This window comes from Nocardia sp. NPDC047654 (assembly GCF_043205035.1).
Lineage (GTDB): Bacteria > Actinomycetota > Actinomycetes > Mycobacteriales > Mycobacteriaceae > Nocardia.
This window is the reverse complement of record NZ_JBIDDF010000003.1, coordinates 114308-164448: the sequence shown is the minus strand read 5'-3', so window position 1 is coordinate 164448 and position 50141 is coordinate 114308. Positions and strand designations below refer to the sequence as shown.

14 protein-coding genes (1 of these 14 cut by a window edge) are annotated in these 50141 nt (G+C 71.5%); 7 read left to right on the top strand and 7 right to left on the bottom strand.

The features are described 5' to 3' along the window. Positions 1 to 23 precede the first annotated feature (23 nt). Both ACGF7Y_RS14140 and ACGF7Y_RS14135 read left to right on the top strand, forming a co-directional pair. Complete coding sequence (locus ACGF7Y_RS14140) at positions 24 to 836, top strand: HpcH/HpaI aldolase/citrate lyase family protein (protein WP_393233978.1); 813 nt, start codon at positions 24 to 26, stop codon at positions 834 to 836. A 29-nt stretch (positions 837 to 865) separates the two neighbouring features. Continuing rightward, a complete protein-coding gene (locus ACGF7Y_RS14135; RefSeq protein ID WP_393233401.1) occupies positions 866 to 2815 on the top strand; it encodes an acetoacetate--CoA ligase in 1950 nt (649 codons plus the stop codon). Between the two features lie 59 nt (positions 2816 to 2874). Here the strand turns inward: ACGF7Y_RS14135 and ACGF7Y_RS14130 are convergent, their stop codons facing one another. From ACGF7Y_RS14130 to ACGF7Y_RS14120, 3 genes are all read right to left on the bottom strand, one after another. Continuing rightward, the gene (locus ACGF7Y_RS14130) at positions 2875 to 3276 is read right to left on the bottom strand and encodes a PIN domain-containing protein (protein ID WP_393233398.1); all 402 of its coding nucleotides are present in this window, start codon (positions 3274 to 3276) and stop codon (positions 2875 to 2877) included. Positions 3277 to 3305: 29 nt separating this feature from the next. Beyond that, complete coding sequence (locus tag ACGF7Y_RS14125) at positions 3306 to 3506, bottom strand: DUF2191 domain-containing protein (RefSeq protein WP_040870098.1); 201 nt, start codon at positions 3504 to 3506, stop codon at positions 3306 to 3308. A 218-nt stretch (positions 3507 to 3724) separates the two neighbouring features. Further along, the gene (locus tag ACGF7Y_RS14120; protein ID WP_393233395.1) at positions 3725 to 3907 is read right to left on the bottom strand and encodes a hypothetical protein; all 183 of its coding nucleotides are present in this window, start codon (positions 3905 to 3907) and stop codon (positions 3725 to 3727) included. A 216-nt stretch (positions 3908 to 4123) separates the two neighbouring features. On the opposite strand from ACGF7Y_RS14120, the gene ACGF7Y_RS14115 reads away from it, so the two are divergent. The 4 genes from ACGF7Y_RS14115 to ACGF7Y_RS14100 all read left to right on the top strand — a co-directional run bounded on the left by ACGF7Y_RS14115 (position 4124) and on the right by ACGF7Y_RS14100 (position 9609). Then, a complete protein-coding gene (locus tag ACGF7Y_RS14115) occupies positions 4124 to 5470 on the top strand; it encodes a cytochrome P450 (protein WP_393233393.1) in 1347 nt (448 codons plus the stop codon). A gap of 277 nt (positions 5471 to 5747) precedes the next feature. Further along, on the top strand, positions 5748 to 6989 hold the full coding sequence (locus tag ACGF7Y_RS14110; RefSeq protein ID WP_393233390.1) for a TetR/AcrR family transcriptional regulator: 1242 nt from the start codon (positions 5748 to 5750) through the stop codon (positions 6987 to 6989). Between the two features lie 149 nt (positions 6990 to 7138). Further along, positions 7139 to 8392, top strand: a complete 1254-nt coding sequence (locus ACGF7Y_RS14105) for a TetR/AcrR family transcriptional regulator (protein ID WP_393233388.1) — start codon at positions 7139 to 7141, stop codon at positions 8390 to 8392. 341 nt (positions 8393 to 8733) lie between these two features. Further along, positions 8734 to 9609, top strand: a complete 876-nt coding sequence (locus ACGF7Y_RS14100; protein ID WP_393233385.1) for an aldo/keto reductase — start codon at positions 8734 to 8736, stop codon at positions 9607 to 9609. Positions 9610 to 9894: 285 nt separating this feature from the next. Here ACGF7Y_RS14100 and ACGF7Y_RS14095 read toward each other — a convergent pair whose 3' ends face one another. Beyond that, the gene (locus ACGF7Y_RS14095) at positions 9895 to 10161 is read right to left on the bottom strand and encodes a hypothetical protein (RefSeq protein ID WP_393233382.1); all 267 of its coding nucleotides are present in this window, start codon (positions 10159 to 10161) and stop codon (positions 9895 to 9897) included. Positions 10162 to 10233: 72 nt separating this feature from the next. On the opposite strand from ACGF7Y_RS14095, the gene ACGF7Y_RS14090 reads away from it, so the two are divergent. Further along, complete coding sequence (locus ACGF7Y_RS14090; RefSeq protein WP_393233379.1) at positions 10234 to 11958, top strand: helix-turn-helix domain-containing protein; 1725 nt, start codon at positions 10234 to 10236, stop codon at positions 11956 to 11958. 59 nt (positions 11959 to 12017) lie between these two features. Here the strand turns inward: ACGF7Y_RS14090 and ACGF7Y_RS14085 are convergent, their stop codons facing one another. The 3 genes in view from ACGF7Y_RS14085 to ACGF7Y_RS14075 are tightly spaced (at most 38 nt apart) and all read right to left on the bottom strand, a layout consistent with a single transcriptional unit that may run on beyond the window. Beyond that, positions 12018 to 12236 carry an MbtH family protein gene (locus ACGF7Y_RS14085; protein ID WP_040870086.1) on the bottom strand — a complete coding sequence of 73 codons (219 nt, stop codon included), beginning with the start codon at positions 12234 to 12236 and terminating at the stop codon, positions 12018 to 12020. Between the two features lie 38 nt (positions 12237 to 12274). Beyond that, positions 12275 to 37552, bottom strand: a complete 25278-nt coding sequence (locus tag ACGF7Y_RS14080; RefSeq protein ID WP_393233376.1) for a non-ribosomal peptide synthase/polyketide synthase — start codon at positions 37550 to 37552, stop codon at positions 12275 to 12277. After that, positions 37552 to 50141, bottom strand: the 3' portion of a protein-coding gene (locus ACGF7Y_RS14075; protein ID WP_393233373.1) for a non-ribosomal peptide synthase/polyketide synthase. It continues 5209 nt past the right edge of the window; the window shows 12590 of its 17799 coding nt (coding positions 5210-17799); the start codon falls outside the window, past its right edge; the stop codon is at positions 37552 to 37554. Before ACGF7Y_RS14075 ends, ACGF7Y_RS14080 begins: the two co-directional genes overlap by 1 nt.

Genomic DNA, 50141 nt, shown 5'->3' with positions numbered 1-50141 from the left:
GACACAGCGTGAAAGGACGCGGTATGAGCTGGCAGATGGCGGGTCCGGCGTGGTTGTTCTGCCCGGCCGATCGCCCGGAACGCTTCGCGAAGGCGGCGGCAGCGGCGGATGTGGTGATCCTCGATCTCGAGGACGGCGTCGCCGCGCACGACAAGGCGGCGGCGCGCAAGGCGCTGCTGGACACCCCACTCGACCCGGAAACCACGGTGGTGCGGGTGAACGCGGCGGGCACCGAGGACCACGCGCTCGATCTGGCGACGCTGGCCGACACCGCCTACCGGCGGCTCATGCTGCCGAAATGCGAGTCGGCCGAGCAGGTCGCGGCGCTGCCGGACCACGAGGTGCTCGCGCTGATCGAGTCGCCGCTCGGCGCCCTCGCGGTGGGCCAGGTGATGACCGCGCGCAACGCGATCGGCGTCATGTGGGGCGCGGAGGATCTGGTCGCCGGGCTCGGCGGCACCGCGAGCAGGCACGCCGACGGCAGCTACCGCGACGTGGCCCGCCACGTGCGCTCCAGCACGCTGCTGGCCGCCAAGGCGTACGGCAAGTTCGCGCTGGATTCGGTGTACCTGAACATTCGCGATCTGGACGGGCTGCGCGCGGAGGCCGAGGACGCGGTCGCGGTCGGCTTCGACGCCAAGGTCGCGATCCATCCGAGCCAGGTGGCGGTGCTGCGGGCCGCCTACGCGCCCTCCGAAGAAGAGATCGCCTGGGCCCGGCGGGTGCTGGAGGAAGCACCGAAGCACCGTGGGGTCTTCGCCCTCGAGGGCAGGATGGTCGATGGCCCCGTGTTCCGGCACGCCGAGCAGATCGTGCGGCGCGCCGCCCGCGACTGAACACCGAGTTCCACACCAGGAGGACAGCGATGCAACGCCAGTGGGTGCCGACCGAGCAGGATATCGCCGACGCCAGGATCACCGACTTCGCGCGATTCGTCGCCGAGCGCACCGGCGTGCGCACGGCCGACTATCACGCGCTGTGGCAGTGGTCGGTCCGGGATCTCGCCGGGTTCTGGCACGCGCTGTGGGACTACTTCCAACTCGGCGACGTCGCGGGCGAGGTATTGGCGAACGCCGAGATGCCCGGGGCGCAATGGTTTCCCGGCACCCGGCTGAACTACGTGGACCAGGTGATCCGGCAGCTGCGCACCGACCGGCCCGCGATCAAGGCGGTCAGCGAGGACGCGCCGATCCGGGAGGTGTCCTGGGCCGAATTGATCGATCACACCGCCGCTTTCGCGCAAACGCTGCGTTCGCTGGGTGTGCGGCCCGGTGACCGGGTGGCGGGGTATCTGCCGAACATCCCGGAGGCGGTGATCGCGTTCCTGGCCACCGCGAGCATCGGCGCGGTCTGGAGCGCCTGCGGGCAGGACTATTCCCCGAAAGCCGCGCTGGACCGGCTCGGGCAGCTCGAACCCACCGTGCTGGTCACCGCCGACGGCTACCGTTTCGGCGGCAAGGCGCACGACAAGCGCGAGGACGTCGCCGCCTTACGCGCGGGCCTGGACAGCCTGAAGGGCACGGTCGTGGTCCCCCGGCTCGGGCTGGAGGTACCGGACACGACCTCGTGGGACGACGCGATCACCAGCACCGAGTCGCTGCCGCCGGTGATCACCACCGAATCCGTGGATTTCGACCATCCGCTGTGGATCGTGTTCTCCTCCGGCACCACCGGCCTGCCCAAGGGCATCGTGCACGGCCACGGCGGCGTGCTGCTCGAACATCTCAAAGCCGTTGCCCTGCAATCCGACATCGGTCCCGAGGACACCTTCTTCTGGTACACCAGCCCGAGCTGGATGATGTGGAACTTCCAGATCGCGGGCCTGCTGGCGGGGGCCACCATCGTCACCTACGACGGCAGCCCGACCGCTCCGGCCCCCGACGCGCTGTGGCGCATCGCCGCCGAGGTCGGCGCCACCGTGCTGGGCGCCAGCCCCGGCTACGTGCTGGCGTGCATCAAGGCGGGCTCGGTACCGCGCACCGATCATGACCTGTCCGCACTGCGTGCCGTCGGCATCACGGGTTCCTCGCTGCCCACCTCCTCGGCGCTGTGGCTGGGCGAGAACATCGGCGAGCACGTCCAGGTCTCCTCGATCAGCGGCGGCACCGACGTGGTGTCCGCGTTCATCGGCGGCGTGCGCACCGTGCCCGTGTGGCCGGGCGAGCTGTCGGCGCCCTATCTCGGCGTCGCGCTGGACGCCTTCGACCCGGCGGGGCAGCCGGTGCGCGGCGAGGTGGGCGAACTGGTCGTCACCGCGCCGATGCCGTCCATGCCGGTCGCCTTCTGGCGCGACGAGGACGGAAAGCGCTACCACGACGCGTATTTCGACATGTTCCCCGGCGTGTGGCGGCACGGCGACTGGATCACCATCACCGATCACCACAGCGTGATCGTGCACGGGCGGTCGGACTCCACGCTCAACCGGCACGGCATCCGGATGGGCAGCGCCGACATCTACCAGTCCGTCGAACGGCTCCCGGAGATCGCCGAGGCACTGGTGATCGGCGCCGAGCAACCCGACGGCGGCTACTGGATGCCCCTGTTCGTGACGCTGGCCCCCGGCGCCGAACTCACCGACGAGCTGAAAGCCCGCATCAACAGCACCATCCGCACCGAAGTCTCCCCCCGCCACGTCCCCGACGAGATCATCCTCGCCCCCGGCATCCCACACACTCGCACCGGCAAGAAACTCGAGGTGCCGATCAAGAAACTGTTCCAAGGCGCCGACCCGGCCCGCGTCGTCGAACGCAGCGCGGTGGACAACCCGGACCTGCTCGACTGGTACGGCACGGTCCGGCCCGGCGGGCGCGGCTGAAGTCGCCGCGAGTCCGGGCGAGATCGGGGGTGGGTTCGCCCGGCGACCGCTGGTAGCGCCTAGTCGAGACTGCCCTGCGGCGCGACCCAGACTTGGGGCTGCCGCGTCACCGCCGCGATGTGTTCGAAGTCCGCGTCGTAGTGGACCAGTACCGCCCCGTGGAACTCGGCGACGGCGGCGGTGAGCAGGTCCACGATCCCCGCGGCTCGGTGATGACCTTTGCGTGCCATCACTTGCTGGACTTCTCGCGCACGCTCGGCGATGGTCTCATTGATCGGCAGGTTGATGTAGAGAGAGCGACGACGCTGGGCGATGTTCTGAACGTCGGCGAGGTTGCGCCCCGAGTAACCGGCTTCCAGATCCACCGTGACGCAGGTCGCGGCCGCACGGTCGGCGATCAGACCGGCGATCACCGCGCGCACCGGCTCGTGGCCGAGTCTCACGCTCGCGGAGGTGTCCACTAAATGCAGTCGAAGGGGAACGGTCTCGCTCAACGGCGAGCCTCGCGCATTATCTCGGCATCACCGATATCGGGGCCGACCCCGAACCCGTACGGATCGGTCAAGACCTGTTCGATCCGGCGTCGCCGTTCGGCGACGAATTCCAGCGCCGCGTTCACCGTGTCTTTCTTGGTGGTAGTCCCCAACTCCTTGGCAGCCAGCGCTAAGGCTTCGTCGTTCAAATCGATCATCGTCTTCATATATACAAGAATATATCCGTGGAAACCTATCGAGCAATACACACGCCCGTTCGTGGGATTCTCGCCCAGCGCGCGCCCCGCGATCATCCTCGCCTCGGCCTCCCGCAACAGCAAGGAACTCGGGTACACGTCGTCACCGTTCCGAGGCGCTGATCAGAGCCGCGTCCGCCGTTCGTCGCGAGTCCCCTGCGGGGCACTGGGTTTGGGCACTACCTCCGGTAGGCGCGGCCGCCGATCGACGCGGTGAAGACCGCCGGCCGTGCGCCGCGGGCGGCGGCCAGGTTGCGCTTCTCCTGCGGGGTGAGCCGATAGCGCGCCGCGATCCGCCGTGCCACGGCGATCACGGCGCCCAGCACCGGTACGGGGCCCACCGGGCGCGAAGCCAAGGCCATGACGAACTCCTTACCAGAAAGACGCACCGGTACAGTCGAATTCGGCCGAAATGTGGTCGCGACGTATGCGGTTCCTCGGAGGTCCGCGCTTCCGGGTGAACGCGGGCTCCGGGCAGCTACTCCGCCCGGACGATGGCCATCGGGCATGGACCGGCGTCCGGGTTTCTCCTAGCGTGGAAGCGACAGCCAGTCCGATACCCGCGTGGAGGTGGCATCGTGGCCGCACAGGACGTCCGAGAGCGGACCGAGCACGAGGGGTTCCCGCCAGGGCCGCCGCTGCCGCCGCTCGTGCAGAGCGTGTTGTTCCAGCGGGACCGGGCCCGCTTCCTCACCGCGATGGCGCGCCGCTACGGCGACGTCTTCGCCCTGCGGGTTCCGCCGTTCGCCGACCGCGTGGTGGTGTACTCCCGCCCCGAACACATCAAGGAGATCTTCGCGGGCGACCCGCACGATCTGCACGCGGGCGAGGGCAATCAGATCCTGGGCGCGATCATGGGTCCGCATTCGCTGCTGCTGACCGACGAGGCCGAGCACGCGCGGGCGCGCAGGTTGCTCATGCCCGCCTTCAACGGTTCCGCACTGCGCGGCTACCGGGCACTGATCACCGAGATCGCGGCGGCGGAAGCGGGGAGCTGGGCGGCCGGGTCCACGGTGCGCATGCTGGACCGGATGAACGCGCTCACCCTCGAGGTGATCACGCGGGTGGTCTTCGGCGTCACCGACGAGCGGACCAAAGCCGAACTGAGCCCGCGACTGAACCGGATCGTCCACCTGAACCCGCTGATCTTCCTGGGATTCAAAAACGACCGAATGCGCCGGATCGGGCCGTGGCGGAAGTTCGCCGAGAACCTGACGGCGGTGGACGACCTGCTCTACGCCGAGATCGCCGAACGGCGGGGCGCGACCGATCTGGCCGAGCGCGCCGATGTGCTGTCGCGCCTGCTCCAGGTCGGCGCGGGCGACGACGACGCGCCGCTCACCGATGCCGAGCTGCGCGACCAGCTCATCACCCTGCTGCTGGCCGGGCACGAGACCACCGCCTCGGCGCTGTCCTGGGCGCTCTACGAACTCGCCGCCGACCCCGAGATCCAGCGGTCGGCGGCGGAGGCCGCGCGCACGGGCGACGAGAAGTACCTCGACGCGGTGCTCAAGGAGGCCATGCGGTTGCACACCATCATCTCCGGCACCAATCGAAAACTGACCAGGGACATGACGATCGGAGGACGGCGGCTCCCCGCGGGCACCGTGGTCGCCACCTCCATCGTTCTCGCACACCGGCGTACCGACGCCTACCCCGACGTCGCCGTGTTCCGTCCGGCCCGCTTCCTCGACGGCGCGGTGGCGCCGAACACCTGGCTGCCGTTCGGCGGGGGCGTGCGGCGATGCATCGGCGCGGGGTTCTCCTTACTGGAAGGCGTCACCGTGCTGCGGGAAATCCTCCTCCGCCACGCTCTTTCGCTGCCGGCGGACGGCAAGCCGGAGCGCGGCAAGGTCCGCAACATCACCACCGTGCCGGGCGGCCGGGCGCGGGTGGTGATCAGCCCGGGGCTGACAAATATGTGAACAATGATTCTTTGCAGAATCAGCAGTTGTACTGGCTCTATCTTAGTGTAAGTTTATCGGTGTTCGACAATCTGTCCGGCCTGGCGCGCATGGTGCCCCAACGCTCGGCCGATTCCGGTTGTCGACTTCCGGACGCACCGGCGCGCACATCCCGCCTTATCGCATGCCGGCGCGCACCGGAGAACAGGTACAGCTCCCGGGGGCCGCTCATCCCCGGGAGCCGTATCCCGTGACGCGGCGACCCCGGCCATACGGCCAGGTCGTTACGATGTTCCTCATGAGTGTCGACAATCGCCGTACGGCGCGGAAGGCGAGCAGCGGCGACTCGGCACCTCGCGAGATCCGGCGCAGGCCGAAGAATCGCCGCGCCCAGATCGCCGCGGCATCGGCGGCCGCGTTCGGCGCGCTCGGCTACCACGGCGTGAGCATGGACGACATCGCCTCCGGGCTCGGCATCAGCTCCGCGGCGCTGTATCGCCACTATCCGAGCAAGTACGCGCTGTTCCGCGAGGAACTGCTGCGCGTCGGCCGGGCGATGACCGAATCGGTCGAGCTGCCCGAGGAGGCGGCGGACTGGCCCGCCCAACAGCGCCTCCAGCACGTACTCGACGCGCTGATCGCGGTCACCATCGACAATCGCCCCACCGTCACGCTGGTGCGCTGGGAGGTCAGGTACCTCGAGCCGGACGACCAGATCACGCTCAACGACCAGCAGGCCACGGTGCTCGGCGCGCTGGGCAGCCAACTCGCCGCGCTGCGCCCCGAACTCGCCGAGCAGGACGTGCGCGTGCTGCGCGCCGCCCTGCTCAGCACGATCACCAGCATCGCCGACCACCACGCCGCCCTCCCGGTGAAACCTCTTGCCCGCCTTTTGCATTCGGCCTGCTGGTCGGTCGCGCACGCGAAGCTGCCCGCCACGCGGCCGGTCGAGCCGGTCGCGGTGGTGGAGATCCCGGATTCCTTCAAACACGAACTGCTGCTGCGCAAGGCGGTCGAGCTGTTCCACGAGCGCGGCTACCCCAACGTCAGTGTCGAGGACATCGCCACGGCCGCAGGGCTTTCGGCCGCCTCGGCGGTGTACCGGTTCTACCGCGGCAAGAGCGACATCCTGGCCGCCGCGTTCCGGCGGGCCGCCGAACGCGTTTCCGGCGCCGTCGGCCCCGCCGTGGCGGCGGCCACCGGCTCCGAGGACGCGCTCACGGCGCTGATCACGCAGTATGTGGCCGGATCGTTCGCCGAACGCGCGCTCACCTTCGTGTATTACACCGAGTTCCAGCACGTTCCGGTCGAGGAGCGCACGGTGCTGCGCAATATCCAGCGGCTCAGCGTCGAGGAGTGGGCCCGGTTGCTGCGCGAGGTGCGCCCGGAACTCGCCCCGGCGGAGGCACGCATTCTGGTGCACGCCGCCTTCGCGGTCGTGGTCGATCTGGGCCGCGCCTTCGGCGACGAGCCGCTGGCGGCCCAGGATCGGGTGCGGCTCCTCATGCAGCTGGTGCTGTTCGGGCGGCCCGCGCGCTAGGCCGGTATGTTATCCAGAATTCTCGATCAAACGGCTCCATAGTGCGACATGAAGGCCAGTTCACAGCTTCTTTGTGATCTATCATTCACTTGTTCCCCAGGCAGGGCAGCATCGGTGTACCAAACGTTGGCTTGGGCTACCATCGCGGCATGGGTGCCCAGGACCGCCACGCTGCGGACAAGGCGGCCGACGGGACACCGGCACGGGTGATCCGGCGCCGCCCACGCGACCGCCGCGCGCAGATCGCGGCCGCGTCGGCCGAGGCGTTCGGTGCGCTGGGCTACCACGGTGTCAGCATGGACGACATCGCCTCCCGGCTCGACATCAGCTCCGCGGCGCTGTATCGCCACTATCCGAGCAAGTACGCGCTGTTCCGCGAGGAAGTGCTGCGGTTGGGCACGGTCAGTCAGGAAGCGGCCCGGCTGCCGGATGCCACCGGCCTGCCCCCGGCGCAACGGCTCGAACGCGTCCTCGACGCCCTGATCGACGCGGCGATCGCCAACCGGCGCAGCGCCGCGTTGTTGCGTTGGCAGCGGCGCTACCTGGAGAACGCCGACGCGGCCACCCTGGCCGATCAGCTCGCGGGGGTGAACGCGGCGCTCACCTCGCTGCTCGCGGAGACCAGGCCCGCGCTGCCCAAGGCCGACCGCTCCGTGCTCGCCGCCGCGGAGCTGAGTGTGCTCAGCAGCATCGGCGATCACCACGTGTCGATTCCGGTGCGGGCGCTCACCGCGCGGCTGACGGCGGCCTGCCGCGCACTCGCCGCGTGCGAGCTGCCGCCTGCCGGTGACGCCGAAGCCGAGCGCTTCGCCGCGACCGAGATCCCGCTGACCTTCAAACACGAATTGCTGCTGATGCGCGCGGTCGAGCTGTTCCACCAGCGCGGATACCCGAACGTCAGCGTGGAGGACATCGCGACCGCCGCCGGGCTGCCCGCCTCATCGGCGGTGTACCGGTTCTACCGTGGCAAGGGCGACATCCTCACGGCGGCGTTCCGCCGGGCGGCCGATCGAGTGTCGGCCGCCATCGGACCCGCCGTCGCCGCCGCCGAGACGCCGGAGCAAGCGCTCGACACCCTGATCGAGTTGTACGTGGCGGGCTCGTTCGCCGAGCGCGAGCTCACCTTCGTCTACTACGCCGAGATCAGCAACGTGCCGCCGGAGGAGCGCACCGTGCTGCGCAACATCCAGCGCCTCAATGTCGAGGAGTGGGCGAAACTGCTGGTCGGCGTGCGGCCCGAGCTATCGGCCGCCGAGACGCGCCTGCTGGTGCACGCCGCGTTCGCACTGGTCGTCGACCTGGGTGAGCGTTTCGGCTCCACCGACCCGGCGTGCTCGCCGCGACGCGTGATCCGCCTGATGCAGGCGATCCTCTTCGACCGGCCTGCGGCCCCCACGGCGTAGCCCGCCGATTCGCGGACGAAACGCCCCACCAGTGGCACATGGCTGCGCCATTTCTCGAGTAGGTCCCTCGGTGGTGTCCTCGGTGGTGTGCCACTCGCTGCGGGTGGGCCGAGTACGGTGGGGCACGTGCCATCCACCGGGGGGATGCCGGTGCGCCGGACGTGAGCGCAGGTGTCGATGTCGGGTCGGCCGGGGACCCGGTGGGTGTTTACGCCACCGGCGAACACCGCGGTGGGAATCGACCTCGCGACAGCGCTGTTGCGGCAGGAGAGCGCGCACCCGGACCGGCGCGACGCTGGTAGAGCATTCACGCAGTTTCCGACTTCGGAAGGAACATCCACATGAGCACAGATCTCGACCCGCAGACCGCGGCGGCGTCCGGAACCTTCGCCATCGGCGGCGATCTTCCGGTGCATCGACTCGGGTACGGCGCGATGCAGTTGACCGGCCCCGGGGTGTGGGGCGACCCCAAAGACCCGGACGAGGCGGTACGCGTTCTGCGCCGCGCGGTCGAGCTCGGCGTCAACTTCATCGACACCGCCGACTCCTACGGCCCGTTCGTCAGCGAGAAGCTGATCCGTAAGGCCCTGCGGCCGTACCCGGAGGACTTGGTGATCGCCACCAAAGCCGGTCTCACGCGTCAGGGGCCCAACGAATGGCGTCCGGTCGCCCGGCCCGAATACCTGCGCCAGCAAGCCGAACTCAGCCTCCGCCACTTGGGCGTCGACCGCATCGACCTGTACCAGCTGCACCGCATCGACCCGCAGGTGCCGCTGGCCGACCAGCTCGGTGAACTCGTCGCGCTCCAGCAGGAGGGCAAGATCCGGCACATCGGCCTCTCCCAGGTCACCGTCGAACAGCTGCGCCAGGCACGCGAACTCGCCCCCATCGTCTCGGTGCAGAACCTGTACAACTTGGCCAACCGCGCCGACGAGGACGTGCTGAACTACGCCGAGCAGGAGAACATCGGCTTCATCCCGTGGTTCCCGATCGCCACGGGCGAACTCGCCGCCCCCGGCGGACCGCTCGCGGCCATCTCCGCCGACCACGGCGCGTCCCCCGCCCAACTCGCCCTGGCCTGGTTGCTGCGCCGTTCCCCCGTGATGCTGCCGATCCCCGGTACCTCCAGCGTCGCGCACGTCGAGGAGAACATCGCCGCCGCGCGAATCACGCTGACAGACGAGGAATTCGAGGCCCTCTCGGCAGCCACCGAATAGAGGGGAACCGACCGCCCGCCCATCCCGGGTTCCCCACGAGTGGCACATCAGCGAGAGGTCTACTCGCGATTTCGCCGCAGCCGTGTGCCACTCACGACCGGCGGCGCCGAGGCGGGTGTGGGTCGATGTTCCCCTCCGACATCGACTCGGGATCGGGAGCTCGGGGAGAGGGTGGGGGACGGTGGTACCGGTCGGGACTCCCTCGCCGAGTCCCGACCGGTGGGTGAACTGCGCTGCCGGGCGGATCACGCTGGGCGGCAACGAGTTCGGTGCGCCGACGGTCGGTCAGCGCGAGTATCCGTCGGCCCGGCTGTCGGGGACGACGCGGCCGGAGGCGACCAGGGTGCGGAAGGCCGCCCGCTTGCGGGGGCAGGCGTCGGCGCGGCAAGGGCGGTGGCCCTGCATCACCCGGTGCGCCTGTTCGATGGTCAACGGATGCTCGGGCGGGCGGTGCGCGTCCTCGGCGCGGCCGTGCGGCAGACACGATCCGACACCGATGATGGCGGCCACCAGCAGCGTGCACGCGCCGAGCATGCTCAGCAGCGGTTCCACGGCGGGTTACTGGCCGGCGTCCTGCCGGAAACAGAACGCCGACGCGGTTAGGTACTGACGGCAGCTCGCGCCGTGACCGGCGTGGACGGCGCAGAGAAACCGTGCGCGGTCGTAGGTCAGGCCGAGTGGTTCCTGCGTGCAGTCGCGGCTTTGTACCAGCCACAATTCTCTGACGTCCGAGTGCAACACGTCCATCTTTCACCTCCACTTGGGCAGTGCACCCGGCACCGAGAAGGCGCCGCCGGATCGCGCTCGACACGGATGGATCGGGCCGTGTCGGGACCGTGCGCCGGGTTCCGGACAACGGGCGCCCTCGACAGGGTTTGGGCGGACCCCCGATGCCGGGTGCGGTTCAACAGTGCGCGTTGCGATTCGGTAGATAACAGACCCGAATGCGGTAATTGCGAGTACTTTCCGTTTGTAGCGGCCTGGAGCGAGGAAGAGAGACCTATGGTGGAGGTCGACTGGACGGGCGAAGCTGTACATGCGCTTCGCACGGCGATGAAGCGAAGCCGTTACGAATTCGCGCGTCTGGTGGGCGTCACACCGCGCACCGTGGTCCTGTGGGAGAACGGCCGGACAACCCGGATGCACGCCGCTAGCCAGCGTCTCCTCGACAGAGTCCTGTCGCAGGTAGATTCCGTCGTCGCCGAACGATTCGAGCGTGCGATCGTCACGGGCCGGGCGACCGCCCCCGACTACGAAAGCGCCGATTCGGCGCCCGAAAGGCACACCAAGCTCGGTAGGGAAATCGGGCTCGACAAGGAAGTCGAGGAAGACGACGTGAGAAGGCGAGAACTGCTGGCCTGCATCGGCGCGGGCCTGGCAGGCCAGGCGGCGGACCTGGTGGCGAGCGAACCGGAACGGATGCTGGCAACCCTCGACGCTGGGTCGATCAGCGAACGGCGACTGGCGTTCCTGGAGCAGTCGGCCGAGGTCCTCGGCACGCGGGTGGTGCAGGTGCCGCCGCACGAACTGCTCCAGACCGGGCTCGAGCAATTCCGGATGGTCCGCAGCTGTCTCGGCGAACGGCAGCCCACCCATCATCAGGTCCGGCTGGTGCGCACGGCGGGCAGACTGGCGAACGTGGTCGGCGAGATCCTGTTCAACGAGGGGCATTTCGGCCAGGCGCGGATGTGGTATGCCACCGCGATCCATGCCGCGCAGGACATCGGCGACCGCTATTCGGAGGACATCGCCCTGGCCGGGCTCGCGTATTTGCCCACCTATAGCGATAAGCCGAAGGAAGTTTTGCAGTTACTCGACGGACGATTGCAAGAAAATCCGTCCTACGGCGCGGCCGCCGCGTGGTTGTGGGGAATGGCGGCGCGCGCGCACGCCAGTCTCGGGCACGCCGACGAATTCGCGCGCTGTATCACGCGATCGGCATCGGCTTTGGAAGACGTCGGGCCGGAAGACCTTTCGGTCGGTATCTTTTCTTTCCGCCCGGAGAAACTCGCCTTTTATCAGGCGATCGGATATTCGCGCCTCGGCCGCGCCGACGAGACCGCCGTGGCGGCCGCCCGCGCGATGGCGCTGTACGACCCGTCGGAGACCATGGAGCCCGCCCTGGTCCGCTTCGAGCACGCCACGGCGCTGCTGGCCTCCGGCGAGATCGAGGAAGCCTGCGCGGTGGCGACCAGCGCCATCACGAACGCGCACACCTACGTCGGGCTCACCGTCACCCAGCGCGCCAAGCAGTTCGACTCGGCGCTCGGCGGCCTGCGCACCAGAGCCGTCGGTGAATGGCGCCAGCGTGCGCACGCGGTGATCGACTCGGCGCAGGTCAAGGCCTGAGACGGAGCGCGCCGGCCTGCAAGGGGATGGGGACCGGCGCGCCCCGCGCATTCAGGTGGTCAGTTCGCCTCGCTGGACATGGCCTCGATGAGCGACTTGGGGCGCATGTCCACCCAGTGCGTCTCCACGTACTCCAGGCAGGACTTGCGATTGGCGGCGCCGTAGGCGATGGTCCAGCCACCGGGGACGGCGGCGAAGACCGGCCACAGGGAGTGTTCGCCCTCTTTGTTGATCAGGACGTAGAACTTGGCGTCGTCGTTTTCGAACGGGTTGGTCATTTCGGATCTTCCTTCTTCCTGGTCGGGTCAGGGGGGGTCTAGGGGCGCTCGGTGTCCGCCAGTGCCGCGGTGAGGACGTGGCCGATCCGCGCCAGCGCGGACTCCGAGGTCATCCGCCAGTGCGAGGCGTGCACCGCGTGGTTGTGCACGGTGCCGTCCACGGCGTCGGCCCAGCTCGCGGCGCCCGCGGCGCCGGTGGGGTCGTCCAGCGCGGCGGTGAAATACAGCAGGTTGCCCTTGTACGGGCGGGGGCGGTAGCGCCGGATCAACTCCAGTGACCCGGCCCCCGCGCTCAGCACTCGGTCGAGTCGGTCGGCGCCGAACGAGGCGAACGGCTCGGGCAGACGCGCGAGCCGGAGCGCGAGCCGGGGCAGGTCCAGTTCGGCGTCCCCGTCATCGGCCGCTTCGCCGAGCAACCCCCCGAGCAGATCGGCGACCGGCAGGGCGGCGGACTCCTCCGCCTCGGCCCGCAGCGAGCTGTCCATCATGGCCAGGACCGCGACCCGCTGGCCCTGCTCCTGCAACTGCGTCGCCACCGCGTGCGCCAGGACGCCGCCGAGCGACCAGCCGAGCAAGTGGTACGGCCCCTCGGGCTGCACGGCGCGGATCTCCCGCACGTACCGGCCCGCCCAGTCGTCGATGGTCTCCGGAAGTGCCTCGCCCGGGTTCAGCATCGGCGACTGGATGCCGTACACGTCCCGCTCCGGGTCCAGGTGCGCCGCCAGACCCGCGAAGGACCACGCCACACCACCGGCGGGATGGATGCAGAACAGCGGCTCCCGAGCGCCGCCGGTGCGCAGCGCGAGCACGACGTCGAACGCGGCGGCCGCGTCGACCCGGCCGCGACCGCAGCGGTGCTGCTCCAGCTGGGCGATCAGGCGCGCCGGCGTCGGCGCGGCGAACAGCCAGAGCACCGGGATCTGCTCGCCCAGCGCCGCGGTCAGGCGGGCGGCCAAACCGGTGGCCAGCAGCGAGTTGCCGCCGCGTTCGAAGAAGTTGTCGTCCAGGCCGACCCGCTCGGCGGCGAGCACCTCGGCGAAGTCCGCGCACACGGCACGTTCCAGATCGGTACCGGGGGCGCGGGATTCCCGCGCGTGCGACTCCGGACGCGGCAAGGCCGCGCGATCGACCTTGCCATTCGCGGTGAGCGGCAAGGTCTCCAGTTGCCGCAGCTGCGTGGGCACCATGTAGCTCGGCAGGACATCGGCCAGCGCGGCGCGCAACGCGCCCGGGTCGAGCCGCTCGGCGGCGGTGAAATAGCCGGCCAGCACGGCGTTCGCGCCGTCGGTGTCGTAGGCGAGGACGATCGCCGCGCCGATCTCGGGCCGCGAGCGCAGGGCGTGCTCGATCTCGGCGAGTTCGATGCGGTAGCCGCGGATCTTCACCTGGAAATCACGCCGCTCGACGTACTCGAGGTTGCCGTCGGCGGCCCAGCGCACCATGTCGCCGGTGCGGTACAGGCGGGCGCCCGCCGGCCCGAACGGGTCGGCCACGAACCGTTCCGCGGTGAGTTCGGCTCGGCCGTGATAGCCGCGGGCCAGCTGCGCGCCGCCGAGGTACAGCTCGCCGGCCACCCCGGCGGGCACCGGGTGCAGCCGGTCGTCGAGCACGTAGACCCGGTTACCGGATTGGGGCGTGCCGATGGGCACCAGCGCCTGCCGGATACCGGTTTCCGCCCGGAACCGGGTGACCGACACCGCGGCTTCGGTGGGCCCGTAGAGGTTGTCGATTTCGGCCGCGGTGAGCGCCTCGACCCGCCGCACCGTCGCGGCGGGCAACGCCTCGCCGATGACGAGCAACCGGCGCAGCGAACGCGGTAGCCCGCGCTCGCCGCAGGCTTCGGCCAGCATCGCCAGCAGCGAGGGCACCATTGTCAGCGTCGTCACCGAAGCGCGGCGAACCAGGTCGAGCAGGCCCGCCGGGTCGCGCTGCGCGTCCTGCGGGGCGAGCACCAGCCGGGCTCCGGTTCGCAACGCCCACCAGTACTCCCACACCGACAGGTCGAACGCGGCCGAGGTCAGCACCAGCGCCGCGTCGTCCGAGCCGAGCGCGTATTCCGACTGCATCCAGTCCAGCTGATGCGCGACCGCCGCGTGCGGCACCGCCACACCCTTCGGCACACCGGTGGAACCGGAGGTGAAGATGACGTACGCGGTGTTCGCGGGCGAGAGCGCGGCGATCCGTTCGTCGTCGCGCACCGGGTGATCGGGGACGGTGTCGGCGACGGTCGAGATATCGAGCACCACACCGTGTTCCGATGCCGTCACGGGCAGCATCGGCTCGCGCGCCGAGGTGAGCACCAGGTGCGGTCCCGCGGCGGCGAGCACGCTCGCGGTGCGTTCCAGCGGATGCGCCGGGTCCAGCGGCACGTACGCGCCACCGGCCGTCACCACCGCGTACATCGCGACGATCAGGTCGACGCTGCGCGGAATGGCCAGCGCCACCGGCTTCTCCGGGCCGATACCGCGTGCGATGAGCACCCGGGCCAGGCGGTTGACCCGCGCGGCGAACTCCGCGTAAGTGAGCGTGGTGGCGTCGTCGACCATGGCGATCGCTTGTGGCGTCCTTGCCGCCTGCGCCTCGAACGCGGCGATCAGCGTCGTCGGGGCGAATGCCTGCCCGGCTCGGTTCCAGGTCACCAGCACGCGCTCGGTCTCGGCCGGGTCCAGCAGCGCGAGATCACCGACGGGCAGCCGCGGGTCCGCGCACACCGCGTTCAGCAGCCGTTGCAGGCGGGTGGCGAAACCGGCCACCGTGGACTCGTCGAACAGGGCGGTGGCGTAGGTGAGCGAGGCCGCCATGCCCGCCGGGGTTCCGCCGGGGCCGTAGCGGTCGGTGACGACCAGGTGCAGGTCGAACTGGGCGACCTCGGAGTCGAAATCGGCGGCGGTGGCGGTCAATCCGTCCAGCGAGAAATCGGCTTCCGCCTGGTTGTGGAAGGAGAAGCCGACCTGGAACAGCGGATGGCGGGCGGTGGACCGCTCCGGGTTGAGCACCTCGACCAAACGCTCGAACGGCACGTCGGCGTGCGCGAAGGCCGCGACATCGGCGGCGCGGACGCGGGCGAGCAGACCCGCGAAACCCTCGCCCGCGTCGACCTGGGCCCGCAGGACCAGCGTGTTGACGAACATGCCGACCACGTCGTCGAGTTCGGCCGCTCCGCGCCCGGCCACCGGCGTGCCCACCGCGATGTCCGCGGTGCCCGAGAGGCGGGCGAGCAACACCGCGAACGCCGCGTGCAGCACCATGAACAGCGTCGCGCCGGATTCGCGGCCGAGTTCGGTCAGCCGGGCGTGCAGGTCCGGGGCGATCGCGAAATCGACGTGCCTGCCGCGCGTCGCGACGACGGCGGGGCGCGGGCGATCGGCGGGCAGGTTCAGCTGCGCGGGCAGATCGGCCAGCGTCTCGGTCCAGAATCGGATCTGACGCGCCAGCAGCGAAGCGGGATCGTCCTCCGCACCGAGCAGTTCGCGCTGCCACACGCTGAAATCGGTGTATTGCACCGGAAGAGGCGACCAGTCCGGCGCGGCTCCGCGTCTGCGTGCCGCGTAGGCGACCATGACGTCGCGGGCCAACGGCGCCAGCGACGAGCCGTCGGCGGCGATGTGGTGCACCACGACGACGAGCACGTGCTCGGTCACCGGATCCGCCGCGGCGCCGTCCACCGGGGCGAACAGCCGGGCGCGGACGGGGACGGTGTCGGTGACGTCGAACCCGCCGCCGACGAAGTCGGCCACCGCCGCGGAGAGATCGTCGGCCGCGACGGCGATGGGCGCCAGCACCGGTGTGCTGTCGGCGACCGGCAAGACGACCTGCACCGGCCCGGACGCGTGCAGCGGGTAGACCGTGCGCAGCACGTCGTGGCGGGCGACGACGTCGCCGATCGCGGCGTTCAGCGCCGCCACGTCCAGCTCGCCGGTCAGGCGCACCGCGAGCGGGATGTTGTAGGCGGTGGACTGCCGATCGAGGCGGTTGAGGAACCACATGCGCTGCTGCGCGAGCGAAAGGGGCACGGCGCCGGTCAGCGCGCGCCGGGTGAGCGCGGGTCGGGGGGTCGCGCCGGAGGCGATCTCGAGCGCGCGGGCCAGCGCGGCGACCGTCGGGTGCTCGAACACCGCGCGGACGCCGACAGCGACCGCCAGCCGGTCCCCGAGCCGCGCGGCCAGCTGGGTCGCGGAAAGCGAGTTGCCGCCGCGAGCGAAGAAGTCGTCGTCCACGCCGACGCGCTCGAGTCCGAGAACCTCCGCGACCGTTCGCGCCACCGCTCGCTCGACCTCGGTGCCGGGCGCGCGGAACGGCGCGGCGCGAAGCTCGGGCCGCGGCAACGCGGCGCGGTCCAGCTTGCCGACCGGAGTCAGAGGCAGTTCGTCGAGTACCAGCAGGCTGCTCGGCACCATGTACCCGGCGAGCGAGCGAGCGGCGTGCGCCAGCAGGTCGGCGACGACGATCGTGTGGCCGGGCGCGGCGACGACGTAGGCGACCAGCGACACCGCGCCCGAGGCGTCGGTGTGGCCCACGGTGACGGCCGTGCGCACGGTCTCGTGTGCCGCGAGCGCGGCGTCGATCTCGCCGAGTTCGATGCGCAGGCCGCGCACCTTCACCTGCTGATCCGAACGCCCGACATAGCGCAGTGCGCCCGATCGGGTCCAGCGCACCAGGTCACCGGTCCGGTAGAGCCGTCCGCCCGCGGGGCCGTAGGGGTCGGCGACGAACCGGGACGCCGAAAGACCGGGCCGCGCGTGATATCCCCGGGCCAGGCCGGGACCGCGCAGGTACAGCTCACCGGTGACGCCGACCGGCACGGGCCGCAGCCTGCCGTCCAGCACCAGCGCGGACATGCCGTGGATCGGCGTGCCCAGATCGAGGGGATCGCCGGGCCGCAACGCCGCGCTGATCGTCGCGATGACGGTGGTCTCGGTCGGGCCGTAGGTGTTGTGGAACGACCGGCCGGCCGCCCAGTGCCGCACCGCATCCGGGCCGTAGGCCTCGCCTCCGACGGTGAGTTGCCGCAGGCAGCTCAGCTCGGCCTGGTCGAGCGTCGGCAGGACCGCCGGGGTGAGGAACGCGTGCGTCACCCGCCGGTCGCGGATGAGCGCGGTGAGTTCCGCGCCGCCGTAGACGCCCGGGGGCGCGATCACCAGCGCCGCCCCGGCGGACAGGGCCAGCAGCAGTTCGAGCATGGACGCGTCGAAGCTGGGCGAGGCCACGTGCAGGACGCGCGCGTCGGCGGTGACCGCGTACCGGTCCCGCTGCGCGAGGGCGACTCCGGCGAGGCCGCCGTGGGTGGCGACCACGCCCTTGGGCGTGCCGGTGGAGCCGGAGGTGTAGATCATCCAGGCCGGGTTCTCCACCCGCACGGGGCGGATCAGCTCCGCGGCATCGATCGGTGCTCCGCTGTTGCGGCGCATCCGCGCCGCCGTGGACGGCGCGTCCAGCACCAGCCAATCGACGGCACCGGGCAGTGCCGCGCGGCAGGTGGCGATCGTCAGGCCCAGCGCCGCACCGGAATCGGTGAGCATGTGCGCGATCCGCTCGGCCGGATAGGTGGGGTCGACCGGAACGAACACCGCGCCGGTCTTGGCCACCGCCCACACCGCGAGCACGGAGCTGATCGAGCGCGGCACCGCCACGGCCACTACGTCCTCGGCGCCGATTCCGTGTCCGATGAGCATGCGCGCCAACCGCGACGACTGCTCGTCCAGCGTCCGGTAGGTCAGCTGCCGGTCGCTCGCGACCAGCGCGACCGCGTCCGGGTCGAACGCGACCGCGACGGCCATGAGTTCGGCCAGCGTGTGCGGCGGCACCGGCGCGTCGCCCCGGCGGCCGAGCAGGTCGGCGCGCTCGGCGGGCGCCAGCAGGTCGAGCGTGCCGATCGGCGCGTCCGGTCGCGCCGTGAGCGCGCCGAGCAGCCTGCCGAAGCGGCGCAGCACGGCGCGGGCGGTGGCGCGGTCGAACAGATCGGTGGCGTAGTCCAGTTCGACCGCGAGATGACCGTCGGCGTCCGGCTCGGCGGACACGGTGAACTGCCAGTCGAATCGAGCCACCGGCTCGTCGAACTCGACGGCGGTCAGCTCGAGGCCCGGCACGGTGAAGGGACCGGTTCCGGCGTTCAGGTAGCTCAGCGCCACGGTGAACAGCGGATGCCGTGCCTGGGAGCGCTCGACGTCGAGTTCGTCGACCACCCGGTCGAACGGCACGCCCGCGTGCTCGAAGGCGGCGAGATCGACGGCTTTGGTCCGGGCGAGCAGGTCGGCGAAGGAGCGGTCCTGGTCCGGGCGGGTGCGCAGCACCACGGTGTTGACGAACATGCCGACCAGGTCGTCCAGGGCCGCCGTGCCGCGGCCTGCCACCGGAGTGCCGATCGGGATGTCGTCGGAGCCCGACAGGCGAGCCAGCAGGACGGCGAGGGCGGCGTGGACCACCATGAACGGCGTCGCGTCGTGACGGGCGGCCAGTTCGGTGACGCGCGCGGCGACACCGCCGCCGATTCTGGCCCGCACGTTCGCGCCACGCCCGGTCGCGATGGCCGGACGTGGACGGTCGGCGGGCAACTCGAGTTCGTCGGGCAGGTCGCGCAACGTCTCGGACCAATACGGAAGCTGTTGCGCGGCGGCGTTTTCCAGCTCGGCGTCCTGCCAGAGGGCGTAATCGGCGTATTGGGCGGTGAGAGCGGGCCAGACGGGGCGCGTGCCGAGGACCCTGGAGAGATAGGCCGTCAGCAGGTCGCGCAGCAGTGGGCTCATCGAGTAGCCGTCGGCCGCGATGTGGTGCACCACCGCGACCAGTACGTGACTCGTGGCGTGCTCGCGCAGCAGTGTGGCACGCACCGGGACCTCGGCGGTGACATCGAAACCGGCGGTGCGGATTTCGGCGATCCGGTCGTCGACGGCGCGGTCGTCCGGCGCTTCGACCGTCAATCGCACGGCGGCGCTGTCCGGAGGCAGGATCACCTGGTGACCCGCGCCGGTCGCGTCGGCCGGGTACAGCGTGCGCAAGCTCTCGTGCCGCGCCACGACGTCGGCGAACGCGGCCGCCAGGGCGTCGACGTTCAGTTCGCCCTCGATGCGCAGCGCGACCGGGATGTTGTGGGCGGGCGAAGCCGGGTCGAGCCGGTTGAGGAACCACATGCCGCGCTGGACGGGCGCGAGCGGAATCCGTTCCGGCCGTGGCCCGGCCACCAGCGGCACCACCCGCTCGGTCGCGGCGGCGTCCACGGTGAGCAGTTCGGCCAGCGCGCCTACGGTCGGCGCCTCGAACAGCAGCCGCACCGGGACGCGGCGACCGAGCCGGTCGCCGATCCTGGCCAGTACCCGGGTGGCGCTGAGCGAGTTGCCGCCCAAGGCGAAGAAGTGGTCGTCGAGGCCGATCGGGCCGGAGCCCAGCACCGATTCGACGGCGTCGGCCACCACGCGTTCGGCGGGCGTCACCGGGGCGCGGTAGGCGACGCGGTCGAACACCGGTTCCGGCAGCGCCTTCCGGTCCAGCTTGCCGGAGGCGTTGAGCGGGAAGGCGTCCAGCGTGACCAGCGCAGAGGGAAGCATGTACGACGGCAGCGCGGCCGCGGCGGCGCGCAGCACCTCGGCATCCGACAGCGCCGTGCCCGGCTCGGCGGTGAGGTAGCCGACCAGGTGGTCGTCGCCGGTGACGGTGGTGACCACCCGGGCCGCCGCCTGCGCCACCGCGGGCGCTGCCGCGAGGGCGGCCTCGATCTCGCCGAGTTCGACGCGCTGGCCGCGGAACTTCACCTGGAAGTCGGTGCGGCCCAGATACACCAGTTCGGCGGTGTCGCCGCCGGTGTCCCAGCGCACCAGGTCGCCGGTACGGTACATCCGCTGCCCCGGCGCGCCGAACGGGTTGGCCACGAAGCGGTCCGCGGTGAGATCCGGCCTGCCGTGGTAGCCGCGCGCGAGCTGGACGCCCGCGAGATACAGCTCGCCCGCGACACCGGGCAGCGTCGGACGCAGCCGCGAATCCAGCACGTAGACCCGGCTGTTCCATTCCGGGCTGCCGATCGGCAGGACGGTGCGGTCGCTCTCGCCCGTCACGTCGCGGTGGGTGATGCTCACCGCCGCTTCGGTCGGGCCGTACAGGTTGTGCACCCGTGCGGCGCTCACCGCGCCGAACGCCCGCACGGTTTCGGCGGGCAGCGCCTCGCCGATGACGAACACCGTGTGCATCGACTCGAGTGCGGCGCTGTGTCCGGTGGACGCGACGTGCCCGGCGAAGACGCTGAGCATCGACGGCACGAAATCGGTGATGGTGACTCGTCGTTCGGCGATCACCCGGGTGAGGTAGCCCGGGTCGCGGTGGCCGTCCGGTGCGGCCAGCACCAGTGTGGCGCCGACGCGCAGGGGCAGGAAATAGCCCCACAGCGACACGTCGAACGTGGTCGCGGTCTTTTGCAGGTACACGTCGTCGGCGGTGAGGCCGTATCGCGATTGCATCCAGGTCATCTGGTTGACGATCGCCGCGTGTGACACGCTGACGCCCTTGGGTTTTCCGGTGGAGCCGCTGGTGAAGATCACATAGGCCGGGCTGCCGGGGTGGATCGGCGCGGAACGTTCGTCCGCCGCGATGGGCTCGTCGGAGTAGCCGTCCAGCGCGATGGCGTCGACCAGGACGGTGGCGACGGACTCGCCCGCGTCGATCCGGTCGGCCGTCGTGGTGAGCACGGCCACGGGCCGCGCGGTCTCGAGAATGTGCGCGTTGCGCCGCGCGGGGTGGTCGGGGTCGATCGGCACGTACGCGCCGCCCGCTTTGAGCACGGCGTACATCGCGATCACCAGCTCCGGTGAGCGCCGGATCGCCAGCGCGACCAGCGATTCGGGGCCGACGCCCTCCGCGATCAGGTGGCGGGCCAGCCGGTTGGCGCGCCGGTCCAGGGCGCCGTAGGTCACGGTGGCCGGGGGCGTCGCGCTGTCGGGCACGAACACCAGCGCCGGGTCATCGGGCGTCGCGGCGGCCTGCGCCTCGAATTCATCGAGCAGCAGTTCGTCGGCCAGGGCGGTGTGCGCGGAGTCGTTCCACTCGGTGACCACGCGGTGCAGTTCGCCCGTACCGAACAGATCGATGTCGCCGACCACCTGATCCGGGTCGGCGGTGACCGCGGCGAGCAGGCGGACGAAGCGCGCGCCGAAGGTCTCGACGGTGGCGGCGTCGAACAGATCGGTAGCGTAGGTGAACCGCAGCGCGTCGCCGGTGACGGTAAGCTGGAGGTCGAACGGCGTTGTCTCGTAGTCGAATTCGTGCTCGGCCACGGCGACGCCGGCCATGTCCATGGTGACCGGCGCGAGGTTCTGGAAGAACAGCGCGATCTGGAACAGCGGGTGCCGGGCCTGCGAGCGCGGCGGGTCGAGCGCCTCGACCAGGCGCTCGAACGGCACGTCGGCGTGGGCGAAGGCGTCCAGGTCGTGCTCGCGCACCCGGCGCAGCACGGCGGCGAAGGTGGCCGAGCCGGGGACCCGCGCGCGCAACACCAAAGTGTTGACGAACATGCCGACCAGATCGTCCAGCGCCGCGTCACCGCGGCCCGCGACGGGCGCGCCGATCGCGATGTCGTCCGTGCCGGACAGCCTGGCCAGCAGGGTGGCCAGCGCGGCGTGCACGACCATGAACGGTGTGGCCTCGTAGCGCGCGGCCACGGCGGCGATGCCGTCGCCCACCTCGCCGGGCAGCGTCGTGGTCGTGCTCGCCGCGGCGTGCGAGGCGATCGGGGGGCGCGGGCGGTCGGCGGGCAGGTCGAGCTGAGCGGGCAGCGCGCGCAGCGTCTCGCGCCAGTACGCCAGCTGCCGCGCGGCCACCGAGTGCGGGTCGTCCTCGGCGCCGAGCACCTCGCGCTGCCAGAGCGCGTAGTCGGCGTATTGCAGGTCGAGTTCGGTCCAGACCGGGGCGGTGCGTGTCGCGCGGGCCGCGTAGGCGGCGGCCAGATCGCGGGCCAGCGGGCCCATCGAGAAGCCGTCGGCCGCGATGTGGTGCACCACCAGGGCCAGCAGGTGATCGCGGTCGGACCGGGTCACCAAGCCGATGCGCAGCGGCACCTCGGCGGTCAGGTCGAACGGGGCGGCGACGAACTCCCGCAGCGCGCCCGCCGCCTCGAGCATCTGGATCGACGGAACGTGGGTGGCGTCGAGAATGCGCTGGTAGCCGATGCCTTCGTGGTCGGGGTACACGGTGCGCAGGGTTTCGTGCCTGCCGACCAGGTCGCCGACGGCGGCGGCGAGGGTGTCCGGGTCCAGATAGCCCGTGAGGCGGACCACCACCGCGATGTTGTGCACGGTCTCGGCGGGATCGAAGCGGTTGAGGAACCACATGCGCTGCTGCGCCGGCGAGAGCGGTACGCGTTCCGGACGCGGCCGCGGCGCGAGCGCGGGCTTGGCGCCCGTGCCCGCGAGCCGTTCGGCCCGTGCGGCCAGCGCGGTCACGGTCGGCGCCTCCAACAGCAGGCGCACCGGGATCTCGGCGTCCAGTTCGGCGCCCAGTCGGGCGGCGACCCGGGTGGCGATCAGCGAGTTGCCGCCGAGGGCGAAGAAGTCGTCGTCCGCGCCGACGCGCTCGACGCCGAGCAGCGCCGCGACGATCCGCGCGACGGTCGCCTCGACGCGGGTGGCCGGAGCCCGGTAGCCCGCGGTCGCGAACTCCGGCGCGGGCAGTGCGGCCCGGTCCAGCTTGCCCGAGGCGTTGACCGGGAACCGCTCGAGGACGACGAACGCCGTGGGCACCGCATACGCGGGCAGTTCGGCGCTCAGCGCGGCGCGCACATGCTCGGTGACGAGCTCGCGGCGGCCCGACGCGACCAGGTAGGCGACCAGCTGATCGCCCAACCGCTCGTCCGAACGCACCAGCACCACCGCCTGCGCGACCGCGTCCAGCGCCAGCAGCGCCGATTCGACCTCGCCCGGCTCGATGCGCAGACCGCGCAGTTTCACCTGGAAGTCCGTCCGACCCAGGTACTCGAGTTCACCGTCCGGCCGCCAGGCCACGAGGTCGCCCGTGCGGTACATCCGCGCCCCGGCGGGCCCGAACGGACCGGCCACGAACCGATCGGCGGTCAGTTCGGGGCGCGCCACGTAACCCTGCGCCAGCTGTGCGCCTGCCAGGTACAGTTCCCCCGGCACGCCGACGGGCACCGGCCGCAGCCGGGCGTCCAGCACCAGCAAGCGGGTGTTGGCCACCGGCCTGCCGATCGGCACGGACACCAGGTCCTCGTCGGTCACCTCGTGATAGGTGACGTCGACAGCGGCCTCGGTGGGGCCGTAAAGGTTGTGCACCCGCGCTCCGATCAGCTCTCGCGCCCGCTGCGCGGTAACCGCGGGCAATGCCTCGCCCGATGCGAAGACGCTGCGCAGCGTAATGCACTCACCCGTGCGTGGCTCCGCCAGGAAAACCCCCAGCGTGGAGGGTACAAAGTGCACCGTCGTGACGCGCTGCTCGACGATCACGCGAGCCAGATGGGCCGGGTCGCGATGACCATCTGGACGAGTGACCACCAGCCGGGCACCGAAAGCCAAGGGCCAGAAAAACTCCCAGACGGAAACATCGAAGGTGGCGGGGGTCTTTTGCAGCACCACGTCGTCGGCGGCCAGCGGATAAGCCGACTGCATCCATGTGAGGCGATTCACGATCGCCGCGTGGGTGACCGCGACGCCCTTCGGGCGTCCGGTCGATCCCGAGGTGAAGATCACATAAGCGGTGTGCCCGGGCGCGGGTGACCCGAGCCGGTCGAGGGCGGTCAGCGGAGCGGTGGAGTAGCCGGTCAGGTCGAGCCGGTCGATCCGGACCTGTCGTGCCGCGCCCGCGTCCAGATCGAGGCCAGAGGTGAGCACGCACACCGGCCGTGCGGTCGACAGCACGTATTCCAGCCGCTCGGCCGGATGGTCGGGGTCGAGCGGGACGTACGCGCCGCCCGCGAGGGTGACCGCGTAGATGCCGAGCACCAGGTCCAGCGACCGGCGCATGCCGAGCGCGACCGGGGTGCCGGGGCCGACGCCCTGCCCGGCCAGCCAGCGCGCCAGCTGTCGCGCCCGTCCGGCGAACTCGGCGTACGTGAGCGTCGCGTAGCTACTCATGTGGGGGTGGTGGTCGGGCGACGAGTGGGCCATGGTGTGCCCCTCGACCGTGACCGCGGGCGCGTCCGGGGTCCTGGCCACCTGCGCCTCGAACAGCGAGACCAGCGTGGCCGCCGGGTCGACGGCGGCGGCGGTGTCGTTCCATCGGTCGAGCACCAGCGCCCGCTCGGCGTCGTCCAGGAGTTCGATGTCGCCGACCCGCACCGAAGGATCGGCCACCGCGGCCCGCAGCACCCGCGTGAAGCGAGCCCCGAACGTCTCGACGGTGGTCCGGTCGAACAGGTCCGTGGCGTACCGCAGCACGCCGCGCAGCGCGTTACCGGTCTCCGCGCGGTGCTCGGTCAATTCCACGGCCAAGTCGAACTGGGCGACGCGATTGTCCAGCGGATAGGCCGACACGGTGAGACCGGGCAGGCGCAGCACGGTGTCGTCGTGCTGCTCGAAGGTGAGCAGCGTCTGCACGATCGGCGAATGCGCCTGCGAGCGGACCGGGTTCAGCTCCTCGACCAGGCGCTCGAAGGGAAGGTCGGCGTGGGCGAAGGCCCGCACATCGGCCTCGCGCACGCGAGCGAGCAGTTCGGCGAAGGACGCGTCCGCCGCGATCGGCGTGCGCAGTACGAGGGTGTTGACGAACATGCCGACCAGGTCGTCCAGCGCTTGTTCGCCGCGTCCCGCGACCGGGGTGCCGATGGCGACGTCGTCCACTCCGGCGAGCCGCGCGAGCAGCGCGGCGTAGGCGGCGTGCAGCACCATGAACATCGAGACCCCGCGCCGCCGGGCGAGTTCGGCGATCGAGCCGGTGAGGTCGGCGGGGATCGCGAACTCGACGGTGGCGCCGCGCCCGGAGGCCACCGCCGGGCGGGGGCGGTCGGCGGGCAGCTCCAGCACCGGCGGGAGTCCGTCGAGCTCGGTCCGCCAGTAGGCGATCTGGGTCGACAGCGCCGAGTCCGGATCGTCCGCGGAACCCAGCGCGGCGCGCTGCCAGAGGGTGAAGTCGGCGTATTGCACGGGCAGCGGACGCCACGACGGCGTCTCCCCTGCTGCGCGCGCGGTGTAGGCCGTCATGAGGTCGCGGGCCAGCGGGGCGGTGGAGACGCCGTCGGCGGCGATGTGGTGGACCACGACGGCGAGCAGGTGATCGTCCGGCTCGACGCGGAACAGGCTCGCCCGAACCGGGATACGTGCGCACAGGTCGAAACTCTCGGCGGTCACCGCGAGTACCGCGCCACGCAGGTCCGGTTCGGTCACCTCGATCGGGTGCAGCGGCAGCTCGGGCACATCCGCGCCGCTGAGCACCACTTGGGTCGGGCCGTCGGCATCCGCGGGGAAGACGGTGCGCAGCGATTCGTGCCGATCGATCACGTCGCGCACGGCAGCCCGCAACGCCGCCCCGTCCAGCGCACCGGTGAGCCGGATGGTGATCGGGATGTGGTACACCGCCGAATCCGGATCGAGCCGGTGCAGCAGCCACATGCGGGTCTGTGCCAGCGACAACGGGATTCGCGCGGGACGCTCGGCCGGGGCGAGCGCGGGCCCGGCGGTGTCCGGGCGCTCCGACCGGGCGACCCGCGACGCCAGCCCCGCCACGCTCGGCGTCTCGAACACCTCGCGCACGGTCAGCGCGCACCCGAAGGCGGCGTTGACCCTGGCGACCAGCCGCATGGCCAGCAGCGAATTGCCGCCGCGGGCGAAGAAGTCGTCGTCCGCGCCGATCCGCGCCGCACCGGTCAGGTCGGCGACCAGCGTGGCGAGCACCGCCTCGGTCCCCTCCCGCGGCGCACGGAACTCCCCTGCGGCGGAGGAGAGTTCGACGGCGGGCAGCGCCGACCGGTCGAGCTTGCCCACGGTGGTCAACGGCATCTCGTGGAGCACGACGACATGGGTGGGCACCATGTACGCGGGCAGCTGGGCGCGCGCCTCGTCGAGCACCGCCTCCGGCGCCACGTCCGCCCCGGTGACGTAACCGATCAGGCATTCCTGTCCCGCGCTGTCGCGGGCCACGCGCACCGCCGCGTTCGTCACGCCGGTCGCGGCGGCGAGCACCGCCTCGATCTCGCCCAGCTCGATCCGCTGGCCGCGCAACTTGACCTGGAAGTCGTTGCGGCCCAGATACACCAGATCGCCGTCGCGGTTCCAGCGCACCAGGTCACCGGTCCGGTACATCGTGTGGCCGGGCACCCCGAACGGGTCGGCGACGAATCGTTCGGCGGTCAGCCCCGGTCGGGCGTGATACCCGCGCGCCAGTTGGTCGCCCGCGAGATACAGCTCTCCGGTGACGCCGATCGGCACCGGGCGCAACCGGGCGTCCAGCACGTAGGCCCTGGTGTTCCAGCACGGGCGGCCGATGGCCACGTCCCGACCGGCTCCGGCGTCGGCGTCGGTGAACTCGTGGTAGATCGCCGAGATCGCCGCCTCGGTGGGGCCGTAGGCGTTGTGCACCGCGCCGTCGAAGCTGCCGCGCAGCGCGGCGAGCAGGTCCGGGGTGAGCGCTTCGCCGCCGCAGTGCAGGTGCCGGAACGACCGCAGCGCGTCGCCCATGCCCTCGCCGAGCAGCGCGGCCAGCACCGAGGGCACGTACTCGGCGATGGTGATGCGGTGTTCGCGCAACAGGTTCGCGAAGTAGCTCAGGTCCAGGTGCCCGCCGGGGCGGGCGATCACCAGCGGCGCGCCGACGGCGATCGGCAGGAAGCATTCCCACACCGACACGTCGAAGGTCAGCGGCGCGCGTTGCAGGATGCGGTCGGACGCGGTCACCCGGTAGCGGAATTCCAGCCACCGCAGCTGGTTCATGATCGCGCGGTGCGTGACGGCCACGCCCTTCGGCCGCCCGGTGGAGCCGGAGGTGAACAGCACGTAGGCGGTGTTGTCCGGTCGCAGCGCGGCGACGCGCTCGGCATCCGCGACCGGGCCGTCGGCGACGCCGTCGAGGTCGAGATCGGCGAGATCGAGGACGGCCACACCGTCCAGTGCGGGCAGCGTCGCGCCGCCCGCGATCAGCACCAGCCGCGGCGCGGCGCTTCCGACGATCTGCCCCAGGCGTTCAGCCGGGTGCGCCGGATCGATCGGCAGGTACGCAGCGCCCGCGCGCACGATCGCGTACATCGCCACGAGCATGTCGATCGAGCGTGCGGCGGCCAGGCCGACGATGTCCTCCGGCCCCACAGCCGCCTCGATCAGTCTGCGGGCCAGCCGGTTCACCCGGGAGGCGAACTCGGCGTAGGTCACCGCCGCGTCCTCGAAGCGCACGCCGACGCGATCGGGCGTGGCGGCGACGCGGGCGGTGAGCAGGTCGTCCAGCGTCTCGGCGGGCAGCGCGTGCGCGGTGGCGTTGCGGTCCGACAGCAGCATGCCGCGTTCGGCATGCGACATCAGCTCGACCGCGCCGACCGGGATGCGGGCGTCGCGCACCATCGCGCGCAGCACGCGTTCGAAGGCGGCGAGGAATCCGGCGACGGTCGGTTCGTCGAACAGGTCGAGCGCGTAGTGCAGGTGCGCGTCGATGCCGTCCGGCGCGCCGTCTGCGGTGTAGCGGTCGGTGAACGTCCAGTCCAGGTCGAGCTGGATCGGCGCCGCGCCCACCTCGAGCGCGGCGATGGCCAGCCGGTGCAGCCGGAACTCCGGCGCGGCCTGGTTCTGCAAGGTAAGCGCGACCTGGTACAGCGGGGCGTGCGCCTGCGAGCGGACCGGGTTCAGCGCCTCGACCAACTGCTCGAACGGCACCGCCGCGTGGTCGAAGGCGGCCAGGTCGGCCGCGCGCACGGACGCCAGCAGTTCGCCCAGGGTCGCGTCCTGGCGGACCTCGATGCGCAGCACCAGCGTGTTGACGAACATGCCGACCAGCTCGTCCAGCGCTTCCTCGCCGCGCCCTGCGACCGGCGCGCCGATCACGACATCCGCGCCCGCGCCGTAGCGGCTCAGCAGCACGGCCAGCGCGGTGTGCAGCACCATGAACGGCGTCACCCGGTGCGCGGCGGCCAGGTCGTGGATCCGCTCGTGCAGGGCGGCGTCCAGCCGGCCGGTCAGCGCGCCGCCCCGGTTGGTGGCCACCGCGGGACGCGGCCGGTCGGACGGGAGCGTCAGCACCTCGGGCAGCCCGGCCAGCCGATCGGTCCAGTAGGCCAACTGGCGCGACAGCACCGAGGCCGGGTCGTCGGCAGAGCCGAGCGCGGCGCGCTGCCAGATCGCGAAGTCGGCGTACTGCACCGGCAGGGAACTCGGCGTTGGCGCCGTGCCCGCGCACCGTGCGACGTAAGCGTTGGCCAGGTCCCTGGTGAGTGGCGCGAAAGACCAACCGTCCGCGGCGATGTGATGCACGACGAACAGCAGGATGTGGACCTGCTGCGCGTCCGCCCGGTCGTCCTCGACGCGCAGCAGGCGGACGCGCAGCGGCACCTCGGCGGTGACGTCGAACCCCGTGCGCGCGGCCGCGGCGACGAGTTCGGGCACCTGCTGCGCGGGAACCGGCCGTGTGACCGGTTCGACCAGTTTCGTCCCGGCGGGAAGCACCAATTGGGTCGCGCCGTCGTCGTGTTCGGGATAGATCGTGCGCAGCGTCTCGTGCCGGGCGATCACGTCGGCGATCGCCGCCTCCAACGCGGGCACGTTCAGCGCCCCGGTGAGGCGCAGCGCGAACGGGATGTTGTACGCGCCGCTGGTGGTGTCGAACCGATTCAGGAACCACATGCGCTGCTGGGCGATCGACAACGGGATCGGGCCGCCGCGCTCCTGCGGCGTGAGCGGCGGCAGCGCTACCGCAGCGGTCTCGACCGGGCCGTCCACGGTGATCCGCCGCGCCAGCGCCCGCACCGTGGGCGCGTCGAAGATCGTGCGCACCGCCACCTCGGCGCCGGTGGCCTTGCCCAGCCGCGCGGCCAGCTGGGTGGCGCTGAGGGAGTTGCCGCCGAGGGTGAAGAAATCGTCCTCGGCGCCTACCTCGGTCACCCCGAGCAGGGCTTCGAAGGTCTCGGCGACAAGCGTTTCCGTCGCGCCGCTCGGGGGCAGGAAGGTCGCGGGCGCGAGCACGGGCGCGGGCAGCGCGGATCGGTCCAGCTTCCCGGAGGCGTTCACCGGCAACCGGTCCAGCACCACGAACGCCTGCGGCACCATATAGCCGGGAAGCCGCTGGGCCACCGCGTCGCGCACCGTCGCGATCTCGAACGGTGCGTCCGTCACGAGGTAGGCGACCAGCTGCTCGCCCGTGCCGCGATCGTCGCGCACCAGAACGGCGGCCTGAGTCACGGCGGGCGTCGCGAGCAGCGCCGACTCGATCTCGCCGAGTTCGATGCGCAGGCCGCGGAGCTTGACCTGGGAATCGGTGCGACCGAGGAACTCCAGCTCGCCCGCGCGGGTCCACCGCACCAGATCGCCGGTGCGGTACATCCGTTCGCCGGGCGGGCCGAACGGGTCGGCGACGAACCGGTCACCGGTGCGGCCGGGACTGCCCAGATAGCCGCGCGCCAGCTGGACACCCGCGAGATACAGTTCGCCGGGCACACCCTCCGGCACCGGCCGCAGCCGCGCGTCGAGTACATACGTCCGGGTGTTCCAGATCGGCTTGCCCATCGGCACGGACTCGAAGTCGGTATCGCACACCGCGTGGAAGGTCACCTCCACCGCGGCCTCGGTGGGTCCGTAGCCGTTGTGCACCCGCGCACCGGTGAGTTCGCGCATCCGGTGGGCGACGCCGACCGGCAGCGCCTCACCGGAGCAGAACACCTCGCGCAGCGAAGGCGCGTCGAACTCGCCCGCGACGAAGACGGCCAGCATGGACGGCACGAAGTGCGCCGCGGTGACGCCCTCGGCACGGATGAGGCGCGCCAGGTACGCCGGGTCGCGATGCCCGTCCGGCCGCGCCAGCACCATGCGCGCACCGACCTGCAACGGCCAGAAGAACTCCGGCACCGACACGTCGAAGGTGGCGGGCGTCTTCTGCAACAGGACATCCCCCGGGCCGAGCGCGACGTACGCCGACTGCATCCAGCGCAGCCGGTTGACGATGCCGCGATGGCTCATGGCCACGCCCTTCGGCGTGCCCGTGGAGCCGGAGGTGAACAGTACGTAGGCGGTGTTTTGCGGGCGCAGCGCGGCGCGCCGGTCGGCGTCGGTGAGCGGGGTGTCCGGGTAGCCCGACAGGTCCAGCCGATCGATCCGCGTTTCGGGCAGGCCGCAATTCAGGTCCGCGCCCGCGGTCAGCACGCACACCGGCGCGGCCGTTTCGAGGATGTGCGCGGTGCGCTCGGCCGGATGGTCGGGGTCGATCGGCAGGTAGCCGCCGCCCGCCGCGACCACCGCGTACATGCCGACCACCAGGTCGACGGAACGGCGCATGCCCAGCGCCACCAGCGTTTCCGGGCCGACGCCCCGGCTGACGAGCCACCGCGCCAAGCGGTTGACCCGCCCGGCGAACTCGGCGTACGTCAATGTCGAGCAGTGGTGGTCCGACGACGAGTCGGCCGATGTCGTCACCTCGAAGGTGATCGCCGCGGCGTCCGGTGTGCGTTCGACTTGCGCGGCGAACAGCGAGACGAGCGTGCCGGATTCGGGCAGCGGATGCGCGGTGGCGTTCCATTCCCGCAGCACCCGCGCGCGCTCGGCGTCCGACAACAGTTCGATGTCACCGATGCGCGCCCCGGGATCGGCCGTGGCGGCGGCGAGCATGCGCCGGAACCGATCGGCATAGGACTCGGCCGTCACGGCGTCGAACAGGTCGGTGGCGTAGCGCAGGGTGGCGGACAGCTCCGCCGATTCCGCCCGCTCCGTCACCACCAGGTGCAGATCGAACTTCGCACCGTTGTCGGGAATCTCGACCGGGCGCACCGACAGCCACGGCACCTCCATGGCCTGTCCGTCGAAGGCGGGCGTCGCGGCCTCGAAGCTGAACATCACCTGGAACAGCGGGTGCGCACCGGCGGAGCGATCCACGGCCATGGCGTCCACCAACCGCTCGAACGGCAGATCGGCGTTGGCGAACGCGGCCAGGTCGGCGTCGCGGACCTCGGAGAGCAGCCCGGCGAACGAGGCGTCGGCGGCGACCCGCGTGCGCAGTGCGAGGGTGTTGACGAACATGCCGACGAGGGCGTCCAAGGCCCGCTCGCCGCGCCCGCCGACGGGCGAGCCGATCACGATGTCGGCGCTGCCGCTCATCCTGGCCAAGGTGGCGGCGAAGGCCGCGTGCAGTGTCATGAACAGTGTCGCGCCGCTGCGCCGGGCGAGCGCGCGCAGGCCCGCGGCCACCTCGGGCTCGATCACGAAATCGACGGCCGCTCCCTCGTGCGACGCGACCGCGGGGCGTGGCCGATCGGCCGGGAGCGGCAGTTGCGCCTGCGCGCCGTCCAGCACGTCGCGCCAGAAGCGCAACTGCTGGTAGGCGAGTTCGCCGGGGACGTCCTCGGCGCCGAGGAGCTCGCGGTGCCAGAGGCTGTAGTCGGCGTACTGCACGGTCAGCTCGTCCCAGTCCGGCCGCAGGCCGGTCAGGCACGCGAGGTAGGCCCGGACCAGATCGGTGACCAGCGGCGCCATCGACAGGGCGTCGGCGGCGATGTGATGGACGACGAACACCAGCACGTATTCGTCGCCGGTGACGCCGCGCGCCTCGTCCACCCGGTCGACGGCCAGCAGCGCGACCCGGCACGGCAGTTCGGCGGTGACGTCGAACCCGGCGCGGACGATGCCGATCACGGCGTCGCGCACCGCGGAGCGGTCGATCGGCACCGGATGCAGGCTCAAGCCGATGTCGGCCGCGTCGAGGACGGATTGGTAGGGGCCGCCGTCGGTTTCGGGGTAGGTGGTGCGCAGCGTCTCGTGCCTGGTGAGCACGTCGAGCACGGCGCGCTCCAGCGCGGTCACGTCCAGGCGACCGGTCAGCCGCAGCACGATCGGCAGGTTGTAGACGCTGTCGACACCGTCCTGACTCTCGACGCGGTTGAGGAACCACAGTCGCTGCTGCGCGGGCGAGAGCGGCACCCGTTCGGGCCGCTCCCGGCGGACCAGCGCGAGCCGCTGGGCTCCCTCCGCGCCGAGCCGTCCGACGGCGGCGGCGAACCCCTCCACCGTTGGCGCGTCGAACAGCGCGCGCACCGGCACGCGCACGCCCGCGGCCTCGCCCGTGCGGGCGGTGACCTGGGTGGCGTCCAGTGAGCTGCCGCCGAGGGCGAAGAAATCGTCGTCCAGCCCGACTCGCTCGGCTCCAAGCACCTCCGCGAACACCGCGGCGACCAGCCGCTGCGCGGCGTCTACGGGCGGACGGAAGCGCTCGGCGGTGGGCACCGGGGCCTGCAGTGCCGCGCGATCGAGCTTGCCGCTGGTGTTCACGGGGAATTCGTCCAGTTCGACCAGTGTGGTCGGCACCATGTAAGCGGGAAGCCGCTGAGCGACAGCGGCTTTCACCGCGTCGAGGTCGGCTGTCGCGCCGGGCGCCGCGATCACGTAACCCGCCAGGAAGTCACCCGCCGGTCCGGTGACCAGCCGTGCCGCGGCCTGCCCGACCTCGGGTACCGCCAGCAACGCGGTCTCGATCTCGGCGAGCTCGACGCGCTGGCCGCGGAATTTCACCTGGAAGTCGGTGCGGCCCAGATAGATCAGTTCGCCGTCGCCGCTCCAGCGCACCAGGTCTCCGGTGCGGTACATGCGCGCGCCCGGCGCGCCGAACGGGTTCGCGACGAAACGATCGGCGGTGAGGTCGACGCGGCCGTGATAGCCCCGCGCCAGCTGCGCACCCGCAAGATACAGCTCGCCCGGCACGCCGATCGGCACGGGCCGCAACCGTCCGTCGAGCACGTAGACCTGCGCGTTCCACTCCGGCTCGCCGATCGGCACGTACGGCGTGTCGGCGTCGGTGACCTCGCGGTTGGTGATGGACACCGCCGCCTCGGTGGGGCCGTAGAGGTTGTGCAGGCCCGCGTCGCACACCTGCCGGAACGCCGCGACGGTGTGCGGAGGCAGCGCCTCGCCGATGACGAACACCTCGCGCAGCGAGTCCAGTTCGCCCGGCTGCGCGTGCGCGGCGAACACCGCGAGCATCGACGGCACGAAATCGGTGAGCGTGACCTGGTGGTGGGCAATGGTTTCGGCGAGGTAGCGCGGATCGCGGTGCCCGTCCGCCGCCGCGAGCAACAGGGTGGCGCCCGCGCGCAGCGGCAGGAAGTATCCCCACAGCGAGACGTCGAAGGTGCTCGCGGTCTTCTGCAAGTAGACATCGCCGGCCCGCGGACGGTACTCCGCGTGCATCCAGGCCAGCTGGTTGGCGATGGCCTGATGGCTGACCGCCACGCCTTTCGGCTTGCCGGTGGACCCGGAGGTGAAGATCACGTAGGCCGGGTGCTGCGGATGCAGCACGCCGCGGCGTTCACGGTCGCCGATCTTGCCGGAGGGGTAGGCGGAGAGATCGAGTTCGTCCAGGTGATACACCGGCGCGGAAGCGGTCTCCCCATCGAATCCGGCCGCCCGGCTGGTCAGGATCGCGTGCGGGCGCGCGGTGTCGAGGATGTGACCGACGCGTTCGGCCGGATGCGCCGGATCCACCGGGACGTACGCACCGCCCGCCCGCGCCACCGCGTACATGGCCACGACCAGCTCGATCGAGCGCGGCAGGGCCAGCACGACCAGCGCCTCCGGGCCGACGCCGATCCCGATGAGCATCCTGGCCAGCCGGTCGGCCCGGTCCGACAGCTCGGTGTAGCTCAGCCGCTCGGTACCGGCGACCAGCGCGACGGCATCCGGCGTGCGGCGTACCTGCGCGTCGAAGCCCTCGTGCAGGAAACGGTCCGGCACTCTGTGCCCGCTGGCGTTCCAGCTCGCGGTGACGTAGTCCAGTTCGCCCGCGTCGAGCAGCGGGAGATCCCCGACCGGGGCGTCCGGGTCATCCACCGCCGCACGCAGCAGCCGGACGAATTTCGCCGCGAACTCTCGAACGGTCGTCGCGTCGAACAAGTCGGTGGCGTAGGTGAATTCGGCGCGATATCCGTCGGCGGCGTCGGAAACCGTGAGCTGCAGATCGAACTTCGCGAAACCGGCATCGAAGTCGACCGGCTCGACGTCCAGACCGGGCATGGCCAGCGCGATCGAACCGACGTTCTGCATGAACAACGCGACCTGGAACAGCGGGTGGCGCGCGGTCGACCGCGCCGGATTCAGCGCGTCCACCAATTGCTCGAACGGGATGTCGGCGTGCGCGAAGGCACGCAGGTCGCGATCGGCGGCATACGCGAGGAACTCGGCGAAGCTGCGCGCGCCGTCCACTTCGGTGCGCAGCACGAGCGTGTTGACGAACATGCCGACCAGATCGTCCAGCGCGGCGTCGCCCCGGCCCGCGACCGGCGTGCCGATCGCGATGTCGGCGGTGCCCGACAGCCGGGCCAGCAGGGCCGCCAGCGCGGCGTGCAGCACCATGAACGGCGTGGCGCGAACGCGCGCCGCGACCGTCTCGACGTCGGCGCGCAGGGTGGCGTCGAGGGCGAACTCGTAGGTCGCGCCCTGATAGGAGGTCGCGGGCGGGCGCGGCCGATCCGCGGGCAGCTCCAATTGCGCGGGGAGATCGGCCAATTCGGCGCGCCAGAAGGCGAGCTGGCGCGCGGCCACGGAGTCCGCGTCGGTCTCCGCGCCGAGCACCCGCTGCTGCCAGAGCGCGTAATCGGCGTACTGCACCGGCAGCGGAGCCCACTCCGGCGCCCGGCCCTCGCGCCGCGCGGCATAGGCGGTGGTCAGGTCGCGCATCAGCGGCCCGAGCGAGAAACCGTCGGCCGCGATGTGGTGGACGACGAGCACCAGCGTGTGGTCCTCGGGCCCGCAGCGCAGCAGGCGCACCCGCACCGGGATCTCCTCGGCGACGTCGAAGCCCTGCCCCGCCGCCCGGCGGATCGCCGCGACCAGCCGGTCCTGCGGCACGTCGGCGGGCGTCAGGTCGAACACCGCGTGCACCCGCCGCACCGATTGCGCGGGCCCGTCAGCGGTCTGCGGATAGACGGTGCGCAGCACTTCGTGCCTGGCCACCAGATCGGTGATCGCCGCCGACAGCGCGGAGACCTCCAGCGGGCCGCGCAGGCGCAACGCGACCGGGATGTTGTCCACGGCGGCGACGCCCAGGTCACGGGCCTGCTCGATGTCGGCGTCGAACCGGTTGAGGAACCACATGCGCCGCTGCGCGGGCGAGAGCGGAATGTGCTCCGGGCGCGGGCCCGCCACCAGCGGCGGGCGCGCCGGGCCGGGACGCGACAGCGCGGCCACCGCGGCCACGGTGGGGCGGTCGAAGAAGTCGCGCACGTCGACGGTGGCGCCGAGGGCCGCGGCGATCCGGGCGATGGCGCGGGTGGCGAGCAGCGAATTGCCGCCGAGCGCGAAGAAATCGTCGTCGGCGCCCACCCGTGGCAGGCCGAGCAGCTCGGCGAAGACCGCGGCTACCGCCACCTGCGCCTCGGTCTCCGGTGCCCGATAGGACGGTGCGCCGGAACCGAATTCCGGCTCCGGCAACGCCCGGCGGTCCAGCTTCCCGTTGGCGTTCAGCGGCATGGCGTCCAGCGGGATCAGCAGGGTGGGCACCATGTACTCGGGCAGCTCGCGCCGGACGTGCTCGAGCACACCGGCGGCGTCGATCGAGTCACCGACGACATAACCGACCAGATGATCACCGCCGGCCTGGCGGTGCAGCGTCACCGCCGCCTGGGCCACCGTCGGATGACGCGACAGCGCCGCCTCGACCTCGCCGAGTTCGATCCGCAGGCCGCGCAACTTCACCTGGAAGTCGCTGCGGCCCAGGTATTCCAGTTCGTCCGGGCCGCCCTCCGCGCCGGGCGCCCAGCGCACCAGGTCGCCGGTGCGGTACATCCGCTCCCCCGCCGGGCCCTCCGGGTTGGCGACGAATCGCTCGGCGGTCAGGCCTGGGCGGGCCACATAGCCGCGGGCCAGTTGCACGCCCGCCAGGTACAGCTCGCCGACGACGCCGCGTGCCACCGGGCGCAGGCTGTCGTCGAGCACCAGCAACTCCGTGTCGTCGGCCGCGACGCCGATCGGCACCCCGGCCACGTCCGCGCCGGTCACCTCGTGCGCGGTCACGTCGACGGCGGCCTCGGTGGGCCCGTACAGGTTGTGCAGGGTCGCGCCGCAGATGTCGCGGAACGCCGCGGCGGTGGCGGCCGGGAGCGCCTCCCCCGAGGCGAAGACCAGCCGCAGCGAGTCCACCGCGGCCGCGCGCGGCTCGGCGACGAAGACCGCGAGCATGGACGGCACGAAATGCGCCACCGTGACGGCGCGCTCGCCGATCACGCGCGCCAAGTAGGCCGGGTCGCGATGACCGTCCGGCTCCGCGACGACCAACCGGGCGCCGACCTGCAACGGCCAGAAGAACTCCCACACCGACACGTCGAAGGTGAACGGCGTCTTCTGCAACACCACGTCGTCGGCGCGCAGCCGGTACATCCGCTGCCGCCAGCGCAGATTCGCCACGATCGAGCGATGCGACACGGCTACGCCCTTCGGCCTGCCGGTCGAGCCGGAGGTGAAGATCACGTAGGCGGTGTCGTCGGCCGACCGGGTGACCACGGGGGCCTGCGGTGCGGGCGGGCCCGCGAATTCGTCGATCCGCAGCGTCTCGACCGGACGCCCGAACTCGGGTTCGTCGTGCGTAGTGGTCAGCACGAGCACCGGATCGGCGACCGCGAGCACGTAGGCGATGCGGTCGGCCGGATGATCCGGGTCGACCGGCACGTACGCACCGCCCGCCTTCAGGATCGCGTACATGCCGACCAGCAGGTCGATCGAGCGCCGAACCGCCAAGCCCACCAGCGTGTCCGGCCGGACGCCGCGTCCGATCAAGTGCTGGGCCAGCGCGTTGACCCGGCCGTCGAATTCGGCGTACGTCAGGGTGACGCCCGCGTAGTCGAGCGCGATCGCGTCCGGGGTGCGGCGTGCCTGCTCCTCGAACAGGCTCACCAGCGTCTCGACCGGTGCGGCGGCAGTGGTCGGGGCATCGGGCACGGCGGCGAGCGCGTCCGCGAGCAGTGCGTCCAGCACCGCGCCGAGCGCGCCGTCACCGGACTCCAGCAGCGCGGGCAGCCGGCCGGAGACCACCACGGGGACAAGTGCGTCCGCGCTCATGATCTCCGACAGCGCCGCGAGTTCCGCGGCCAGCGCCGCGTAGGTGACGGTGACCTCGCCGTGGCGCAGCGCCACCCGGTGCGGCTCCCGTCCGGCGACGGTCGCGATGAGGCCGGGCAGGTCGTCGATGCCGTAGGCGCGGCGGACGGCGTCTGCGTGGGTCATCAGCGGTTTCCTTCCGAATCGAGAGCCTGCGCCGAGTCGGCGAGCAGCGCCTCGGCGGTGGCGGCCAGGGTTCGCAGCAAGGCCGTCAGGCCACTGCCACCGAGTTCGGCGAGCAGGCCGGGCACCAGCCCGGCGAGCGAGACGTGGATGAGGGCTTCGGGTTTGGCCGTCGCGCCCATCGCCCTGGCGACGGTCGCGAGCTTCGCGTCGAGTTCGCCGAAGCGGACCCACCGATCGCCGTGCTCGAACGCTGGTGCGCCGGGCGCGGCCTGCGCCGCACGAGCGATCAGAGCGGGCAGATCCGTCGCGGTCGGCCTCGGCCGTCGTTCGTGCGCGGACCGGATGTCTATCGCGCGAACGATCACCGCCGGATCCGCGGCCACTGTTTCCAGCACGCGCAGCAACCGGTCGCCGAACTCCCGCGCGGTCGGCTCGTCGAAGATGTCCGTCGCGTATCCGACGCGCAGTTCCAGACCGGCGCCGGGCCGCTCCAGCACGGTGACCTGTAGATCGAATTTCGCCTCCGTCGAGGCGAGATCGACCGCCTCGACCGCGAGTCCGGGCAGCTCCACGGCGGCCTGCGGCATGTTCTGGAAGGTGAGCAGCACTTGGCACAGCGGCGCATGCGAGCCGGAACGGGTGACGCCCAGCGCATCGACCACCTGATCGAACGGGACGTCGGCATGTGAGAGCGCCGCCAGATCGCGCCGGGTGGCCTGCCGCAGCAGTTCGCCGAAGCTCGTGCGCGGGTCGACCTCGGTGCGCAACGCCACGGTGTTGACGAACATGCCGACCAGCTCGTCCAGTTCGCGGACGCCGCGCCCGGCCACCGGAACGCCCACCGTGACGTCCCCCGCTCCGGACAGCTTCGCCAGCAGCACCGCGAGCGCGCTGTGCACCAGGGTGAACAGCGTGCCGCCGTGTTCGCGGGCCAGTCGCTCCAGCCGGACGGTGCGCTCGGCGCCGATCTCGCGGACGACGGTAGCGCCCCGCATGTCCCGGCGCGCCGGGCGCGGGCGGTCGGTGGGCAGGGACAGCGATTCCGGCGCTGCGGCCAATTCGGTTCGCCAGAAGGCGAGTTGGCGGGCCACCAGGCTGTCCGGATCCGCGGGATCGCCGAGCAACTCGTGCTGCCAGGCGCTGTAGTCGCGGTACCGGATCGCCGGTGGGACCCACTCCGGCGCGTGACCGGCGGATCTGGCCAGGTAGGCGCGCACCAGGTCGGCGGTCAACGGCGCGATCGAATACCCGTCCGCGCCGATGTGGTGCAGCACGACGACCAGGAGGTGTTCGTCGGCGGCGGTGGCGAACAGCGCGGCGCGCACGGGCGGCGCGGCGGCGAGATCGAATCCGAGGGAGACGAATTCCGCGATGCGCGTGTTCAGTTCCGCTTGCGGCACCGGGATCGGCGTCAGGTCGACCGGCGACGCGGCCACGACCTCTTGGACCGGTCCCGCTTCGGTATCGGGGTACCTGGTGCGCAGCGTCTCGTGCCGGTCGAGCACATCGCCGACGGCCGCCGACAGCGCCGCCACGTCCAGGCCGCCGCGCAACCGCAGCGCCGCGGGGATGTGATAGGCCGAGGAGTCCGGCGTGAGCCGGTCGAGCACCCACATACGTCGCTGCGCGGGCGCGAGCGGCACCGGCCCGGTATCCGCGCGGCGGACCAGCGCGGGCCGGGCCGCGCCGCCCTCGGTGTGCGCGAGGCGCTCGGCGAGCGCGGCCGGCGTCGGCGCGTCGAACACCGCGGCCACCGGGACGTGGGCGCCCAGTGCCGCGCCGAGCCGAGCCGCGAGCCGGGTGGCCATCAGGGAGTTGCCGCCCCTGGCGAAGAAGTCGTCGTCCACGCTCACCGTCTGCACGCCGATGACCTCGGCGAACGCACCGGCGACCAGCCGCTCCAGCGCACCGGCCGGTGCGCGGGAACCCGCCTCGGCGAACACCGGCTCGGGCAGCGCGGTGCGATCGATCTTGCCGTTGGCGGTGAGCGGCAGCGCCGCCAGCACGACGACGGCGGCGGGCACCATGTACCCGGGCAGTTGCGCGGCCACGGCCGTGCGCAGCGAAACGGCCGAGTCGGCATAAGACTCCGGATCCGCTTCCGGCACAGCGGCATACGCGATGAGTCGCGTTCCGGCGCGTTGATCGGCCCGCGCTACCGCGACCGCCGCGCTCACCCCGGGCTGCCGCCGCAGAGCGGCCTCCACCTCGCCGAGTTCGATGCGGAAGCCGCCGAGCTGCACCTGGAAGTCGGCGCGCTCCAGGTATTCCAGCGTGCCGTCGGGACGCCTGCGCACGATGTCGCCGGTGCGGTACATCCGCTCGCCCGCCGCGGCGCCGAGTTCCACCGCGAACGGATCGGCCACGAAGCGGTCCGCGGTCAGTGCCGGACGCCGCTGGTAGCCCCGCGCCAGCTGCGCGCCCGCGAGATACAACTCGCCCGGCACGCCGATCGGCGCGGGCCGCAATCGCGCGTCCAGCACGTAGACCCGGCTGTTCCAGACGGGCGACCCGATCGGGACGGTGTGCTCCTGCGGTGTGCGCACCGGGAACGCGGTGATCGACACCGCCGCCTCGGTGGGACCGTAGAGGTTGTCCAGCGCGGTCCCTGCGCGGTGGCGGCGCAGGAAGTCCGCGGCCGTGGCGGGCGGCAGCGCCTCGCCGATGGCGAGCACACGGCGCAGGGTTTCCGGCAGCGCGGCCCCCGGCTCCACCGCCAGCAGCATGCCGATCAAGGAGGGAACGGCGTACAGCACGGTCACGCCGTGGCGGCGCAGCAGCGCCCGCAACTGGTCCGGATCGCGTTCCGCGCCGGGCGCGGTGATGATCAGGCGTCCTCCGGTGACCAGCGGAGACCAGAACTCCCACACGGAAAGGTCGAAGGTCGCGGGCGTCTTCAGCAGCACGCGATCGTTCGCCCCGAGACCGAATTCCCTGGTCATCCAGGTCAGCTGATTCACGATGGCGGCGTGCGGGATCGTCACGCCTTTGGGTAGGCCCGTCGAACCCGAGGTGAAGATGACGTAGGCCGGATGCTCCGGACGCAGCGCCCGCACCCGCTCCGCGTCCGTGATCGGGGTCGCGGCGAACTCGGCGAGGTCGAGCCGGTCGACTTCCATCGCCGTGCGGTTCGTTCCGGCCGGTAAGCCGTCGCGCGAGGTGGTCAGTACTACGGCGGGCGCGGCGGTGGACATGATGTGGGCGATCCGCTCGGCGGGATGGTCCGGATCGATGGGCACATACGCGCCCCCGGCGCACACCACCGCGTACATGGCGACGACCAGTTCCGGCGAACGGCGCATCGCCAGCACGACCGTCGACTCCGGGCCGACACCGTGCGCGATGAGTCTGCGCGCCAATCGATTCACCCGTTCGCCGAACTCGGCGTAGCGCAGCTCGGCTCCGGTCGTCGCGTCCACCAGCGCGACCGCCCCGGGGCTGCGCGCGATCTGCGCGGCGATCAGATCCGCCGACGTGGCGCTCGGGACCGGCTGCCGGGTCCGGTTCCATTCGGCCAGCACCAGCGATCGGTCGGTCCCGAGCAGATCGATGTCACCGACCGGCAGGTCCGGGCGGGCCGCGACCGTTTCCAGCACCCGGCGCAGCTGTGCGGCGAACCGGAAAGCGGTCGGCCGCTCGAACAGATCGGTGGCATAACGGAGGGCCAGCTCGATGCCGTCGGGCGCGCCGTCGGTGTCGTAGGCGTCCACCGCGAACAGGTGCAGGTCGAATTGCGCCACGCCGCTGTCGAAGTCGAGTTCTTCGACCTCGAGGTCGGGCAGCCGCAGCTGTCCACGCTCGTGGTTCTGGAACGAGTAGCCGACCTGGAACAGCGGGTGCCGGGCGGTCGAGCGCACCGGGTTGAGCACTTCCACCAGGCGCTCGAACGGCACGGTGGTGTGTTCGAGCGCCGCGAGGTCGGCGGCCCGCGCCCGCGCCAGGAGTCCGCTGAACGGCTCGCCGCCGTCGACGCCGACGCGCAGCACGAGGGTGTTGACGAACATCCCGATGACGTCGTCGAGTTCGGCCGCGCCGCGTCCGGCCACCGGCGTGCCGATGGCGATGTCACCGGCGCCGGACCAGCGCGCGAGCAGCACCGCGAACGCGGTGTGCACCACCATGAACAGCGTCGCGCCGTGCCGCCTGCCGAGCGCGACGAGATCCGCGTGCAGCCGCGCGCCGATCGTCAGCGGCACCTTGTCCCCGCGCAGGCTCTGCTTCGCCGGACGGGGGCGGTCGGTGGGCAGCGCCAGCTGGTCGGGCAGCCCGGCGAGGGTCTCGCTCCAGAACGCGATCTCGCGGGCCGCCACCGAATCGGGGTCGTGCTCGGCGCCGAGCAGGGCGCGTTGCCACAGCGCGTAATCGGCGTACTGCACGGCGAGCGGCGTCCATTCGGGCGCCGTGCCGCCGCGGCGCGCGGTATAGGCGAGCATCAGGTCCCGCACGAACGGCGCGATGGACGAGCCGTCGGCGGCGATGTGGTGCAGCACTCCGGCCAGCACGAATTCACCATGCCCAGCCGCGGGGCGCGCACCCGCCCTGACCACCCGCAGCAGCCGCATCCGCAGCGGGACCTCGGCGGTGACGTCGAAGGTCGTCTCGGCCAGCTCCCGAATGCGCCGCGGTACCGCGTCTTCCGCGATGTCGATCGGCCGTAGCACCGGGGTGGCGTCGGCGGCGTCGGCGATGAACTGCACCGGTTCGCCGTCGACCTGCGGATAGCGGGTGCGCAGCGCCTCGTGCCGGGCGACCACGTCACCGAGCGCGGCCTGCAACGCGGCCACGTCCAGCCGCCCGGACAGCCGCAGGGCCACCGGAATGTTGTAGGCGGTGGAGGACGGGTCGAACCGGTTCAGGAACCACATCCGCTGCTGCGCGGGCGACAACGGCATCCGCTCCGGACGCGGCGCCGCCAGCAGCGCGGGCCGGGTGCCGCCCATGGCCACCGTGCTCGCCACGGCGGCCAGGTCCGCGACCCGGGGAGCTTCGAACAGCGCCCGGACCCCGACCGTCCGGCCCAGCGCCGCGCCGATTCGGCTGACCGCCTTGGCGGCCAGCAGGGAGCTGCCGCCGAGCGCGAAGAAGTCGTCGTCGGCGCCCACGGGGCGTGCCGAGCCGAGCACTTCGGCGAATACCTCCGCCACGACGCGTTCGCTCGGTGTGGACGGCGGCCGGTAGACGGTCGATTCGAACCGTGGCGCGGGCAGCGCCGCGCGGTCGAGCTTCCCGTTGACGGTCAACGGGATTCGCCGCACCGGCACGATCGCGGCGGGCACCATGTGCTCGGGCAGTCGGTAGGCCACGGCTTGCCGCAGCGCGGTGGCATCGATCGAGTCGTCCGAGCCATCCACCGCCACCACGTACGCCACGATGCGCGGTTCGTCCACGAGGTCGGCGCGCACCACCACGGCAACCTCCCGCACCGCGTCGTACGCGTCGAGCAGCGCGGCCTCGATCTCCCCCAGCTCGATACGGAAGCCGCGCAGATTCACCTGCTGATCGGCGCGCCCGAGGTACTCCAGCTCACCGTCGGAGGTCCAGCGGGCCAGATCGCCGGAGCGGTAGGTGAGCGAGCCGTCGCCCGCGTACGGGTCCGCGACGAAACGGGCGGCGCTCAGGGCGGGACGGTGCAGGTAGCCGCGCGCCAACTGGCCGCCGGACACATAGATCTCCCCCGGCACACCCACCGGGACGGGCCGCAACCGGTCGTCGAGCAGGCGAACGGTCAGTCCGGGCAGCGCCGTACCGATCACGCTCGACGACCCGGTGTGCCGGTCGATCTCGCGATAGGACACGTGCACCGTGGTCTCGGTGATGCCGTACATGTTCACCAGGCGAGGCGCGTCCGGATAGCGGGCGAACCAACCGGCCAGGCGCTGCGGCTCCAGCGCTTCGCCGCCGAAGATCACGGTGCGCAGGGCGAATCCGGCTTCCGGTCCGGCCGCATCGGCGGCGACGAGCTGGTAGAACGCCGACGGCGTCTGGTTGAGCACGGTGACCCGCTCGGCGATCAGCAGATCCCGGAACTGCTGCGGCGAGCGCGAGGTGTAGTAGTCGACCACCACCACCGTCGCGCCGGTCGACAGCGGTCCCCACAGTTCCCATACGGAGAAGTCGAAGGCGTAGGAGTGGAACAGGGTCCACACGTCCGCCGGTCCGAAACCGAAGCGCCGACGCGTGTTGTCCAGCAGCCGCAGCACGTTGCGGTGCGGCACCACAACACCTTTGGGCCTGCCGGTGGAGCCGGAGGTGTAGATGACGTAGGCCACGTGTGCGCAATGCAGCGGGGCGCGCCGGTCCGCGTCGGTGACCGGCGCGCCGCTGAACTCCGTGAGGTTCGGCGCGTCGACATCGATCACCGGTCCGCCGAACCAGCCGCGCGGCAACTCGGTGGCGGCTCCCGCGATCGCGCAGATCGGGCGGGCGTCGTCGAGGACGTATTCGATCCGGTCGTCCGGGTAGGCCGGATCGATCGGCAGGTACCCGCCGCCCGTCTTGAGCACGGCGAGCAGGGCGACCACCAGTTCCGCCGAGCGGGGCAGCGCGACGGCCACCAGCGTTTCCGGCCCGACACCCGCGGCCGCCAGCCGCCGTGCCAACCGATTGGACCACTCGTCGAGTTCGGCGTAGGACAGCGACCGCGCACCGTCACGCACCGCGACGGCGTCCGGGTCCAGCGCGGCGGCCCGCGCGAAACGCTCCGCCAGGTTGCCGGCCACATCGGCGACGGCGTCCCCGCCGACCGGCCATTCGTACAGCGCGCGGTGCTGTTCCTCGGCGCTGAGCAACTGGATGTCGCCGACGACCACCGTGGGATCGGCGGCGATGGCGGCGAGCACCTGAGTGAACCGCCTGCCGAGCACGGCGACCGCCGATGCGTCGAAAAGGTCCGTGGCGTAGCGGATCTCGACCCGCATGCCGTCGGCGCGGCCGTCCCGATCGTTGGACTCCAGCACGGTGAACTGGAGGTCGAATTCGGCGACCGGCGCGTCGAACTCCTGCGCGCTCATCCGCAGGCCCGGCAGCTCGAACTCGGGCAGGGTGAAGTTCTGGAAGCTCAGCGCCACCTGGAACAGCGGATGACGGTTGCGCGAGCGGGTGGGCGCGAGCACTTCGACGAGACGTTCGAACGGCACGTCGGCATGCGAGAGCGCGTCGATGTCCTGGTCGCGCACCGCGTCCAGCACGGTCTCGAAGCGGGCTCTGGAGTCGACGGCGGTCCGCAGCACCAGCGTGTTGACGAACATGCCGACGAGCCGGTCCAGCGCCGCGTCGCCGCGTCCGGCGACCGGGGTGCCGATCGCGATGTCCGAGCCGCCGGACAGGCGGGCCAGCAGCACCGCCAGCGCCGCGTGCACCGTGCTGAACAGCGTGGTCTCCCGCTTGCGCGCCAACTCGCCCAGTTCGCTGTGCAGATCGGAGTCGATGCGCAGGCGGTGTGTCGCGCCGCGGTGCGACGAGACCGGTGGGCGCGGACGGTCGGTGGGCAGCTCGAGCTGTTCCGGCAGGCCGTCCAAGGCGCCGCGCCAGTAGTCGAGCTGCCGTTCGGCGTCGGCGCAATCGGCCTGCCAGAGCGTGTAGTCGGCGTACTGCACCGGCAGGTCGTCCCATGCGGGCGCGGCGGCGGCGCGGCGCGCCAGGTAGGCGGTCATCAGATCCTCGGCCAGCGGTCCGAGGGAGAATCCGTCCGCGGCGATGTGGTGCAGCACCAGGGCGAGCACATACTCCTGCGCCGCGTCGTCGATCGCCAACAGCGCTGCGCGCAGGGGTGTCTCGGACACCAGATCGAAGGGCGCGGCTGCCAGCCGCCGAAGCCGTTCCGGCAGTGCCGTTTCGGTCACCCGCACTACCGGGACGTCCGGCGCGGCCGAGGGCAGCACCCGTTGCTCGGGCCCATCGGGGCCGTCCGGGTAGACGGTGCGCAAGGTCTCGTGCCGGGCCACCAGGTCGGCCACGGCCGTGGTCATCGCCGCGAGGTCGAGATCACCCGAGAGCCGCAGCGCGACCGGGATGTTGTCGATCGCGCCTGCTTGCCCGTCGGCGTGGAAGCGGTTGACGAACCAGATGCGCCGCTGGGCCGGGGACAGCGGAATCCGGTCCGGCCGCGGGAGCGGGCGCAGCGGTGCCCGACCGCCATCGCCGCGGTGCGATTCGGCCCGCGCGGCCAGCGCGGCGACCGTCGGCGCGTCGAACAGCGCCCGCACCGGCAGTCGGGTGTCGAGTGCAGCGCCGAGCCGGGCCACCAGCCGGGCGGCGGTGAGCGAGTTGCCGCCGAGGGCGAAGAAATCGTCGTCCAGCCCTACCCGGTCGACGCCGAGCAGCTCACCGACCGTGGCGGCGACCAGTTTCTGTACCGGTGTCGCGGGCGCACGGAATCGCGCGGACTCGACCGCCGGTGCGGGCAGCGCGCGGCGGTCCAGCTTGCCGGAGGCGTTGACCGGGAACTCGGTCAGCACGACGTATGCCGAGGGCATCATGTACGCCGGTAGCCGCCGGGTGAGCGTCGCTTCGACCGCGCCCGGGTCGACTCGCGCGCCGGGCGCATCGATCAGGTAGGCCACGAGGCGCTCACCGGTTCCGGCGTCATCGCGCACGACCACGACCGCCTGGGCGACCTCTTCCAGGGCGGTCAGCGCCGACTCGATCTCACCCAACTCGATACGCAGACCACGCAACTTCACCTGGAAATCGGTACGACCCAGATACTCCAACTCCCCGTGCTCGGTCCACGCCACCAAGTCACCCGTGCGATACATCCGCGCACCAGGCTCCCCATACGGGTTGGCCACGAACCGGTCACTGGTCAGATCCGGGCGCGCGACATAACCGCGCGCGAGCTGCACACCCGCCAGATACAACTCACCCGCCACACCCACCGGCACCGGACGCAACCGCGCATCCAACACATAAACCTGCGTGTTGAACACCGGCGCACCGATCGGCACCGACTCGGTGTCGGCATCGACAACCTCATGGAAAGTGACGTCGACAGCCGCTTCCGTAGGACCGTAAAGGTTGTGCAACGCGGCGCCGGTCAACTCACGCAAACGATGCGCCGGTTTCGGCGGCAACGCCTCACCCGAAGCGAACACCAACCGCAACGAACCACACCGCGCCGCAGCCGCATCCGCCACGAACACCGCCAACATCGACGGCACGAAGTGGGTAACCGTCACCTTCTCGGCGCTGATGATCTCGGCCAGGTAGGCCGGATCACGATGACCATCCGGCTTCGCCACCACCAGGCGTGCACCGACCTGCAACGGCCAGAGGAACTCCCACACCGACACATCGAACGTCGCGGGCGTCTTCTGCAACACCACATCAGCAGCGGTCAACCCGTAAGCGGACTGCATCCACACCAAACGGTTCACGATCGCCGAATGCGAGACCGCAACACCCTTCGGACGACCCGTCGAACCCGACGTGAAAATCACATACGCCGTATTCGACGCGGTGACCGTCCCGAGCAGGTCCGCCTCGGTCAGCGGTTCCTCGGCGTAGTCCTCGGTGTCGAACAGGTCGACATCCAGCACCGCCCACAGCCCACTGCCGGTGGCCGGATCGGGCAGCTCGAGCCCGTCCTCGGAGCGGGTCAGCACGCAGACCGGACGCACCGTGCGCAAGACGTCGGCGACCCGCTCGGCCGGATGCTCCGGATCGATCGGGACATAGGCTCCTCCCGCCGCGAGCACCGCGTACAGCGCCACCACGAGATCGGCCGACCGACGCATGCCCACCGCTACGGGCTTCTCCGGACGCACGCCGACCGACACCAGCAACCTGGCCATTCGGTGCACCCGGCGCGCGAACTCGGCGTAGCTGAGCGATTCGCCCTCGAACCTCAGCGCGATCGCCTCGGGCGTCCGGGCCGCCTGCGCCTCGAACAGCGACACCAGCGTCGCGGCCGGATCCACCGGGTGCCCGGTGGCGTTCCACGCGTCCAGGACGAGGGCGCGTTCGCCGGGACTCAGCACATCGATCGTGCCGAGGCACACCCGCGGATCGGCGACCACCGCGTCGAGCACACGGTGCAAGCGCGACGCGAACGCCTCGACGGTGGCGGGGTCGAACAGATCGGTCGCGTAGTCGAACACCGCGGCGAGCCCGGAACCGTCCGCCGCTTCCGCCACGGACAGGTGCAGATCGAATTTGGCGGTACCCGTGTCGATATCGAGTCCGGTCGCGGTGAGGCCGGGCAGCTCGAGTTCGGTTCGCGCGGTGTTCTGCAAGTCGAGCATCACCTGGAACAGCGGATGCCTGGCCGCCGACCGCTCCGGCGCGAGCGCCTCGACCAAGCGCTCGAACGGCGCGTCGGCGTGGGCGAAGGCGGCCAGGTCGCGCTCGCGCACCGCCGCGACCAACTCGGTGAACGTCAGATCGGCCCGGACGTCGGCGCGCAGCACGACGGTGTTGACGAACATGCCGACCAGGTCGTCGAGCGCGCGGTCGCCGCGCCCGGCCACCGGGGTGCCGATCACGATGTCCCGCTGTCCGGACAGTGTGGCCAGCAGCGTGGCGAACGCGGCGTGCAGCACCATGAACAGCGAGGCGTTCGCCCCGTCCGCGATCTCGCGCAACCGGCGCCGGGTCGCGGCATCGATGGTGAAGGCGTGGCGCGCGCCGCGACCCGACGCGGCGGCCGGGCGCGGTCGGTCGGTCGGCAGCGCCGACACGTCCGGCAGACCGGCCAGTTCCCCCTGCCAGAACCGGATCTGTTCGGCCAGTACCGAATTCGGATCGTCCTCGGAGCCGAGGCTCGCCCGCTGCCACAGCGCGTAGTCGGCGTAATGGACGGGCAGTGGCGTCCAGTCGGGTGTGACGCCCGCGCGGCGCGCATGGTAGGCGCGCATGAGATCACGGGTGAGCGGTGCGAGCGACCAGCCGTCGGCGCCGATGTGGTGCAGCGCGACGACGAGCACGTGCTCGTCGTGGCCGAGGCGCAGCAGTACCAGGCGCACCGGCGGCTCGCGATCCACCCGGAAGGGCATGGCCACCACTTCGCGAACCCGCTGCATCAGCGCCTGCTCGCCGAGCGTTTCCAGGACCAGCTCGACCCGCGCCTCGTCGACCGGCAGCACCAGTTGATACGGGATACCCTCCGCCGCGGGGAAAATGGTGCGCAGCGACTCGTGCCTGGCGAGCACGTCGGCGATCGCTTCGGCCAGCGCCGTCTGCTCGAGCGCGCCGCGCAGGCGGATGGCGGCGATCAGATTGTCGGCCACGGACGCCGCGTCGAACTGGTTCAGGAACCACATGCGCTGCTGCGCGTAGGACAGTGGGACCAGCGTGGGGCGCGGCCCGGCGACCAGCGGCCCCCGGTTACGTGCCCGGCGGCCGCCGGCCAGGTGCGCGGCCAGCGCCGCGACGGTCGGATGCTCGAACAGCGCGCGCACCGGCACCTCGGTGTCCAGCGCGTCCGCCAGGCGGGCCGCGATCTGCGTCGCGACCAGCGAATTCCCACCCAGTGCGAAGAAGTCGTCGTCCGCGCCGACCGGATCGACGCTCAGCACCTGCCCGAACACCGCGGCGACGGTCCGCTCCTGCGGCGTGCCGGGCGCGCGGAAGGTCTTGGTGACCGGCGCGGGATCCGGCAGCGCCCGGCGGTCGAGCTTGCCGGAGGCGGTCAGTGGCATGGCGTCGAGCGGGACGTACGCGGTGGGCACCATGTACGAGGGCAGCACCCGGCGCAGCCGTTGCGCCAACTCCGCGGCGAGCCGTTCGGGCGCGACGGCGCCGACCACGTAGGCGGCCAGCGTCTCGCCGGACGGCTGTGCGACGACCCGCACCGCCGCGGCGCGCACGTCGTCCATGGCGAGCAGGGCGGCCTCGATCTCGCCGAGTTCGATCCGCTGGCCGCGCAGCTTCACCTGGAAGTCGCCGCGGCCCAGATACTCCAGGAAGCCGTCGCGGCGGCGACGCACCAGGTCGCCGGTCCGGTACATCCGGCTGCCCGCAGGCCCGTACGGGTCGGCGACGAAACGCTCCGCGCTCAGATCGGCGCGGCCGTGGTAGCCGCGCGCCAGCTGCGTGCCGGACAGGTACAGCTCGCCGACCACGGCGTCCGGAACCGGTCGCAGCCGCGCGTCGAGGACCATGGCCCGGCTGCCCGGCACCGGACGCCCGATCGGCGCGGGACCGCTCGCGGCCGGGTCGACGGGGGCGTGCGTGGCGTGCACGGTGAATTCGGTGGGCCCGTAGAGGTTGTGCAGCCGCGCGGGGCTCACCGCCGCGAACGCGGCGGCGGCCTCACCGGTCATCGCCTCGCCCGCCACCAGGACGGTGCGCAGGGACGCGATCGTCTCCGGCGCCGCGGCGGCGGCGAACACCGTGAGCATGGACGGAACGAACGAGGTCATCGTGACCCGGTGCGCGGCGATGGTCGCGGCGAGGTACCGGGGGTCGCGGTGCCCGTCGTGGGCGGCGACGACCATCCGCGCGCCACGGGTGAGCGGGGCGAACAGCTCCCACACCGAGACGTCGAAGGTGGCCGGGGTCTTGAACAGCACCACGTCGTCGGCGTCGATCCGGTATTCACCCGCGATCCACCTGATCTGGTCGACCGCCGAGTCGTGTTGCACCGCGACGC

What these genes read in the sequence shown, in the direction of transcription:
- ACGF7Y_RS14080 (WP_393233376.1), bottom strand. Translation starts at nt 37,552, where the DNA reads ATGACCCACGCAGACGCCGTCCGCCGCGCCTACGGCATCGACGACCTG.
- ACGF7Y_RS14120 (WP_393233395.1), bottom strand. Translation starts at nt 3,907, where the DNA reads ATGGCCTTGGCTTCGCGCCCGGTGGGCCCCGTACCGGTGCTGGGCGCC.
- ACGF7Y_RS14135 (WP_393233401.1), top strand. Translation starts at nt 866, where the DNA reads ATGCAACGCCAGTGGGTGCCGACCGAGCAGGATATCGCCGACGCCAGG.
- ACGF7Y_RS14100 (WP_393233385.1), top strand. Translation starts at nt 8,734, where the DNA reads ATGAGCACAGATCTCGACCCGCAGACCGCGGCGGCGTCCGGAACCTTC.
- ACGF7Y_RS14085 (WP_040870086.1), bottom strand. Translation starts at nt 12,236, where the DNA reads ATGACCAACCCGTTCGAAAACGACGACGCCAAGTTCTACGTCCTGATC.
- ACGF7Y_RS14110 (WP_393233390.1), top strand. Translation starts at nt 5,748, where the DNA reads ATGAGTGTCGACAATCGCCGTACGGCGCGGAAGGCGAGCAGCGGCGAC.
- ACGF7Y_RS14125 (WP_040870098.1), bottom strand. Translation starts at nt 3,506, where the DNA reads ATGATCGATTTGAACGACGAAGCCTTAGCGCTGGCTGCCAAGGAGTTG.
- ACGF7Y_RS14140 (WP_393233978.1), top strand. Translation starts at nt 24, where the DNA reads ATGAGCTGGCAGATGGCGGGTCCGGCGTGGTTGTTCTGCCCGGCCGAT.
- ACGF7Y_RS14105 (WP_393233388.1), top strand. Translation starts at nt 7,139, where the DNA reads ATGGGTGCCCAGGACCGCCACGCTGCGGACAAGGCGGCCGACGGGACA.